Origin of the sequence: Ensifer adhaerens, from assembly GCF_013283195.1 — a bacterium.
GTDB classification, from domain to species: Bacteria; Pseudomonadota; Alphaproteobacteria; order Rhizobiales; family Rhizobiaceae; genus Ensifer; species Ensifer adhaerens_G.
On sequence record NZ_JABEKT010000001.1, the window covers coordinates 1 to 56,699 of the forward strand.

A 56,699-nucleotide genomic window follows, 5' to 3' on the forward strand; every position below is an offset into this window, starting at 1 on the left:
CCGCCCTCGTTCAGTGATCGGGCTTATAGACCCCACACCTCGAACACGTCAACAGACAATTTCAAAAAATCACCAAGAAACGACAACTAACTGAAAATAAAGAAGAAATTCGAAGGGGAGTTATCAACAGGGCGAACGACATCCAAATCCTCTGCAGATTTCGGCGCTCACATCACCGAACACGGCAGAAAACGATGAGGGGTAGCCTGGGCGCTCTATCGCGGCTGCAGGATCTGGCCCACCGGCGCTGCCGCGAGCGGCCTTTCGCGGCTGAAATGGCCCCAGTTCTCCCGCACGATCTGCATCAGGAACTCACGCACCGCACGCACCCGCGGCACGGCGACCAGATCGCGGTGGCAGATCATCCAGTAGGTGCGCTTCAGCTCGACCTCGTCGGGCAACACGATCTCGATGTCCTTTTCGTCGCGCGCCATGAAATGCGGCAACACGCACAGACCCAGCCCCTGGCGGACGGCCTTCAGCTGCGTGAGGATGCTCGAGCTCTGGAAATGCGCCCTGAGGCCCGGCTGGATCTCGCCGAGATAATCGAGCCCCGGCGCAAAAATCATGTCTTCGATGTAGCCGACGAAGCGATGGGCGGCGAGATCGTTGCGGCTCCTGATCGGCGGGTGGCTGGCAAGATAGCTGCGCGAGCCATAGACATGCAGCGTATAGGGCGTCAGCACCTCGGAGTGATAGGGACCGGCCTTCGGCGCCGTCAGCGCCACCGACAGGTCCGCCTCCTTGCGCGACAGCGACATGATCTGCTGGATCGCCACCAGTTCCAGCGAGATGTTCGGATAGGTCGCGGCAAAGCTCGACAGCCGATCCGACAGGAAGAAGTTGCCGAACCCTTCGAGCGTGCTCAGCCGCACCACGCCGCGCTGCGCCGTCAGACCGTCGCTGATGTCGAGCTGAAGCTGCTCGGTCTCGCGCTCGATGCGTTCGGCGGTCTCGACGAAGCGCTGGCCGATCGCCGTCAGCACGTAGCCGCGCGGATTGCGCTCGAACAGCTTGACCTTGAGGGCGAATTCCAGCCGGTCGATGCGCCGCGACACGGTCGCATGGCTGGTTCTGAGCCTTCGCGCCGCCGTCGACAGTTGGCCGGTGCGCGCGACCGCCAGAAAGAACTGCAGATCGTCCCAGGTGAAGTTCGGATTCATCTCGCTGCCCCATCTGTTCGAAAATGAACAGACCCTGTTTGCAATTTACGGGCGACAGCGCTTGCATCCAAGCGATTTTTTCCGGATTGTAACGCCGGAGCCGACATCTGAGGAGCATGTCTGGCCAAATTTGAACAGAACGGGACTGACGGTCCGGCAATGCCACGCGCTTTGCCGGAGCGACACGCCATTTCGTGTTGCCAGTCCCTGCCTGCTGACCCTTGGAGGAGGACACGATGACGAAGAAACTGCTCACCGCATTCGCCATGATGCTTGCCGGCAGCACGGCCGCATTCGCCGACGCATCCGACGGCAAGGTCAAGATCGGCATCCTGAACGACCAGTCCGGCGTCTATGCCGACTTCGGCGGCAAGTCTTCCTACGAGGCCGCGCTGATGGCGGTCGAGGACTTCGGCGGCAAGGTTCTGGGTGTTCCCGTGGAAGTGATTACCGCCGACCACCAGAACAAGGCCGACATCGCCTCTAACATCGCCCGGCAATGGTATGACACCGAGCAGGTCGACAGCATCATGGAGCTGACAAGCTCGTCTGTCGGCCTCGCCGTCCAGGCGCTGTCGAAGGAAAAGAAGAAGATCACCATCAACACCGGCGCTGCCACCACAGAACTCACCGGCAAGCAGTGCTCGCCCTATGGTTTCCACTGGGCCTATGACACCCATGCGCTGGCGGTCGGCACCGGCGGCGCGCTGGTCAAGCAGGGCGGCGACAGCTGGTTCTTCCTGACCGCCGACTATGCCTTCGGCTATTCGCTCGAGGAAAACACCGGCAACTATGTCAAGGAAAACGGCGGCACCGTCGTCGGGTCCGTCCGCCATCCGCTGGCGACCACCGACTTCTCGTCCTTCCTGCTGCAGGCGCAGTCGTCGGGCGCCAAGGTGATCGGCCTTGCCAATGCCGGCCTCGACACTTCCAACGCCATCAAGCAGGCGGCCGAATTCGGCATCGTCCAGGGCGGCCAGCGCCTGGCGGCGCTGCTGTTCACGCTTGCCGAGGTGCATGGCCTCGGCCTCGAGGCGGCGCAAGGCTTGACGCTCACCGAAGGCTTCTACTGGAACCGCAACGAAGAAACGGCAAAGTTCGGCAAGCGCTTCATGGAGCGCACCGGCAAGATGCCGAACATGGTTCACGCCGGTACCTACTCCGCCGTGCTTTCCTACCTGAAGGCGATCGAGAAGGCCGGCAGCGATGACGGCGATGCCGTTTCCAAGGAACTGCGCGCGCTGCCCGTCAACGACGTCTTTGCCGAAAACGGCAAGGTCGCCGAGAACGGCCGCATGATCCATGACATGTACCTGCTGGAAGTGAAGAAGCCGGATGAAAGCAAGGAGCCCTGGGACTATTTCAAGGTGCTCGCCACCATCCCCGGTTCGGAAGCCTTCATCGATCCGGCCAAGAGCGGCTGCGACCTCGTGAAGTCGTGAGCGGTCGGATCGCGATGACCGCCGCCTTGCCACAACAGAATGGAGCGCCGCGGGTGGTTTTGTCCGCCCGCGGTCTCCGTCGCGATTTTGGCGGCTTTACCGCCGTCAACAACGTCAACCTCGACGTCCACCATGCCCGCGTGCATGCACTGATCGGCCCGAACGGCGCCGGCAAGACGACGGTCTTCAATCTCCTGACCAAATTCCTGCAGCCGACCGACGGCACGATCTCGCTGCTAGGCGAAGACATCACCCGCATGGCGCCGGACAAGGTGGCGCGCATGGGCCTGGTGCGTTCGTTCCAGATCTCGGCGGTGTTTCCGCACATGAGCGTGCTCGACAATGTGCGCGTGGCGCTACAGCGACCGAACGGCCTTGCGACCCAGTTCTGGAAGCCGATGTCGGCGCTCGACGGTCTCATCGCCAAGGCCGATCAGCTGATCCGCTCCGTCGGTCTCGACAAGGAGAGAAACGCGGTCGCCGCCGATCTTTCCTATGGCCGCAAGCGGGTGCTGGAGATTGCGACAACGCTGGCGCTCGATCCAAAAGTCTTGCTGCTCGACGAGCCGATGGCCGGCATGGGCCACGAGGATGTGGGCATGGTCGCCGAGATCATCCGCGAAGTGGCGCGTGAACGCGCCGTGCTGATGGTCGAGCACAATCTCTCCGTCGTCTCGACGCTCTGCCATCACGTCACGGTGCTGCAACGCGGCGAGATCCTGGCCGAGGGCGACTACGCAAAAGTGTCGGCCGATCCGCGGGTGCGCACCGCCTATATGGGCACCGAGGAGGCCTGAGATGAAACCACTTCTGAAAGTCTCCGGCCTCAACGCCTGGTACGGCGAAAGTCACATCCTTCACGGCGTCGACATGACCGTCGGCGAAGGCGAGATGGTCACCCTGCTCGGACGCAACGGCGTCGGCAAGACCACCACCCTGCGCTCGATCATGGGCATCGTGCGCAATCGCAAGGGAACGATCGATTTCGCCGGCGAAGACCTGATCAAGGTGCCGCTGCACCGGGTCGCCCACCGTGGCCTCGGCTTCATCCCCGAAGAGCGCGGCATCTTTTCGACGCTCTCCGTCTACGAAAACCTGCTGCTGCCGCCGGCCGTCGCCAAGGGTGGCATGACCGTCGACGAAATCTTCGAGCTCTTTCCTAACCTGCACGAGCGCCGCAACAGCCCCGGCACCAAGCTTTCCGGCGGCGAGCAGCAGATGCTGGCGATCGCCCGGATCTTGAGAACCGGCGTGCGCATGATGCTGCTCGACGAACCGACCGAGGGCCTTGCCCCCGTCATCGTCCAGCGCATCGGCGACGTGCTGAAGACCTTGAAGGCGCGCGGCATGACCGTTCTGCTGGTCGAACAGAACTTTCGCTTCGCCAGCAAGGTTGCCGACCGTTTCTACCTGATGGACCATGGCCGCATAGTCGGCGAGTTTCCCGTTTCGGAACTCTCCGCCCGCATGGACATGCTGCACGATGTGCTGGGGGTCTGAGCCATGACCATGATTTTTGGAATTCCGCTGCAGGCCCTCCTGGGCCAACTGCTCATCGGCCTTATCAACGGCTCGTTCTATGCGCTCCTGAGCCTCGGCCTGGCGATCATCTTCGGCCTGTTGCGCGTCATCAACTTCGCCCATGGCGCGCAATATATGCTTGGCGCCTTCTTCGCCTGGTTGCTTTTGTCCTATTTCGGCATCGGCTACTGGCCGGCGCTCGTTATCGCACCGCTTGCCGTCGGCGTTGTCGGCGCGATCATCGAACGTACGATGTTGCGGCGGCTCTATACGCTCGATCCGCTCTATGGCCTGCTCTTCACCTTCGGCCTGGCGCTGACGATCGAAGGCACGTTCCGCTATCTCTATGGCGCCTCGGGCCAACCCTATGCGACGCCGGCAGCCCTTGCCGGCGGCACCAATCTCGGCTTCATGTTCCTGCCCATCTATCGAGGCTGGGTGATCGCCTTCTCGCTCGTCGTGTGCATCGGCACCTGGCTGGTGATCGAGAAGACCAAGCTTGGCTCCTATCTGCGGGCGGCCACCGAAAACCCCATCCTCGTCCAGTCCTTCGGCATCAACGTGCCGTTCCTGCTGACGCTGACCTATGCGCTCGGCGCTGCCTTGGCCGCCCTTGCCGGCGTGCTCGCAGCCCCTATCTACCAGGTCTCGCCGTTGATGGGCTCCAACATCATCATCGTCGTCTTCGCCGTGGTGGTGGTCGGTGGCATGGGCTCGATCATGGGCGCGATCGTCACCGGCTACCTGCTTGGCGTCGCCGAGGGCCTGACCAAGGTGTTCTACCCCGAAGCCTCCAACATCGTGATCTTCGTGATCATGGCCATCGTTCTCCTGATACGGCCTGCAGGCCTCTTCGGCCGGGATGTTTGATATGACACTGACACTCGATATCGATAAGCCAAGCGAAAAGAAGCCGGTCGTCGTACAGACGATCATCCTCGCAGCCGGTCTGGCGCTGCTGGTGCTGGCACCGTTGTTCTTCTATCCCGTCTTCCTGATGAAGCTTCTGTGCTTCGCACTGTTTGCCTGCGCCTTCAACCTGCTGCTCGGCTACACCGGCCTGCTCTCGTTCGGGCATGCGGCCTTCTTCGGCGGGGCAGCCTATTTCACCGCGCATGCGGTGAAGGAATGGGGGCTACCGCCGGAACTCGGCATTCTGATCGGTGTCGCCGGGGCGGCATTCCTCGGCTCGATCATCGGTTATCTCGCCATTCGCCGGCAAGGCATCTATTTCGCCATGATCACGCTGGCGCTGGCGCAGATGTTCTATTTCTTCTGCCTGCAGGCCGAATTCACCAAGGGCGAGGACGGCATCCAGTCCGTGCCGCGCGGCCATCTCTTCGGCTTCATCGATCTCAGCCAATCGACGAACATGTATTATTTCGTGCTGGGCGTGTTCATCATCGGCGTCGCCATCATCTGGCGGATCATCCATTCCCCCTTCGGCATGATCCTGAAATCGATCCGCGAGAACGAGACGCGCGCCGTGTCGCTCGGCTATTCCGTGCGCAATTACAAGCTCGCCGCCTTCGTCATGTCGGCAGCCCTCACCGGCCTTGCCGGCGGCGTCAAGGCGCTGGTCTTCCAGTTCGCAACGCTGACCGACGTCAGCTGGCAGATGTCGGGCGAGGTCATCCTCATGACGCTGCTCGGCGGCATCGGCACGCTGATCGGACCGCTGTTCGGCGCCGGTCTGGTCGTGACCTTGCAGAACTATCTTGCCACCTCCGAATTCCCGGTCACCATCATCACCGGCCTGGTGTTCATGGTCTGCGTGCTTCTGTTCCGGCGCGGCATCGTTGGCGAGTTCTACAATTCAAGGCTCGGTCGCAAGCTCGGCTTCGAGCATCGGCACTAAGGCCCTCGGGCAAGCGAGCCGGCCCGGTCCCCGCCTTCGGCCGGACCGGGTATCGACAGGAAGAGTGAGCCCATGGACACGTTCGACTATATCGTCGTCGGAGCGGGCAGCGCCGGCTGCGTTCTGGCGAACCGCCTTTCCCAAAACCGGGACCGCCGCGTCCTGCTGCTCGAGGCCGGCGGCAGCGACAACTATCACTGGATCCACATCCCGGTCGGCTACCTCTATTGCATCAACAACCCCCGCACCGATTGGTGTTTCACCACCGCCGCCGAAGAGGGGCTGAATGGCCGGGCGCTCGGCTATCCCCGCGGCAAGGTGCTCGGCGGCTGCTCGTCGATCAACGGCATGATCTATATGCGCGGCCAGGCGCGCGACTACGATCACTGGCGCCAGCTGGGCTGCACCGATTGGGGCTGGGACGACGTCCTGCCGCATTTCCGCAAGTCGGAAGACCACTATCGCGGCGCCGACGAGATGCATGGTGCCGGCGGCGAATGGCGGGTGGAAAAGGCGCGCGTTCGCTGGGCGGTGCTCGACGCTTTTCAGAAGGCGGCGACCGAGGCCGGCATCCCGGAAACACCCGATTTCAACCGTGGCAACAATGAAGGCTCGGGCTATTTCGACGTCAACCAGCGCTCCGGCATCCGCTGGAATACGGCGAAGGCGTTTCTTCGGCCCGCCCGCAACCGGCGCAATCTCACCATTCTCACCAAGGCGCATGTCCGCCGGCTGGTGATCGAGGAAGGCCGTATCGCCGGCGTCGAGTTCCAGCACGACGGCGGGGTCAAGCGGGCCCGCTGTCGGCGCGAGACCGTTCTTTCCGCCGGCGCCATCGGCTCGCCGCAGATCCTGGAGCTCTCGGGCATCGGCCGCGGGGATGTCCTGCAGGACAACGGCGTCGAGGTCCGGCACGAGATGGCAGGCGTCGGCGAAAACCTGCAGGATCACCTGCAACTGCGCCTCGCCTATAAGGTGACCGGCGTGCCGACGTTGAACGAGAAGGCAAGCACATTGTTCGGCAAGGCGGCGATCGGCCTTGAATATCTGGCGAGGCGCTCCGGCCCGATGGCGATGGCACCGAGCCAGCTCGGCATCTTCACCCGTTCCGGCCCGGAGAAGGAAACGCCGGACCTGCAATATCACGTGCAGCCGGTGTCGCTCGAAAAGTTCGGCGAGCCGGTTCATCCCTTCCCGGCGATCACCGCCAGCGTCTGCAATCTGCGGCCTGAAAGCCGAGGCTCGGTGCATCTGAAGGGACCGGATTTTGCCGCAGCGCCCGACATCCGCCCACGCTATCTGTCAACCGAGGCCGACCGCGATGTCGCGGTCCGTTCCATTCGCCTGACGCGCCGCATCGTCGCCCAACCATCCTTCGCCTGTTTCAACCCGGTCGAGTTCAAGCCGGGGCCGTCCTATGAGAACGACGAGGATCTGCGTCGCGCCGCCGGCGATATCGGCACGACGATCTTCCATCCGGTCGGCACCTGCCGGATGGGCGCGGACCCGGCAAGCGTCGTCGATCCGGAATTGCGCCTGCGCGGGCTGCAGGGCTTGAGGATTGCCGATGCCTCGATCATGCCGACGATCACCTCGGGCAACACCAATTCGCCGACGATCATGATTGCCGAGAAGGCAGCGGCGATGATCCTCGAATCCAACCGCTGAGGGCTTGTTCGGGCAGAATTCGCGGTCGCGATTACGGTAAAGCGGACCAAAAGCGACGCGAAAACCTTAAAATCCGGGACCGGAACCTCTATATGAACCAGCAACGGCCCTCATCGGGCCCAAGCACTATAAGGGGTTTGAATGGCAATGCAGCGTTTTGGACGAGCTCTGGCGATGATGGCGATTGGTCTCACGGTCGGGCTCACAGTTGTGGATGTCGCCGAGGCACGGCGCTCCGGCGGCGGCTTCGGCAGCCGCGGGACACGCACCTTTTCGCAGCCGCCCGTCACCCGCACCGCGCCGACCAACGCGGCACCGATCGACCGCTCGATGACGCCGCGCCAGGACGCCGGCCCGACGACGGCCACACCGGGCGCCGCCCAGACGCGTCCAGGCGCTGCCAACACGCCCAACGCTCGCCCCGGCTTCTTCAGCGGCTTCGGCGGCTCGCTTCTCGGCGGCCTGATGGTCGGTGGCCTGATCGGCATGCTGATGGGTGGCGGCTTCGGCGGCGCTGCGGGCTTCCTCGGCCTGATCGTGCAGATGCTCCTGATCGGCGGCGTGATCATGCTCGCCATGCGCTTCTTCGGCCGCAACCGTCAGCAGACGGCCTATGCCGGCCCGTCTGAGCGGTCGTCGGCCCAGCAGCCGTCGAACGGCATGCCGTCGTTCAAGATCCCGAGCATCGGCGGTGGCCAGGCAAATGCGCAGGTGAACACCCGCCCGATCGTCGCACCGACACCCGCCCCCGCAGCGGAAGGCCCGGCCGATGAAATCGGCATCGGCCAGTCGGACCTCGAACAGTTCGAGAAGATGCTGAAGGACGTCCAGGCGGCCTATGCGGCCGAGGATTACGGCACTCTGCGTCGCCTGACGACACCGGAAGCCATGTCCTACCTCGCCGAGGAACTGAGCGACAACGCCACCAGCGGCGTCAAGAACGACGTCACCGACGTCCATCTCGTGCAGGGCGATGTCGCCGAAGCCTGGTCGGAAAACGGCACCGACTTCGCGACGGTCGCGATGCGCTACGAGAGCATCGACGTGATGCGCGACCGTACGACCGGCAAGGTGATCAGCGGCGATCCGGACAATCTGACGGAAGCTGTCGAGCTTTGGACCTTCGTGCGCAAGGCCGACGGCGAATGGCAGGTCTCGGCGATCCAGGGCGTCGGACACGCCTGATAAAATCAGCACGCTAAACCTTTGAGACCCGGCCGGCCCATCCGACCGGGTCTTTTTTTGACCTGCACGTACCGGCGACGGCGCGGGGGATATGCGGATCAGTCGGTCCCCGAGACAAGGGCGGCGAGCGCCACCCGCGTCAATGATCGGCAGTCGGCCCCACATCACCGAGAATGCGAGAGACAAGCCCCCGCAACCAGCGATGCCCCAGATCGCCATCGCGGCGCCGATGCCAGATCTGCTCGAAGTCGAACGGCGGAATGGCAAAGGGCGGCTCGAAAACGGCCAGGCCATGGCCATCCCCCTGCGGCAGGATACGGCGTGCCACGGTCAGGACGAGATCCGTCCCACGCACCAGGCCGGGCGCAACACTCCAGTGGGGGATAGCAAGACAGATGCGGCGCGACTTTCCTGTGATTGCCAGCGCAAGGTCGATCTCGTTGCCGACATCACCGCGCAACGACACCAGCACATGCGGCCGGGCGAGATAGTCGCCAAGGTCCATGGCCGGCAATCCGGCAAGCTGCGACGCATCTGCAAGGCAGGCAAAGCTTTCATTGAACAGCAACGATGACCGGATGCCTTCACCGTGGGTCGGAAAGACCCCGAGCGCCAGATCGATCTCGCCTTCGGTGACCTGCGAGGCCATGACCTCGCGGCTCGCCTGGCTGACGATCAGGTCGACCTGCGGCGCTTCGATCCGCAAGGTCGCCATCAGCTTCGGCAGCAGCACCGCAGCGCCATAGTCCGACATCGCCAGCCGGAACACATGCCGCTCCGTTGCCGGATCAAAACCTGCCGGCGTCAGCAACGACCGCATCCGGACCATAGCGTCAGTGAGTTGCGGCGCGATTTCGAGCGCCCGCAGGGTCGGCTCCAACCGTCCGCCATGCCGCACCAGCAGGGGATCATCGAAAAGATGGCGCAGGCGCGCCAGTGCGTGGCTGACCGCAGGCTGGCTCTTGTTGAGGCGCAGGGCGGCACGCGACACGTGGCGCTCGGCCAGAAGGGCATCGAGCACGACGAGCAGGTTCAGGTCGATTCCGGCCAGACTATTCATATTGCGAATATAGACTGTGCAAGATCAGAATTTCCATTCCTGTTTCGAATGATGGAGCATCAAGCCGTCAAACAGATCGGAATATCGTCATGCCAAATGCTGGGTCCCTCCTCCTCATCCTCGCCGCCGTCTTCGCCGGAGCGGTCGTGCCGTTCCAGGCCGGCGCCAACGCCATGCTTGGCCGCCTCATCGGCCACCCCCTATGGGCCACCGTCGTTTCGCTCGGTGTCAGCCTCGCTCTCATCATTCCCATCATGATCGCATTCCGTGCGCCGATGCCAACGCTCGGCGAAACCATGAAGGGTCCCTGGTGGATCTGGATCGGCGGCGCGGCCGGCGTCATCTACATCACCGCCGCTCTGCTGCTCGCTCCGAAACTTGGCGCCGCCAGCTTCATCGTTGCCGTCATTGCCGGCCAGATGGCGGTCTCAATTGTCATTGACCACTTCGGCCTGATGGGCTTCCCGGAAAAACCTGCCAGTGTCGCCCGTCTGATCGGCGTTGCGCTGATCGTCGGCGGAATGGTGATCACGCAGCTTGCAAGCGCCCTACCGGCGCACTCGCAAGCCAGACCCGTTGATCGTGTACACCTGCCACCGTAATTCTTGCCGCTGTCGCCGCAATGATGCTAGTCAGTGCCCATGTCGAGCGAACCACACCTGATGGCGTGACGAGCCCCGCAAGGCGGGGCTTGTTGCAACGAGCCCAAAGTCGCCCGTGTCCCACGGGCTGGTTTCTGTTGTTCGATTGATCTCCTTCTCCTGAATTCGCTGCCCGCCAAAAGCGGTTGCCGCGATTGTCGGGAGCACGAGGCTATCGACTGCCAATCGGGCTCATCATGAATTCTCCATCTCTCTGGAAATCGAGCGCCTTCCGGCGCGTCGGTTTCGCTCTTGCCTTCTATTCCTTCTGCTCCTGGATGTTGGTCGCGGCGCTGCCGCTTCTCGTCGCGCAACGGTTCGGCACCGGCGCAGAACTTGTCGGCAGCCTCGCGCTCAGGCTCGCGCCGCGCATTCTGTTTGCGCCGGTTGCCGCCGGGTTGATCCGACGCGCCGGTCCGCATACAGCCGTTGGCACCGGGCTCATCGTCACTGCACTGTGCCTTGTCGTTGTCACCGCCGTCGAGCACGCGGGTACGCTGCAGATCATCGTTCTGATCATCGGCCTCGCAGACACTGTTGTTGTCCCCGGCCTGTTGGCGCTGCGCGCCGCCGTCGTGCCCGCCGGCCGCAACATGGAGGCAAACACCGCGTTTCAGACGATCGACCGGCTGGCCAAGATTTTCGGTCCGCCGGCCGCAGGCCTCGTGCTGACCATCGCGTCCCCTGCCCTGGCTTTTCCGGCACTTGCCATCGGCCACCTCTTGGCGGCAATTGCCCTTGGTTGGGGCAATGTGGCAGCAGGGCAAAAGCGGCTCGCGCCGGATCCGGCACACACAACCGGCCTTTTCCGGGTAGCGGCCGCAACGTTGCGCGAAAACCCGATACTCTTGGCGCTCGTTCTACCCGCTCTCGGCTACATGATCTCCCTCGGAGCGCTGCAACCCTTTCTCTTCTGGCTCAATCACGACCAGTTCGGGCTTGGTCCGTCCATGTGGACTGTGCTGTTGGCAGCGCAAGGGGCCGGCGCTGTTCTCGGCGCACTCGTCTCAAGCCACCTGGCGAGAACGTTGATCGGTACGCCGTCGCTGCTGACCGCCTATCTCGTCGCAAGTCTTCTTGAAGGGGTGACGACACTTGCGCTGGTTTTCGCCCCGAGCCATGCACTGGCGGCGGCGATGCTGATTGTCGGCGGCATCCCCGAAATGGTGGCCTTTGCCGCCTATTTCACGATCATCCAGCAGCGGCTGAGCCTCGAGCGCCAGGCGGTCTTCTATGCGCTGAGCCTGCCGTTGATGGACCTGTTCATGGTGGCGGGTGTCCTCACCGGAATATTGCACAGCGCCGGCTGGATGACGTTGCAACAATTCTGGTTCGCTGCCAGTGCCGGCGCCATACTTCCCGTTCTTCCGTTCCTGGTGTGGAGGCCGCGTGTCAAAACGACGCTCGAGGACCTAAGTCCCGACGCAGAAAGCAAGATTGCCGAAAAAAGTACGACCGGCGGCTGGCGCGACGGCCACCGCTAGGGCCATACTCTGCCGGGCTGAAATGAGGGGACTGGCATGCGGGACAAGTTGTTCATCGACGGAAAATGGGAAAAGCCGCGGCGCGGTGGGACGCTCGACGTGATCGATCCGGCGACCGAGGAGGTCATCCACCGCGCGCCGGCGGCCACCTATGACGACATCGACCGCGCCGTCAAAGCTGCCCGCATCGCCTTCGACAGTGGCCCATGGCCGAAGCTCACCGGCACCGAGCGGGCGGTCTATCTGCGGGCCATTGCCGAGAAGATCGAGGAACGACGCCATGCGCTGGCGCGTCTTGAGGTCACCGACAACGGCAAGCCGTTGCCGGAAGCGCTTTGGGATATCGACGATGCCGCCGGCTGCTTTCGCTATTATGCAGGCCTTGCCGAAGAACTCGACGCCAACCCCGAGGAAACGATCGTCGTCGGCGACAACCGCTTCACCGCTCGCGCCATTCGCGAGCCGCTCGGGATCGTCGGCGCAATCACGCCCTGGAACTATCCGTTGCTGATGGTCTCCTGGAAGGTGGCGCCGGCGCTTGCCGCCGGATGCACCATCGTGCTCAAGCCGTCGGAACTGACGCCGCTGACGGCTTTGGAACTCGGCGCCATTGCCGAGGAGATCGAGCTTCCGCCGGGTGTGCTCAACATCATCACCGGCACCGGGCAGGATGCCGGCCAGCCGCTGACCGAGCATCCGCTGGTCGACAAGCTCGCCTTCACCGGCTCGGTGCCAACAGGGCGAAAGGTAATGATGGCCGGCGCCCAGGACATCAAGAACATCAGCCTCGAGCTCGGCGGCAAGTCGCCCTTCGTGGTTTTTGCCGACAGCGATATCGATAGAGCCGTCGAATGGATCATGTTCGGTATCTTCTGGAACCAGGGGCAGGTCTGCTCGGCAACCTCGCGCGTGCTCGTCGAGGAGCCGATCTACGAGGCCGTCGTGAAGCGGCTCTGCGAAGAGGTGGCCAAGATCAAGATCGGCAATGGCCTCGACGACGGCACGCTGCTCGGGCCGATCGTTTCCAAGGGGCAGTATGACAAGATCCTGACCGCCATCGACCGCGCCCGCCAGGACGGCGCGACCATCGCGGCAGGCGGCGGCCGGCCGGCCGGCTTCAACAGCGGCTACTTCATCGAGCCGACGGTTCTGACCGACATGAGCGAAGACAGCTATGTCTGGCGCGAGGAAATCTTCGGGCCGGTCGTCTGCGTCAAGCCGTTTGCAGACGAAGCGGATGCGGTGCGCATGGCCAACGACAGTCGCTTCGGCCTTGCCGCAGCCGTCATGTCGGCAGACAAGGCACGCTGCGAACGTGTCGCCCGTGCGTTGCGCGCCGGCATCGTCTGGGTCAACTGCTCGCAACCGACCTTCACCGAGGCGCCCTGGGGCGGCTACAAACAGTCGGGCATCGGCCGCGAGCTCGGCCGCTGGGGCCTCTCCAACTACCTTGAGACCAAGCAGATCACCAGCTTCGACGCCGATGAGCCCTGGGGCTGGTACATCAAGGCATAGCGCGCCTCGCAAGCAGCGGCGCCGGCCACAGAGGGCGGCGTCAAATTCCCTTCATGCTGCTATGGAATAAGCCCAGGGACGGTCGCATCATGCCGCGGTGCGACCGGGTTGCGCGCTTGTGCGCTGGAGGGATGTGATGAACAGGTCAAATGGCGACTTCGACGGGCAGGACTGGCTGGAGGCGGAACTCGCCGATACGCTCGACGAAGACTACGAGCTCGAGCTTTCCGAGCCGGCGCTTTCGGAAGAGATCCGCAAGATCTACCGCAAGAGCCATCCGCCATCGCTGCCGCGCATCGACTATTTTCGCGCGCTGATCGCGCTTCAGTCCGAGCTGATCAAGCTGCAGGACTGGGTCGTGTACCACAAGGAGAAGGTCGTGGTGATCTTCGAGGGGCGCGATTCGGCCGGCAAGGGCGGCGTGATCAAGCGCATCACCCAGCGCCTCAATCCGCGTGTCGTCCGGGTCGCAGCCCTGCCCGCCCCGTCAGACCGTGAAAAGACGCAATGGTATTTCCAGCGCTACGTGCCGCATCTGCCGGCCGGCGGCGAGATCGTGCTGTTCGACCGCTCCTGGTACAACCGTTCCGGCGTCGAGCGCGTCATGGGCTTTGCGAGCGAAGACCAGGTCGAGCAATTCTTCAACGACGTTCCGGAATTCGAGCGCATGCTGGTGCGCTCCGGCATCCGGTTGGTCAAGTACTGGTTCTCGATCACCGACGAGGAGCAGCAGATGCGCTTCCTGGTGCGCATCCACGATCCGCTGAAGCAGTGGAAGCTGTCGCCGATGGACCTGCAGTCGCGCGTACGCTGGGAAGCCTACACCAAGGCCAAGGAAGAGACCTTCGCCAGGACCAACATTCCCGAGGCACCGTGGCACATCGTCGAAGGCAACGACAAGAAGCGGGCGCGGCTGAACTGTATGGATCACCTGCTGCAGCAGATCCCCTATGAAGACGTGCCGCACGAGGAGATCACCCTGCCGGAGCGGGTGTTCAATCCGGATTATGAGCGCAAGGTTCTGCCGCCGGAACTTTACGTGCCATCAAAGTATTGAAGCCTCTGGGCGCGAGGCCGTATCTTTGCGACCTCGCGCCCTTGCCAACACTCCGCGGAAATCGGACAGTCCGTGAAACGACGGTTTCATGGAATTGGTAATGAGTCCCAAAGAGCGATCCTTCCTCACCCGCGTCCGCCAAGTGCTGCCGGAACTGCATCCGGCAGAGCGGCGCCTGGGAGACTTTCTCTGCGATTTTCCTGGAGAGGTCGCCAGCTACTCCGCCCAGGAGCTGGCGGCTCTGGCGCATGTGTCGAAGGCAACCGTGTCGCGGTTCATCCAGCGGCTCGGCTATGACAACTACGAGGAGGCGCGCCGCCACGCGCGCGCCGACAAGCAGACGGGATCGCGGCTGTTCCTGGCGACAAGCGCCGATACCGCCGGCGAACAATCCGTCACCGCCCATGTGGCCCAAGGCGTCGCCAACATCGAGGCGACGTTCCTGGCGATTTCCGAAACGCAGATCAACGCCGCGTCGGCAGCGCTGCTCAAGGCGCGAAAAGTCTGGGTCATCGGCTTTCGCGCCAGCCATTCTTTCGCCACCTATCTGCAATGGCAGCTGACCCAGGTGATCGAGAACATCGCGGCCATTCCCGGCGGCGGCCAGACGCTCGGGGAACATCTCGTCAGCTTCACGCCCGACGACGTGGTCATCGTCTTCGGCCTGCGCCGCCGCATCGCCCTGATGGACACGCTCCTCGGCCAAGTGGAAAGGTCCGGCGCACGCCTGCTCTACATCACTGACGAAGGCGTGCCCTTCCTCAGCCAGGCCGAGTGGCATTTCCGCTGCCAGACGCTCGCCCCTGGCCCTCTTTTCAACCACGTCTCCGTCATGGCGCTCTGCCATCTCCTGACAACGCGCTGCATCGAAACCGCCGGTGTCACCGGCCGGAACCGCCTGCGCGGCATCGAAGCGCTGAACGACGCGCTCGAAGAGTTGTGACCGTTGTTTAGGCACCTGCTTGAAACAGCAGTCCATTCTTCGATCAGGTGAAATCATAATTTCATCGATGCAATGCGAGCGAACAGAAGCTCATATATTTGATTATAAAAGCGAAACTGTGATTTCTTTTACTCTGGCACGAAATCTGCATTCCTCAATGGCATTGCTGTGAAGAAGAATTGTACTGGACGGTAGCAGCGCTCGTCAGGCGTGAAACGTCCGGTTCGTCGGCTCCAAAGCAAATTTCCAGTATGAAACCATGATTTCTTGATGTAGCATCATGAAACTAAGTTTTCACGCCAGTTAAGCCATAAAGGGGAACAAACCATGGCAGCGGAAAATATGGTGCCTTCCGGCAAGTCTTCGCCGGTCATTCGACAGTTGGAATCAGCCTTCACCAAGATCGGCGTCACCGGCGCCCACAAGCAGATCATCGCCCTGGTCCTGATCGGCTGCCTGTTCGACAGCTTCGAGCAGAACACCATCGGCGTCGCCGGTCCCATCCTGAAGGAACATTGGGGCCTGACCGGCACCGACATCGGCTTCCTCAACACCATCACCTTCGGCAGCGCCGCTCTCGGCCGGTTGCTGTCGGGCATTCTCGGCGATCGCTACGGCCGCCGCGTGATGCTGACGATCAACCTCCTGCTCTTCACCATCGGCTCGGCCGCCTGCGCGCTCGCGCCGAATTTCACAGCGCTGTGCTTTGCCCGCGCCATCGTCGGCTTCGGTGTCGGCGGCGAGATCTCCACCGCCGTGACGATGCTGTCGGAATTCTGCTCGCCGAAATTCCGTGGCACCGCAGCCGGCCTCGTCAATGTCGGTGCCGGCGGCTTCGGCAATTTCCTGGCGCCGGCCTTCGGCCTTTTGATCTTCACGCTCTTCCCGGGTGAAAACAGCTGGCGCTGGTTGTTCGCAGCCTTGGCCCTGCCTGCGCTGCTGGTGGTCTTCTATCGCCGCTTCGTGCCGGAGACGCCGCGCTTCCTCGCCTCCCAAGGCAAGATCGACGAGGCCAACAAGGTGCTGTCGATTCTCGCCTCCGGGTCGCTGCGGCCGCGCAACCTCAAGGTCGAGGAGTACCTGACCAAGGAGCATCTCCAGGACGAAGCACCGGCCAAGAGCGACTGGAAGGAGCTCTTCCGCGCACCGTTCATCGGCCGGACCATTCCCGTCGCGATCGCCATCCTCATGAGCTACGGCGCGCAGCTGTCGGTGCTGACCTTGATGCCCATCATCTTCGTGTCGATGGGCTACACGCTGCAGGGCAGTCTGCTCTACAGCATGATCATCCAGAGCGGCAGCGTGCTCGGCGCCATCGCCGCCTCGATGTTCGGCTACTACTTCCCGCGCAAGAAGGTGCTGACAACAGGTGCTGTCTTTGCCTGCCTTGCAGCGATTTCGATCGCCTATCTCGGCACCAACATCTATCTCGTCCTGATGTTCGGAGCGATCTTCCAGTTCTTCGTGCTTTTGCTGAACACCTCGATCTGGATCTACGCGCCTGAGCTTTTCCCGACCCGCATCCGCGCCTTCGGCGTCGCGCTCATCCTGGCGACCGGATCGGCGGCTGGCTCCTTCGTGCCGACCATCTCCGGCATGCTGTTCGACACCTACGGCATGGTCGGGGTGTTCGGTCTGGCAGCCGGCATGTATGCGGTCTTCGCTTTCTGCATCCAGCTCGGCCCCGAGACCTATGGCATGTCGATGGAAGACCTGGACCAGCCGGCGGATGCCGACCTCGCCAAGGCTGAACCGAACAAGATCAATGTCGGCATGGAAGTTAGAACGTGACCGCGCATATCCTGTTGATCAACCCGAACAGCTCGCAGGCGACAAGCAGCATGATGCTCGCCATCGCCGAGCGGGCTGTCACCGGACGCTTGGCCGTGGCAGTCGCCACGGCCAGGCGGAACCCGCCGATGATCGTCACGCCGCAGCAATTGACCGCTGCGGCCGACGAGGTCATCGAGATCGGCGCGGCGCACGACGACAGTTGCCTCGGCATCATCGTCAGCGCCTTCGGCGACCCGGGTCTCGCCGACCTGAAAGCCGGGGTCGACATTCCGGTCGTCGGCATCTGCGAGGCCTCGATGATCGAGGCCGCGCGGGGCGGCCGCAAATTCGGCGTCGCAACCACGACGCCGGAGCTGATCGAGGCAATCGACGATCGTGCCCGCGACCTCGGCCTTGTCGGCCAGTACACCGGCATCCGCTGTACGCCGGGCGACCCGCTCGCCCTTGCCGGTGATGAAAAGCGATTGCGGGAAGCGCTCGGCGAAGCGGTGCGGCAATGCATCGAGCTCGACGGTGCCGAGGCCGTCATCATCGGCGGCGGCCCGCTCGGCCAGGCGGCAGAACAGTTGCAGCCGCATTTTGCGACGCCGATCATCGCACCCATCCCCTGCGCGGTGGAGCGCGTGCTCGACCTGATGCGGGTCAACGCCTGACCCGCAATTTCAGCGTACTCTATCTGGCTCCGGCTCCAAGCGACGCCCCCTCGTAAAAGCTCGGGCTCTGCCCCAACCGGCAATTGACCTTGTTGCCGGCAAGGACTCTGTGATATTTTCGAGTGTCCTTACATGCAAAACCGAAGCTGGGGCGGAGGTGGCGCAATGAACTATCTGTGTGCTTCTGTCGCCGGGCTGGCGTTCTTCACCTCGGCGGCATTTGCAGGTCCCTTGCATGACGCGGCAAGAGACGGCGACATCGGGCGCGTCACACTGTTGCTGGATCAGGGAACCGACATCACCGAGCCGGATATGGCCGGTGAACCCGCTTTGCTGGTCGCATCCCTTGCCGGACGACCGCAAGTGGTCGCTCTGCTGCTCGACCGCGGCTGCGACATCGAGATCCGCAACAAGGGCGGGCTGACCGCCCTGCACGCGGCCGCCTACGGCGGTAATCTCGACACCGTCAAACTGCTCGTCGCCAAGGGTGCCGACGTCAACGACAGCAAGAACTTCTACCATATGTCGCCTCTGCATGCGGCAGCCGAGGAAGGCCACGCCGACGTCGTGGCAGTGCTGCTGGCACAAAAAGCAGAGATCGAGGCGAAGGAACGCAACGGCTATACGCCGCTGACACAGGCCGGCTGGCGTTCGCACTGGGACGCAGCCGAGCTTCTGCTCAAAGCCGGCGCCACCTGCCAGAAAGCCGACCTCGTCGGCGACTGGCTCTACACCGAATGCACCAAGCGGAAGTGATGCCTGAGCGCGCGCCAACCGCATCCGGAAATCGGAGAAGAGGAATGTCATACCATCGATACGCTTGCGCCTTCGGTCTCGCGACCACGGCGTTTCTCGCCTTATCCGCGCCAACGATGGCGGAAAATCTGGTCAATACCGGCTATTTCGGTGATGTCGCCATCAAGGGCTACGACCCGGTCGCCTATTTCACCGAAAGCAAGGCGCTGGAAGGCTCGCCGCAGATTTCCTATCGCTGGCTCGGGGCGAACTGGCAGTTTGCCAGCGCCGAAAACCGCGAGCTGTTCATCCGCGAACCCACCCGATACGCCCCGCAATATGGCGGCTACTGTGCCGATGGCGTCTCGTTCGGAACGGTGACCACCAACATCGATCCAAGGGCCTGGCGGATCATCGAGGGCAAGCTGTTCCTGAGCTATGATCCGGGTGCGGCGGAAGGTTTTGAGAAGAACCCGAACAAGCTAGTCGATTCCAAGAAACACTGGTCCGAAGTGGAAAACACGCTCGTTTCGGAAAAGCTTGGCACCACCTGGCAGAAGGCGCGCTAAAATTCTTCCATTCCAAACGCCGTCATTGCTCGATCGAGAAAAACTTCAACGCCTGCGGCGTCACGTGAATGAAGTCTGCACTGCGTTCGCCCTTGGCTGTGTTCCGGTAGACGTAGCCGCAGACCATGCGGTCGAGGAAATAACCGTCGAACCTCTCGCAGAGTTGATTGCCCTTCACTTCGATGCGGCCGGTGATGTTGGTGTTGGCACTGCGATAGGCGGTGTTACCCGCCTTGTCGAAGAACTGCATGAAACTGGTGCCGTTCTTGTGCTGCCCGCTCCAGGTCTTGTCGCTGATAAGCGCACCGAGTTGCGCAGGTCCCAGCCGGTCGGCGGCCGCTCCGACGAAACCGAAGGGCCACTCCGGAATGCCGGCGGTGCGCAGACCATAGAGGTGGCGGTTCAAGTCCTCCTCGCGCCAGTAATCATAGAGATAGCCGTAATAGGTGAGATTGGTGTCGGGAAAGAGTTTTAGCAGCGCCTCCCCTTCCGCAACCGCGCGAGCCCGATCGCCGCGCTGCGCATAGGCGGACGCCAGATACTCGCGGGCAGCCTCGGCATTGGGCAGGGACTCGCCTGCGACCTCGATGAGCGGAATCGCCCGGTCGATATCCCGCGCTGTGTAGTAGACGATGCCGGCCAGCAGCCGAAGACTGGCGGATGGCGACGGATCGAGCCGCAGTGCCCGCTCCAGATCGGCGATCGCCTGCTGGTGGTCTCCGGTCTGCGCCAGGATCAGCGCCTGATTGGCATAGGCTTCGGGATCGCTCGGTTGGGCTGCGACCGCCCTTGCTGCCGATTGCCGCGCTTCCGTCTGGCGGCCGTCGACGAGCTGCAGCAATGCCAGCACCGTGTGGGCGCGCGCATTGTTGGCATCGAGCTTCAGAGCCTGGCCGGCAGCGTCATAGGCGATCTTGCGGGCGACGGCCGCCGACCAGAGAGAGTTGTAGTCGTTGCGCCAGACATCGACGGCGACGCGCGCGATCCCGGCATGGGCATCGGCGAATTGCGGATCGAGGTCGATCGCCTTCTGATAGAAGGCCAGGGTCTGACGATAGGTATCGACATCGCTGTAGATCAGCCCCTGCTGCTCGGCGCGCATGTAATAGTCGTAGGGTTCGAGATTGTCGGTCGGAATGCGGGCAAGCTGGTCGCGCTCGCCTTCGCTGAGCTTGACCTCGAGCGCCGCGATGATCTTGCCGATGACGTCATCCTGCACGGCGAAGAGATCGGCATATTGCCGGTCGTAGCGCTCCGCCCAAAGCGACAGGCCGCTCATCGCATCGATCAGCTTGACGTTGATGCGCAACCTTTGGTCCGCCCGCTGCAGCGTGCCTTCGAGAATGTAGTGAACGCCCAGTTCCGCCGCCACGTCTTGGATTTTCGAAGCGCTGTCCTTCATCGCAAAGACGGAATGGCGGGCAATCACGAACAGTCCGGAGACTTTCGACAGCTCGGTGATCAGGTCGTCAGTCAGTCCTTCGGCCAAGTGGTCATGATCCCGGTCGCCGCTGACATTGATGAAAGGCAGGACGGCGACGGATGGCTGGTCGGGCAAGGGATAGGCAATGCGCTCCGTCGAGGTCTCCGGCAGAATGAGCGTCCACGGCTGCCACCAGGCGGCAGCAACTGCGAGGATCAGCATGAGGCCACCAGCAATGAGGATGCTTTTTCGTGCGGGATGGTGTGTCGTCGCCTTGACGATGGTCTTGCCGACATCATCAGGATCGAGAAGCACGCGGTACACGCGAATGGGCTCGGCAATGCCCCTCACCGTCTGCTCGCCAAGCGAGGCAAAGCCGACGGAAATCTTCGATCGCACCTGATCATAGGCGGTGCCGGAAATGGCTATGCCGCCGGGCTCAGCGAGCCCTTGCAACCGATCGGCCGTATTGACGCCATCGCCGTGAATGTCGTCGCCTTCGACAATGATATCGCCGAGATTGATGCCGATGCGGAAATCGAGACGGCGATCGGCTGCGACCTTGTCGGCCTGCTCGGCCTTGCGTTGCTGGATTTCCACCGCGCAGCGAAGCGCATCGACCACACTGCGAAACTCCACCAGCAGGCCGTCGCCCATCGTCTTGACCAGTCGTCCGTGGTGTTCGGCAAACTGCGGCTCCAGAATGTCGTGCAGGTCGCTCTGGAATCGGGCGCGCGTTCCCTCCTCGTCGAGCCGGCTCAGGCGAGTGTATCCGGCGACGTCGGCGATCAGGACGGCTGCGAGGCGGCGCTCCATCGACGGTCTCTTCACCTACGATGTATTCCACGGGCGATGTTACCGCAGGTCGTCAGGCGCCGCCATCGAGTCGACAGCCATGATGGTGGCGCCGTCGTAACTGTTACGTACTTGCGGTTTTCCGCCGGTCGCTCAGCATCGAGACCGCCTTGGTTCCGCACGGTTTTGCGGGTGCCGTCGACTGCCTGCGCCACACGCATTCATCTGGAGGACTTCGCATGCTCGGACGACGGACCCTTCTGATCTATGGCGCGCTCGCTGCCACGCTGCCCCCGTTGACGGCCCTGCGTACCGTTGCCGCCGATGTGGCGCTCAAACCAGACGAAGCACGGGCAATCGCCAAGGAAGCGACGATCTACGGTTTTCCGCTGGTCGACAATTACCGCGTCCAGCATTCCTATTTCGTCGACACCGGAGGACCGGAGTTCAAGGCCCCCTGGAACGAACTCGTCAACAATGCACGGGTCTATACGCCGGACGACAAGGCGATCCAGACCCCCAACTCCGATACGCCCTACTCCTATGTCGGCGCTGATCTGAGAGCCGAGCCCCTGGTGTTCACCGTGCCGGCGATCGAGAAGGAGCGTTACTACTCGCTGCAGTTCATCGACCTTTACACCTTCAACTTCGCCTATATCGGCAGCCGCGCCACGGGCAACGAGGCAGGCAGCTACCTGCTTGCGGGGCCGAATTGGAAAGGCGAAACGCCGCCCGGCATCAAGGCCGTTATCCGCTCGGAAACGGAATTCGCCTTCGTGCTTTACCGCACGCAGCTCTTCAACCCCGGTGACATCGAAAACGTCAAGAAGATCCAGGCCGGCTATCGGGTCGAGCCGCTGTCGAAATTTCTCGGCCAGCCGGCACCGGCCCCGGTCCCTGTCATCGACTTCATCGCGCCCTTGAGTGCGGCCGACGAAAAGACATCGCCCGATTTCTTCAAAGTGCTCGACTTCATCCTGCGGTTCTGCCCCACGCACCCGTCCGAGACGGCGCTGATGCAGCGTTTCGCAGACTTGAATATCGGCGGAGGCAAGACATTCGACCCCGATGCCTTCCCGCCGGATGTCCAGAAAGCGATCACCGACGGCATGGCGGATGCCTGGGCCGCGTTCAAGGAACACAAGGAGACGATGATCGACACCGGCAAGGCGTCGAGCGCCGATGCATTCGGCACGCGCGAATTCCTGAAGAATGATTACATGCAGCGCATGTCGGGCGCCGTGCTGGGCATTTACGGCAACTCGAAGGACGAAGCCCTTTACCCCGCCTATTTTACCGACGACCAGCAAAAGCCGCTCTCCGGCGCAAGCAGGTACGCGCTGCGTTTCGAGCCCGGCCAACTGCCGCCGGTCAACGCCTTCTGGTCGCTGACGCTCTACCAGCTACCGGAAAGCCTGCTCTACGCCAACTCGCTCGATCGTTATCTCATCAATTCGCCGATGCTCCCGAGCCTCAAGCAAGACGCCGACGGCGGCATGACCCTTCATGTCCAGAACGAGAACCCGGGCGCTGATCGGGAAAGCAATTGGCTGCCCGCACCGAAGGGACCATTCTTCGTGGTCATGCGGCTCTATTGGCCCAAGCCCGATGCGCTCGACGGCAAATGGAAAGCCCCACCCCTGCAACACGTCAACTGAACATTGAGGATCGTGACATGACCCTATCTCGTATCACCTTCGCCATGGCAGCGGCTCTCGCCGGGTTCAGCCCGTTGCCGGCGGTAGCAGCAGACCCTGTCATCGTCGGCGTCGACAATTTCGTCCGGGCCGAGAGCGACATGTACATCAGCTCGATGGTCAAGGACGCAGGCCTGGGCAAGTTCCTGCATCGCCGCGAGCCGGCCTCGATCGACAATCAGACCGTCATTCGCCTCAATCGCGACACGCTTTATTCCTCGGCGGTCTTCGACCTCGATGCCGGGCCGGTCACGATAACGATGCCCGATGCCGGAAAGCGGTTCATGTCGATGCAAGTGGTCAACGAGGACCACTACGTGCCGCAGGTGACCTATGATGCCGGCGAGCACACGCTGACAAGGGAGGGTGTCGGGACGCGCTATGTCGTTGTCGGCGTCCGCACACTGGTGGATCCAGCCGATCCCAAGGACGTCGAGGACGTCCATGCTTTGCAGGACGCGATCAAGGTCAGTCAGAAGAGCATTGGCACATTCGAGATCCCCGCCTGGGACCCGGCGAGCCAGAAGACGGTGCGCGAAGCCCTGCTCGTGCTCGGCTCGACCATGCCGGACTTCAAGAAGGCCTTCGGCACCAAGGACGAAGTCGACCCCGTCCGCCACCTGATCGGCACAGCTACCGGATGGGGCGGCAATCCGGACAAGGATGCTGTCTATCTCAACATCACACCGGCCAAAAATGATGGTGCAACGGTCTACAAGCTCGATGTGAAGGACGTTCCGGTCGATGCCTTCTGGTCGGTGAGCGTCTACGATGCGGCGGGCTATTACGAGAAGAACCCGTACGACGCCTACGCACTCAACGACATCACAGCGAAGAAGGGCGCTGATGGCGCGATCGCCATCCAGTTCGGTGGCTGTGACGGCAAGATAGAAAATTGCCTGCCGATAACGAAGGGCTGGAATTACACCGTGCGCCTCTATCGTCCAAGGCAGGAAATACTGGATGGAAAGTGGCAGTTTCCGGAGCCGAGTCCCGTCAACTAGCCGGGAGCAATGGCTGACCAGGCATCGGGTTGAGGTGCGGCGGGCATAACGAGCGCGAGCTATCATCGGCGCTTGCCTGGCCGCACGGCATTCCAACGCGCAAGACGTTTCCAGCAGAAACGCGAGACGGCCTTCCGCCAGGAGAGACGGAAGAAAAGAGATGGAGAGCGCTTCCGCAAGCCGGTTTAGACCGGAAACGCTCCAGATCGTGCAATGATGAGGGAAATCAGGCGGGGGTACGCTTGCGCGCCGGCTGGCGCTTCGGCGCCGGGACTACAGGTTCGGCGTCAGCCTCCTGCAGGAGCCGTTGAGCCTTGAGCTTTTCGGTCTTCTTCTCGCGCGCCAGCTTTTCAGCAGCAACGATACCGCGAGCCGTATGGTCGGTCGCCGCAGCCTTGTCGGCTGCCGACAAGCGCTCGGGCTTGAAAAGATCTTTCTTCGTCGACGTCATGCGTACCTCCTCGCTCGGGCGTGGACCGATGCCGAAATCGGCATCGGTGCCTCAGATTTAGCGGGTGCGGACGGCCTTCTTCGGCGCCGGCAGCAGGCCTTCGCGCTGCAGCTTCTTGCGCGCAAGCTTGCGCTGGCGACGAACGGCTTCGGCCTTTTCGCGAACGCGCTTTTCCGACGGCTTTTCGTAGGCGCTGCGCGCCTTGAATTCGCGGAACAGTCCCTCGCGCTGCATCTTCTTCTTGAGAATGCGAAGTGCCTGGTCGACGTTGTTATCTCTAACGAGTACCTGCAAGGTATATCCTTCCCTTTGGTTCGTGGCCGCACACCGGCGGACCGAAATTGCCTAAAGCTATCTTCCGATCCGGATGCGCGACGGTTTCAGCCAGGGTTCCCCCTTGGCAATGATGCGCGACGGTCCCTCTTCGATGGGAGAGGCCGCCTCAGTGGTCTCGACGTCGCTTGCAACGATGCGACGTTCGAAATTCTCGCCGTCGAAACGGACGCGATATTGGGTCTCGCCGTGGTCGGCGGGCAGAACACCGATGATCCGGCACGTCCTGACGGCGGGTGCCAGCTTGGTGAAATCGGCCCTTACGGTCACCGTGTCGCCAACGGCACAAATTCTGCGGGTCATGATAGTTTCCTTCCCCGGCGGTGCAGGGTCCGGACGCAAAAAGGCCGGGCTTCACCCGACCTCTTCCCGTCAATCAAACGTCCCCAGCCAGTACATCCGTGGTCGGGGGAGGCAGATGACGATTCATTCCGCCCGCAGATTGTCGGCAGAGTTCTTGCCGGTCTTGCGGTCGCGGACGATGTCGTAGGTGACCTTCTGGCCTTCCGCCAGCGAGCCCATGCCTGCACGCTCTACAGCGGAAACATGAACAAACACGTCAGTCGTGCCGTCATCCGGCTGGATGAAGCCAAAACCCTTGGTGCCATTGAACCACTTGACTGTGCCTGAATTCATAACGATCTCCTTTCAATCGTTGATTTCGCTCGACGGGTATTCGCCGGGCCGTGTCGATGTTGAGAGGAAATCTGACTACGCTTTTCAGCGCTTTGACAAAGGTCGCAAGCAATATTCGATTGCACCCATATAATTCTTTTTTCGAGATTTTCAATGTTTCATTTGGAAAACCGCTCGAAATGCAACGGCGCCACCGAAAAACAACGTTGGTTCAAGCGTGTTTCGATTGGAATCCTTTCGGAATTTCCATCCTGTTATTTTTGGACGCGCCAAGAAATATATCTTCGCCTTCGACGATAAACCACGAATGCAGAACTATAGCCCAGTTGAGCGAAGCATAGAGGGCGCCAAAACGGCAAGTGACGGTATCCCGAACCACCCGACCCAGTTTCATCCTGTATTGAAGCAAGTGGGAAAGACGGTTTCGCCGCGGGACCGGCCCTGCAGACAACCTCGCGTCGAGAGCGACACTGGCAGGCTTGATCGCCCGCCAGTGCTATTGTTGGATTGCCGAGATTACTCGGCTGCCTCTGCTTCGGGCATAGGCACATAGTTGAGGATCGGCGACAGCCAGCGCTCGACCTCGCGCACCGGCATGCGCTTGCGCGACGCGTAATCCTCGACCTGATCGCGCTCGACCTTGGCGACACCGAAGTAATAGGCCTCGGGATGGCCGATATAGAGGCCGGAGACGGACGAGCCCGGCCACATGGCAAAACTCTCGGTCAAGGTCACGCCGATGGTCTGTTCGGCATCGAGCAACCGGAACAGGGTTTCCTTTTCCGTGTGGTCGGGCTGGGCCGGATAGCCCGGCGCCGGGCGGATACCCGCATAGGGTTCGCCGACCAGATCCTGCGGTGAGAAGGTCTCGTCGGCGGCATAGCCCCAGAGTTCCTTGCGTACATATTCGTGCATGCGCTCGGCAAAAGCCTCGGCAAAGCGGTCTGCGAGCGCCTTGACCATGATCGACGAATAGTCGTCGTTGGCGCGCTCGAAGCGTTCGGCAATCGCCACTTCCTCGATACCGGCCGTCACGACGAAGCCGCCGAGATAGTCTCTGCTGCCGCTGTCGACAGGTGCGACGAAATCCGACAGCGCCACGTTCGGCCTTCCGTCACGTTTGCTCAGTTGCTGGCGCAGCGTGAAGAAGGTGGCAAGCTCACCATTGCGCGCTTCATCGGCAAACAGCCGGATGTCGTCGCCGACGGTTCCCGCCGGCCAGAAGCCGACGACCGCCTTCGGCGCGAACCATTTCTCGTCGATGATCTTGGCAAGCATCGCCTGCGCGTCGTCGAACAGCTGGCGGGCAGCCTGTCCCTGTTTCTCATCGTCGAGGATCTTGGGGTAGACACCCTTCAGTTCCCAGGTCTGGAAGAACGGCGTCCAGTCGATGTATTGCGCGAGCTCCTCCAGCTCCCAACCCTGAAATACACGGGTGCCGAGGAACGAAGGAGCCTTGGCCTGGTAGCCACTCCAATCCACCTTGTGGGCATTGGCGCGCGCCTGCGACAGCGGCAGGCGGCGCTTTTCCGCCTCGTTGCGGGCATGGGCATCGGCGACCTTGCGGTATTCCGCCTGGACTGTCGCGACATAGGAAGCCTTCGCCTCCGGCGACAGCAGGCTGGAGACAACGCCGACCGCGCGGCTCGCATCGGTGACGTAGACCGTCTGGCCGCGATCGTAGCGCGGATTGATCTTGACCGCCGTATGCACCCGGCTCGTCGTCGCGCCGCCGATCAACAGCGGGATGTCGAAGCCCTCGCGCTCGAGTTCCGAGGCGACATGCACCATCTCGTCGAGCGATGGCGTGATCAGGCCGGAAAGACCGATGATATCGACGTTCTGCTCTTTGGCCACCTGCAGGATCTTGGCTGAAGGCACCATGACGCCGAGGTCGATGATCTCGTAATTGTTGCAGGCGAGCACGACGCCGACGATGTTCTTGCCGATGTCGTGCACATCGCCCTTGACCGTCGCCATCAGGATCTTGCCGGCGCTCTGGCGCTCGCCTTCGCCGCCGGCGGCAAGCCGCTCGGCTTCCATGTGCGGCAGAAGCACGGCAACCGCCTGCTTCATCACGCGCGCCGACTTCACCACCTGCGGCAGGAACATCTTGCCCGAGCCGAAGAGGTCGCCGACGACATTCATGCCGGCCATCAGCGGACCTTCGATGACATGCAACGGACGGACGCTCGAAAGCCGCGCCTCTTCGGTATCGGCCTCGATATATTCGGTGATTCCGTTGACCAGCGCGTGTTCCAGCCGCTTCTCCACCGCCCATTCGCGCCAGGAGAGATCCTTCTCCTTGGCCTGGGCGCCGCCCTGGCCGCGATAGCGCTCGGCAATCTCCAGCATGCGCTCGGTCGAATCGGCGCGGCGGTTCAAGACCACGTCCTCGCAGGCCTCGCGCAGCTCGGCATCGATCGCATCATAGACGGCGAGCTGGCCGGCATTGACGATGCCCATGTCCATACCCGCCTGGATGGCGTGGTAGAGGAACACCGCGTGCATCGCCTCGCGCACCGGCTCGTTGCCGCGGAAGGAGAACGAAAGGTTGGAGACGCCGCCGGAAATATGCACATGCGGCAGGGTCGCGATGATCTCCCGGGTCGCCTCGATGAAGTCGACGCCGTAGTTGTTGTGCTCCTCGATCCCGGTCGCGACAGCAAAGATGTTCGGATCGAAGATGATGTCTTCGGGCGGAAAGCCCGCTTCTTCAGTCAGCAGCTTATAGGCGCGGGTGCAGATCTCGACCTTGCGCGCCTTGGTATCGGCCTGGCCGACCTCGTCGAAGGCCATGATGACGACGGCAGCACCATAGGCGCGGCAGAGCCGGGCGTGATGCAGGAACGCCGCCTCGCCTTCCTTCATCGAGATCGAATTGACCAACGGCTTGCCCTGCACGCATTTCAGGCCGGCCTCGATGACCTCCCATTTCGAGGAGTCGATCATCACAGGCACGCGGGCGATATCCGGCTCGGAGGCGATGAGGTTGAGGAACTCGATCATCGCCTGCTTCGAATCGATCAGGCCCTCGTCCATGTTGATGTCGATGATCTGCGCGCCGTTGGCGACCTGGTCGCGAGCGACATCGAGCGCTGCCGAATAGTCGCCGGCGGTGATCAGCTTGCGGAACTTGGCCGAGCCGGTGACGTTGGTGCGCTCGCCGACATTGACGAAGGGAATGTCCGAGGTCAGCGTGAAGGGCTCGAGGCCCGAAAGCCGCATCAGCGGCGCCACATCGGGGATCCGGCGCGGCGGATGCTTGGCAACGGCCTCGGCAATCGCCCTGATATGGGCCGGCGTCGAGCCGCAGCAGCCGCCGACGACGTTGAGAAGGCCGTCGCGGGCAAAGGCTTCGACCTGGGCCGCCATCTGCTCCGGCGTCTCGTCATACTGCCCGAACTCGTTCGGCAGACCGGCATTCGGATAGGCGCAGATGAAGGCATCGGCGACACCGGAAAGCTCGTCGATATGCGCGCGCATGGCGTTGGCGCCGAGCGCGCAGTTGAGACCGATGGTGAAGGGCTCGGCATGACGCACCGAATACCAGAACGCCGTCGGTGTCTGGCCGGAGAGTGTGCGGCCGGAAAGATCGGTGATCGTGCCGGAGATCATCACCGGCAGTTCGATGCCCTTCTCGGCAAACACTTCCTTGGTGGCAAAGATCGCCGCCTTGGCGTTGAGCGTGTCGAAGATGGTTTCGATGAGGATGATATCGGCGCCGCCGTCGATCAGGCCGCGGATCTGTTCGGCATAGGCGATCCGGAGATCGTCGAAGCTGACCGCCCGATACCCCGGATTGTTGACGTCGGGCGAAATCGACGCGGTCCTGTTCGTCGGGCCAAGCGCGCCGGCAACGAAGCGGCGACGGCCGTCATGCGCTTCGGCACGTTTTGCCGCCCGACGCGCCAGCCGGGCGCCGTCGCGGTTGAGGTCGTAGACCATGTCTTCCATGCCGTAGTCCGCCTGGGCGATGCGGGTCGAGGAGAACGTGTTCGTTTCCAGGATGTCGGCGCCGGCGATGGCGTAGGAATAGTGGATATCCTCGATCGCCTTCGGCTGCGTCAGCGTCAAAAGGTCGTTGTTGCCCTGCTGGTGACAGGCACAGCCGCCGAAGCGATCGCCACGAAAATGATCCTCGACGAAACCCAATTGCTGGATCTCGGTGCCCATGGCGCCGTCCATGATCAGGATGCGCTCGCTGGCCGCCTGCTTCAGCGCCCGCATGACTTCGGAGCCATCCGGCTTGGAGGAAAGGTCGCCGAAAAGGGCGTCGATGGCGGACATGGGAAATCTCCCGTTCTGAAAACGACAAACAATAGCCAAGTCAATCACATAAAGATATCTTTATGTCAACATATGAAAGGACTTAATTTGCCTCGATGAGACTGGCTTCAGCGCCTGCGCGCACCGTTTCAGTCTGCGCACAGGCGCATTAGAAAGACGATTCGGCTTTTCGGATGAAAAGGGAGCACAAACAAAAATGGCCCGCCGCGCGTGCGACGAGCCATGGGCATGCCGTCAGAGCAAAAAACTCAGAGGCGAGCGAGGCAGTCCTCGGTTTCATAGATGGCGCAAAGGATATGATAGAAGCTGCTCGCCGGTGCCGGTTCTTCGACGAAAGAGCCGTCGGCCATTTGCTTGTCGTGCCACAGGCCGGCCACCGGCGTCTCCAGGAAGAAGCCGAGTGCCGCCGCCGCCCGCGCCGCCGAACCGAGATAACGCTCACGCTCCGCCCCGTCGGTCAGCGCCGCGAACCGGACCGAAGCCTTCAGCCATTCCGTCTGCGGCCACAACCGGGCAATCGGGTCGGCGACCGAGAAATCGTCAAGCAGGGTCATGACCGCGACATTGCGGGTGGCGCAAATGCCATGCGCCTCGCCGATCGCAAACAGCCGGCGGGCCTTGACGATGGCCTCGGCATTGCCGCGCCGCTCGGCCCAGCGCAGAAGCAGCCAGGCCCACTCGAAGAGATGGCCGGGTTCGACGATACGCCCCTTGTCGCCGGGGAACGGCGCCCAGTCGTGATCGAAGAACTCCCGCAGCGCGCCGGTATCGCCATCGATGAAGTGATCCATCGCCAGATGAGCGATCTCGTCGGCAAGGTTGGACCAGGCAACCTGATCGAAGCCCTCTACCTCTTCGCTGGCAAGGCACGCTTCGAACAGATGCATGTGCGGATTGGAGCAGAGCGGCAGCCGCGACGGATCGTCCTCCTCAAAGCCCATGAGCGGATGCTTGCAATGGGCTTCGAGACGCTGGCGCAGGCCGTTGCTGCGCTCGATCATCTCCGGCTTTCGATCCGGGAAGACTTCAGCCAGGTATGCAAAGGCTAAAAGCGCAAAAGCCTGATTATAGAGATCGAAGGAGGCATCGATCAGCGTACCGTCAGCATCCGCAAGCGCGCCGTAAAAGCCTGTCGGCTGCAGAAAGACACGATCGAAATAGGCAAGCCCGCCCTCGGCAGCACTCTGCCAGTCGCCGCTCCAGCCGCACCTGCCGGCCTCGGCGAAACAATAGACCTGGCGCGGCTGCACCCGCGCCCGGCGGTTGGCGCGCGTCGGCTCTCCGGTCGTGTCGATGGTCTCGACGAAACCGCCGCCACTGGCATCGACGCCCTTCTCCCGCCAGAGCGGCAGCGCCTTTTCAGCCAGCCATGCCGACAGCGTCGCGGATTGCGAAAAAATATCCTGCGGCAACGGTTCAGCCCTCAAGCTTCAGATCATCATGGTTCTTGCCGAGCAACTCGGCCAGCGCCTCGACCACCATATTGTGGTCCTCGCGCTGCGGCAGGCCGGATACGGTCACCGCACCGATGCAGCCGGTGCCCTTGACCACGATCGGGAAGCTGCCGCCATGGGCGGCATAGTCGGCATCGGGAAGGCCGAGCTTTGCCTGCAGATTGGTCTGCTGCTTCAACAGCCCGAGGCCGGTCGAATAGCTGCTCTTGAACAGGCGGAAGACGGTGTTGCGCTTGCGGCGCACCCAGTTCGGATTGTCAGGCGTTGCACCTTCAAGCGCGGCATAGAACACCTGCATTGAGAACAGCGTGATGTCGATGACGACACCGAGCTTGCGCTCGGCCGCCATGCGCCGCAGCGTCGAGCCCAGTTGCCATGCGGCTTCCAGATCGAAACTGTCGAATTGCAGTTCACGCTCCTGCTCGCCGATGCGCTTGAGATCCTTGTCGATGTTCATGAAGCCTCCGCTCAATCCTTCCAGAGCCAGGCCGCACCGCGCACGCCGGAGCTATCCCCGTGCAGCGCCTTGCGAATTGGCGTTTCGAAACTGTCGCCGAAGAGGTAGTCGACCACCCGCGGCGGCACGTCGTCATAAATCTCGTCGACATTCGACATACCTCCGCCGAGCACGAAGACGTCGGGGTCGACGATATTCGTCAACAGCGCAAGACTGCGTGCCAACCGGTCGACGAAACGATCATAGACGCCTGTCGCCACCGGATCGCCGGCGCGCTTGGCCTCGATGATGTCGCGCCCGCGCTTTTCGACGCCCGTCGTCAGACGGTAGTCGAGCTCGACGCCGGTGCCGCAGGCATACATGTCGAGGCAGCCGTGTTTGCCGCACCAGCATTTGTGGCCGGGGTATTCGTCCTTCGTCATCCAGGGCAGCGGATAGTGCCCGATTTCAGCGGCGACACCCTGGTAGCCGGCATGCACCTTCTTGCCGATCGCAAGCCCGCCGCCATGGCCGGTGCCGACGATCACGCCGAACACGGTCTGGGCATCCTTGCCGGCACCGTCGACCGCCTCCGACACCGCCAGGCAATTGGCGTCGTTGGCAAGGCGCACCCTGCGGCCGAGCGCGTGCTCAAGGTCGCGCCCGAGCGGCTTGCCGTTGATCAGCACGGCGTTGGAGTTGCGCACGATACCGGTGCGCGGATTGGGACTGCCGGGAATGCCGATGCCGATGGAGCCCTCTTCGCCGGCCGTCTGTTCTGCGGCGGCAACGAGGTCGAGAACGGCGCGGATGCAATCGTCATAACCGCTGGTCGGGGTGGCGACGCGATGGCGGGCGCGCGTTTCGCCATCGCGATCGAGCGCGATGACTTCCATTTTCGTGCCGCCCCAATCAATTCCGATGAACATGCTGGATCAGGTCTCTGGGTGAAGGTCGAATGAAGGAGCGCAAGCCTCCTCAAGCCGGCGCTAATGACTGCTTAGCATTCGAAAGACTGAAAACGCCAGCCCCCGATTTCGGCACGCCTCGGTAGGGGATGGCGCCGTGTCCGGCCGGCAACATCCGACATCCCGCGGATGGCGAGCACGATGCGCTGCGTCCAGAATCGCGAAAGCATCACGCAAAAACACTTGGCGAACGGACCTTGCTTTTGTATGGGTGCTATCCAAGTGGTCCCGTAGCTCAGCAGGATAGAGCACCAGATTCCTAATCTGGGGGTCGCGCGTTCGAATCGCGCCGGGATCACCATCCTCCTCGTCAGCAGATCAATGCAGAGCGTTCCGGCCCTCCGGGTGTGACGCGACCTCCCGGCAACGATGCAAGCGATCATGGTTCAGCTCCTCGTCACCTATATGGAAATGAACGTAAGGCCCGCCGGCGAGCCGCTGCCCTCGCCCGTCGAAAACGCGGTGTTGGCGCTTGAACGACTGGAGGCAGAGCAATTTCTTTCGCTCTACCGCGCCGTCGGCGAACCGTTACGTTGGGATCAGCGGCTGCTGATGCCTGCACAGGATCTCGACGCCTTTTTGCACAGCCCATCGACTGCGATTTATGTCCTGCGGATCGAGGGCCAGCCGGTTGGGCTTTGCGAGTTCCATCGCATCGACACAGCCGATATCGAACTCACCCATTTCGGCCTGATCCCGGAGATGCAGGGCAGAAGGCTTGGACCGTACTTCCTGAATGGCGCGCTGCATGCCATCTGGGATCGGGCGCCTGATCGCGTCTGGCTGCACACGGACGAGTGGGATCACGCCAAGGCGCAGGAGACCTACCGCCGCGCCGGCTTCTCGGTTTTTGACAGGAAGCACGAAGAGGTCAGCGGGTAGAAACTGCATGAATCGCGTTCACGTTGCCGTGAGCTGCGACCGCGATCACGGCACAAAACGCGCGTTCATCCATTTCCCCAATGAAAGGAAATGGTGAAGCCAATGAAAAAGCTGGCAATTGTCGCGCTTTCGCTGGCATCGGCCTTCTCCAGCGTAGCCCCGGCACAGGCATTCCCGTCGGTCATACCCATGAAGGCAAGCATCTCGGACGTCGAAACAGTACAATACTACAATCGCCGCTGGTATCGCGGCGGTGATGACTACAGATGGCGTGGCGACCGGCGGTATTATCGTCACCGGGACTGGGATGACGATCATGACGACCGCGTCGGTGCCATCATCGGCGGACTTGCCGCCGGCGCCATCATCGGCGGATTGATGAATGCCCAGCCGAGACGGTATTACGGCGGCGGCTCCCATGCGAGCTGGTGCCAAAGTCGCTACCGCTCGTATCGGGCATGGGACAATACCTTCCAGCCCTATTACGGTGCGCGCCGGGTCTGTTACTCGCCCTATCGCTAACATTTGTTTATAAAACCCCGCCGCCTCGATGCGGCGGGCTTCCAATCTCAAGCGATTGTAAGAAAACAATTTTTCCAGATATTGAACATGAGTTCCTCTGCGATCAGCCCCAAACATAGGGTTCCGCTTGATCGCCGCGCGCCTGTTCCGGGCGACCTTCGCGCCCCTCCTCTTTCCTTACCCTTCACGAGCCGATTTCCCTTCGCCGCCGCCATTTCCATCCTGGCGTGTGACGGCGGCTTGACATCTCCGTAAGCCTGATCTTATCATTCCAATATAAAGTAGCGTAATACATAATTATGCAATAACAAAAAGAGAGGAACATAAGATGAAATCAGCAAGGATTGCACTGCTTCTGGGAACGGCGCTCGTGGCCTCCACATCATTCGCCTTCGCGCAGGAAAAGGGCGGCGTCATCAACGTCGCCACGGTCGGCGAGCCGCCGACACTCGACCCGATGGCCTCAACGGCCGACCTCGTCGGCATCGTCTCGCAGCACATGTTCGAGACCCTCTACACCTTCGACAAGGATTGGAAGCCGACACCGCTTCTGGCTGCGGCCATGCCCGAAATCAGCGCCGACGGCAAAACCTACACGATCAAGCTGCGCTCCGGCGTCAAGTTCCATGACGGCACCGATATGGAGGCGACCGACGTCGTCGCCTCGCTCGAGCGCTGGACGAAGACGGCCTCGCGCGGCAAGCAGACGGCAACGACCATCGCCGGCATCGAAGCCGTCGACGCCACCACCGTCAAGATCACGCTCAACACGCCCTACGCGCCGCTGGTCTCGCTGCTCGCCTTCAACAACTCCGCCGCAATCGTGCTGCCTTCGGAAAAGCAGGCCGAGCCGATGGTCGATTTCGTCGGCACCGGCCCCTACAAGCTCAAGGAGCGCAAGGCCGACCAGTACATCCAGCTCGAGCGCTATGACGGCTACGTCTCGCCCGAAGGCGAAAGCAACGGCTACGGCGGCGCGCGCCACCAGTATGCCGATGAAATCCGCTTCGTGCCGGTTCCCGATCCGAACACCCGCGTCGAGGCCGCCGTCTCCGGCCAGTACGACTACGTCGATTCCATTCCGGTCGAATCCTTCGAGCGGGTCAAGGGCTCTTCGGCCTCCGAACCTGTCATGCTGCAGCCCTTCGGCTGGCCGGTCTTCGTCCTGAACTCCGGCAACGGCATGACCAAGAACCTGGAGCTGCGCAAGGCGATCCGCACGGCGCTCAGCATGGAAGACATGATGGCGGCCGCCTTCGGCAGCACTGACTTCTACGCGCTCGATGCCGCTCTCTATCCGGCGCAATATGTCTGGCGCACCGAAGCCGGCACGGAAGGTGGCTACAATGTCGCCGATCCGGAGAAGGCGGGCGAACTCTTGAAGACCGCTGGCTACAAGGGCGAGCCGCTGCGCATCCTGACCAGCCGTCAGTACGAATTCCATTACAAGATGGCCCAGGTTGCGGCCGAGTATCTGAAGCTCGCCGGCTTCACCGTAGACTTGCAGGTGGTGGATTGGGCGACGCTCACCCAGCGCCGCGCCGACCCGACGCTCTGGGATATCTATATCACCCACAGCCCGTTCCTGCCGGAACCAGCGCTGATCGGCATGATGTCGACCAAGGCACCGGGCAACTGGGATACGCCGGCCCGCGCCAAGGCCGTCAATGCCTTCAACGCCGAATCGGATGCCGGCAAGCGCGTAACGCTCTGGGCCGACGTGCAGAAGGTGATCTACGAGGAAGTCCCGTTCATCAAGATCGGCGATTTCAACGCCCTGTCGGCCAAGGCCAAGACGCTTGACGGCGTCTCGCCCGCTCCGTGGCCCTACTTCTGGAACGCTTCGATCAAGAAGTAAGTCTTCACCCACTTGAAGCCTTCGGCGGGCGGCATCCCTTTCAGGGATCGCTGCCCGCCGAATAGCCCGGCGCCCCCCTTCCGGCGCCCGTGCGGAAGAAGTTCGAGGCATCCATGATACGCTATATCCTCCAGCGCCTGTTCGGCATGATCGTGGTCATGGCGCTCGTCGTCACCATTGTCTTCGTCATCGTGCGCGTGACGCCTGGCGATCCCGCCGCCGTCATGCTCGGACCCGAGGCGACCCAGCAAGACATCGCCGAACTGCGCACCAAACTCGGCCTCGACCAGTCGCTGGGGCTGCAATATGTCTATTACATCGGGCAGTTGCTGCAGGGCGATCTTGGCCAGTCGATCTTCCTCAACCAGCCGGTCACGTCGGCGCTTGCGGAGCGTGCCGAGCCGACATTCTTCCTCACTTTGTTCTCGATCCTGATCGCCAGCGGCATTGCGCTGCCGATCGGCATCTATGCGGCCTACAGGCGCGGCTCCTTCGTCGACCAGGCGGCCACCACGCTGGCCATGCTTGCCGCCAGCATTCCGAGCTTCTGGCTCGGCCTGATCCTCATTCAGTTCCTCGCCGTGCGCCTCGGCTGGTTTCCGGTTTCCGGCTACGGCGGTCCGGGCTCCTCCTTTATGGAGCGCATGTACCATCTGACACTGCCGGCGATTGCGCTCGGGGTCGTCTCCTCGGCGCTGATCCTGCGCTTCACGCGCGCGTCGATGCTCGACGTGCTCGGCGACGACTTCATCCGCACCGCCCGCGCCAAAGGCTTGGGCGAACGCCGCGTGGTGATGAAACACGCCCTGAAGAATGCCCTCATCCCGATCCTGACGATCGTCGGGCTCACCGCCGCCGTGCTGATCTCCGGCGCCGTCGTCACCGAAACCGTCTTCGGCCTTCCAGGCGTCGGCAACCTCGTCGTCTCGGCCGTGCTCAGGCGCGACTATCCGGTGATCCAGGGCGCGTTGCTGGTGATTGCCGCGCTCTACGTGCTGATCAATTTCGCGATCGACATGCTCTATCTCCTCGTTGATCCAAGGGTTCGCTACTGATGACCGTCGCCGTATCACCCCCCGTCGTCAGCGAGCGCGCCAAGTTCCTGCGCCGCCTCTTGAAGCGCAAGACCGTTGCCTTCGGTCTGTTCATTCTCGTGACCTTCGTGCTGCTTGCGGTGTTCGCGCCGCTGATCGCGCCCTATGCGCCTGGCAAGCTGTCGATCGTCAACCGGCTGTCGCCGCCGAGCCTGCAATGGTACTTCGGCACCGACGAATTCGGCCGTGACGTGTTTTCGCGCACGCTCTACGCCGGTCGGCTGTCGCTCTTGGTCGGAGCTGCCGTCGTCACGCTCGCAACCATCGTCGGCGTCGTCATGGGGCTGCTTGCCGGGTACTTCCCGAAGCTCGACGCCCCGATCGCCCGACTGATCGACGCGATGATGGCCTTTCCCGATATCCTGCTGGCAATCGCGCTCGTCGCCGCCCTCGGCCCCTCGCTGACGACTGTCATCATCGCGCTCAGCGTCGTCTATGCACCAAGGCTGGCGCGCGTGGTGCGCGCCTCCACGCTCGTCATCCGCGAGCTGCCCTATGTCGAGGCGGCCCGCGCGCTCGGCATCTCGACGCAGCACATCATGACCCGGCACGTGCTGCGCAACCTGCTCTCGCCGATCCTGGTGCAGGGCACGTTCCTGTTTGCCCATGCGATGCTCGCCGAAGCCGGGCTTTCCTTCCTGGGCGTCGGCGTCAGCCCTGAAATCCCGACCTGGGGCACGATGATCGCCTCGGGCCGGCAATATATCGGACAGGCCGATTGGGTGACGCTGTTTCCCGGCATCGCCATCGTACTTTCGGTCCTGTCCCTGCAGATGGTTGGCGACGGATTGCGCGACATGCTCGATCCCCGCCTCAGAAAGGACCTGTGATCCATGCCCACCGCAACCCGTAGCACCAGCCCCGTGCTGATCAGCAACGTGAAACCCGTCGCCTTCGGCATGGCGGCATCCTCCGAAACGGTCGATATCCTCATCGGCAGCGACGGCACCATTGCCGCCATCGGCAATGGCCTGGCAGCGCCTGAAGGTGCTGAGCGTATCGACGGCAAGGGTGGCTGGATCTCGCCCGGCTGGATCGACCTGCACGCCCATGTCTGGCACGGCGGCACGGATATCTCCGTCCGGCCGCAGCTCTGCGGCATGGAGCGCGGCGTCACCACCATCGTCGACGCCGGCTCGGCCGGCGAAGCCAACTTCCATGGCTTTCGCGAATACATCATCGAGCCGGCGCGCGAGCGTATCAAGGCCTTCCTCAATCTCGGCTCCATCGGCCTCGTCGCCTGCAACCGCGTCAGCGAACTCAGCGACATCCGCTCGATCGACATCGACCGCATCATCGCCTGCTACCAGGAAAACCGCGAGCATATCGTCGGCCTGAAAGTGCGCGCCAGCCATGTGATCACCGGTTCCTGGGGCGTAACCCCTGTCAAGCTCGGCAAGAAGATCGCCAAGATCCTGAAGATCCCGATGATGGTGCATGTCGGCGAACCGCCGGCGCTCTATGACGAAGTGCTCGAAATCCTCGGCCCCGGCGACATCGTCACCCATTGCTTCAACGGCAAGGCCGGCAGTAGCATCATCGAGGACGAGGACCTGTTCGAGTTGGCCGAACGCTGCGCCGGCGAAGGCATCCGGCTCGACATCGGCCATGGCGGCGCATCCTTCTCGTTCCGCGTCGCCGAAGTCGCCATCGCCCGCGGCCTGCTGCCGTTCTCGATTTCGACCGATGTGCATCTGCGCAGCATGAACCAGTCGGTCTGGGATCTCGGCACCACCATGTCGAAGCTGCTCAGCGTCGGCATGCCGTTCGAAAAGGTCGTCGAAGCCGTGACCCAGGCACCTGCCTCGGTCATTCGCCTGCCGATGGACAATCTGCTTGGCGTCGGTGCACGCGCGGAATTCACCCTGTTCGATCTCGTCGATTCCGAGCTGCGGGTCTTCGATTCGCTCGGCGCCGAAGCGCATCTCAACCGCCTCTTCGAGCCGCGTTATGCCGTCATGGGCACCGACGTCGTGGCGGCAAACCGATACCAGCCGCCACATGTGGAATGCCCCGACCACAGCCACGGCTACAGCTACCGCTGAACCATCACAGAACACAGAAACTGGCAGGATATCGCGTGAACAGTTTGGACCATAAGACCAAGGGCCGTGCGCCGGCTTCGCCTTACCAGAGGCTTGCAGCGCTCGGCATCGACCTGCCGCCGGCACCGCCGCCGATCGCCAACTTCGTCACCCACGTGCTGGAGGGCAACATTCTGTACCTCTCAGGACAGGGCCCACGCGAAGTAGACGGCCAACTGCACGCCGGCAAGGTCGGCGCCGATGTCGACGTCGAAAGCGCCTATGAGCACGCGCGATTAACGGGCATCAATCTGCTGGCTGTCATGCATGATGCGCTCGGCGATCTCGGTCGCGTCAAGCGCGTCGTCAAGCTGCTCGGCATGGTCAACGCCGTACCGGATTTCGCCGATCACCCGCAGGTGATCAACGGCTGCTCGGACCTGATGATCGACGTCTTCGGCGAAGCGGGACAACATGCCCGCTCGGCCGTCGGCTTCGGTTCGCTTCCCGGCAACATCACCGTCGAGATCGAAGCGATCGTCTCGCTTCACGACTGACGGTCAGAGGAAGGTCGGATCAATGGCTGCGCCAGCCCATCATCTTCTCGATCCGCTCGGCGGAAACCCTGACGTGATCGGCATAGAAGTTGCGATCGTCGAGGATCTTCTGCTCGGGCAGAACGATGGAGATGGTCGCGACACAGCCGCCCTTGTCGTCGAGAATCGGGGCGGCGACGCAGGCAACCGCATAGTCGGACTCGCCGGCCTGGATCGAAAGTTTGGCATTAAGCGCCGCCTCCGCCTGGGCCGACAGAGCGGCCGGATCGATATCGGCACGACCGGTCGGCGACGTGCGGGCGCAGCGGCGGAACAGTTCCAGCCGCTCGTCGGAGGGCAGGTGGCCGACCAGCAGACGTCCGGAAGCCGTCCAGTTGAGCGGCACACGGGTGCCGACCCTGGATGTCACCTGGAAATGGCCGGGGCCGTCGGCCATGGCGAGCACCTGCATGTAGTCGCCATCACGACCGCAGAGCTGGATGGTTTCGGCCACTTCGCGGCCGAGATCGTGCATCTCCCGCGTGGCAACGCCGAGGAAATCGAGCGAGCGCGCGTAAGCAAGGCCGTAGTGGTAGAGCCGGTCGCCGAGCCAGACCTGGCCATCGGCATCGCGGCTGAGCAGGTTCTTTTCGACCATGTCGTCGACGATGACATAGGCGGTCGACAGCGGCGCTCCGACCGCCTTGGCAATCGCGTAGACGCCGCTCGGCGAGCCGGTTTCGTAGAGGAAGTCGAGCACCTGCAGTGCACGGTCCATGCCGCTCACGCGCGAGCGGCGGGTCTTGCCGGCCGGCTCCATGTCTTCGCCGGGCTCGGCGGCAATCGTCGTCTTGTCCAAGGGTCTGCTCCCGTGCAATTCGAAATTCGCAACAGTTGGGCGGTGAGCAACGGCTATCCGCCTCACCCACCACAACGGCCAGTTCGCCGATCCGAAACAGCCGGCTCATATCTCATTACTATGGTAGATATTCCGCGAAAACGGAATAGCCTGCCGGTTTCGACTGCCAGAAAATCATATGGAGACCACCATGCCTGACCGCGACATCCGCGAAGCTCTCGGACTTCGTCCCGTTATCAACGTATCCGGCACGATGACGGGCCTCGGCGCGTCGATCGTGGTCCCGGAAGCGATCGACGCGATGACAGGCATACTGCCGCATTTCGTCGAGATCAACGACCTGCAGCGCAAGATCAGCCCGGTGATTGCCCGGCTGACCGGCGCCGAGGCCGGCTTCGTCACCGCGTCCTGCTCGGCCGGCATCAGCCTTGCCGTCGCCGGCACTATGACCGGCAACGATCTTGCCGCGATCGAGCGCCTGCCCGACGCCACAGGGCTGAAGAACGAAGTCATCATCCAGATGGGCCATGTCGTCAGCTACGGCGCGCCGGTTGACCAGGCGATCCGCATTGCCGGCGGCAAGCCGGTGCTCGTCGGCCAGGCAACATCGGCCTACCGCTATCATATCGAAGGCGCCATCAACGAGCGCACGGCGGCCGCCGTCTATGTCGTCTCCCACCACGTGGTGCAGTATGGCCTCGTCGGCCTGAAGGAGTTCGCCGAGGCTTGCCATGCCAAGGGCGTTCCCGTCATCGTCGACGCCGCTTCCGAATACGATCTGAAGATCTTCCTAGAGCAGGGCGCCGATATCGTTCTTTATTCCGGCCACAAGTTCCTGGGTGGTCCGACATCGGGCATCGTCGCCGGCGAAAAGACGCTGGTGCGCAACGCCTTCCTGCAGAACCTCGGCATCGGCCGCGGCATGAAGGTCGGCAAGGAGAGCATGCTCGGCGTCATGGCGGCCCTCATCGCCTGGGAAACTCGCGACCACCAGGGGATCCGCGACCGCGAGGCCGGCTATCTGAACCTGTGGCGCGACACGCTCGATGGCCGTCCCGGCATCAAGCCGGTGATCGAAGCCGATCCGACCGGCAACCCGCTCGACCGCCTGCGCGTCACCATCGATCCGCAGGAAGCCCATATCACCGCCTGGGACCTCGCCGATGCGCTGGCGTGCGGCACGCCGCCGATCATCGTGCGCGATCATGAGGTCGAGCACCATTACTTCTATCTCGACCCCTGCAACCTGCATCCCGGCCAGGAAACCGTCGTGGCGAACCGCCTTTCCGAGGAACTGACGAAGGCGCGCAGCTCCAACGAGATCATCGCGACGCCGCTCCACGAGCGCAACACCCGGCGCTTCGCCGGCCTGTTGCGCTGGCCGGACTGAGATCGACCCGTAGCCCCCGTGCCGAACGACAAGGAATGGACGACATGACCCGCACCGCCGCTGCCACCAATCCGTCGAAAGACCCCGTGCTTTCGGTCGAGAACCTGACGACCTCGTTTCTGGTCGACGGCGCCTGGAAGCCGGTGGTGCGGGACATCTCCTTCTCGGTCATGCCGGGGGAGACGGTGGCGATCGTCGGCGAATCCGGTTCGGGCAAGAGCGTGACCTCGCTGTCGATCATGCGCCTCCTGCAAAAGGACATGAGCCGCACCGAGGGCCGGGTCATGCTCGGCGGCCGCAATATCCTCGACCTACCGGAAAGCGACATGCGCCGCGTGCGCGGCAACGACGTGGCAATGATCTTCCAGGAACCGATGACCAGCCTCAATCCGCTGTTCACCATCGGCGACCAGATTTCCGAGGCACTGCTTTGCCACCGGCCGATGAGCAAGGCGGAGGCAAGGGCAGAAACCATTCGCCTGCTCGACAAGGTCCGCATCCCCTCGGCGGCATCCCGTTTCGATGAATACCCACATCGCTTCTCGGGCGGCATGCGCCAGCGCGTGATGATCGCCATGGCGCTGGCCAGCCGCCCGAAGCTGCTGATCGCCGACGAGCCGACGACCGCGCTCGACGTGACGATCCAGGGACAGATCCTCGATCTGATCAAGGTGCTGCAGGAGGAGGAAGGAACCTCCGTCCTGTTCATCACCCACGACATGGGCGTGGTCGCAGAGATCGCCGACCGCACGGTGGTGATGTTCCGCGGCGAGGCGGTGGAGACCGGCCAGACGGAAGACATCTTCCTGCGCGCAAGACATCCCTATACCCGCGCGCTGCTTTCGGCCGTGCCGATGCTCGGTTCGATGAAGGGCGTGCCGCAACCGCTGCGTTTTCCGATCATCGACAGCACCACCGGCCTGCCGGATACGCCGGTCGAAGGCGCAAGCACGGTCGCCGAGACCCGCCCGATCCTCGAGGTCAAGAACCTCGTCAAGCGCTTCGACATCCACGCCGGCCTACTCGGCAGGCTGCAGGGCCGCGTGCACGCCATCGAGAATGTCTCCTTCAGCCTGCAGCCCGGCGAGACGCTGTCGCTGGTCGGCGAATCCGGCTGCGGCAAGTCGACCACCGGCCGCGCCATCATGCGTCTGATCGAACCGCAGAGCGGATCGGTCGTTCTGAACGGCCAGGATGTGCTCGCCATGGACCGCAAGGCGCTGCGCGAGATGCGTCGAACCATGCAGATGATCTTCCAGGATCCCTTCGCCAGCCTCAATCCGCGCATGACCGTAGGCGCTGCGATTGCCGAGCCCTATCTCGAGCACAAGCTCGGCACGCCGAACCAGGCCCGCGAAAAGGTCGCCGACCTCTTGGAGCGCGTCGGCTTGCAGGCCGACATGGCGGCGCGTTATCCGCACGAATTCTCCGGCGGCCAGCGCCAGCGCGTCTGCATTGCCCGGGCGCTCGCGCTCGATCCGAAGGTGATCGTTGCCGACGAGTCTGTTTCGGCGCTCGACGTCTCGATCAAGGCGCAGGTCATCAACCTTCTGCTCGACCTGCAGGCGAGCCTCGGCCTTGCCTATCTGTTCATCTCGCACGACATGGCCGTGGTCGAGCGCGTCAGCCACCGCGTCGCGGTGATGTATCTCGGCGAGATCGTCGAGATCGGCCCGCGCGCCGACATCTTCGAAAACCCGCAGCATCCCTACACTCGCAAGCTGATGGCCGCCGTACCAATCGCCGATCCAACCCGGCGGCACACAAGGCGCAATGTCTCAAGCGACGAAATCAAGAGCCCGATGCGCGCGCCCGACTACGCCGTTGCGGCCAGGGAATTCCGCCAAATTTCGGCACAGCACTTCGTGCAGGTGTAAAACCAGCGCGGATTTGCGCCGTCACTTGTCCGGCGTGCAGACGCGCAGGCGATGGCCATCGGGATCGAGCGCGACGAAAGTGCGGCCGAAGACGGCGGTCATCAGGTCCTGCTCGATCGACACACCGGCGTTGCGCCATTCCATGTAGAGACGCTCGACCTCGCCGTCGTCCTTGACCATGAAGGCGAGTTCCATCCGATGTCCCGACCCGGAGGATACGAAGTTGGCAGCACGGGTTGACCACAGACTGAAGGTAAGTCCGCCTTCCAACGCGTAGGCGACATAGTTCGGAAAGGCCGCAACCGGCTCACAGCGAAGCAGCCGCGTGTAGAAAGCGGCGCTCTCTTGAGGATCTTCCACGTAAAGCAGGATGAGGTTTGGGCTCAGCATCGTCGATCATCTCCATTATCAGATGATCGCAAGCTATCGGATGCTACTGTCAGTTTCTGTCAGCATCGAAATGAAGCCCGCGCGAAAAAGCCGCCGCTCCGTTTACGGAGCCGGCGGCCTTGTCAGATCGTTCTAGCCGTTTGGTACAAGAGGCTGCATCAGAAGACGGCCAGGTACTTCAACAGCGAAATGATGCCGATGATGAGCACGATCGCCTGGACGATCTGCTTTGCGCGGCCGTCGATCGGCAGGCGCTGGACCAGATAAAGCACGAGCACGATAACCAGGAACGTGATCAGAATGCTGATGAGAAGCCCCATAGACAAACTCCCTTTGTAAGGCGACGCGAAGTCGTCAGAGTTGTAACTATGAGGCGAGCCGAAAAGTTCCAGTATCGGCAAACACTTATTTAGATCGAGGCCCCGTTCGACGGGCTTGGCGGCCGCAAGATATGACGTTGGCCTGCGCTGAAACCAGAGCCCGGTCGGCGGCGACAGCCGTCGTCTTCAGGCGCCGATTATCCCGTACAGCCCTCTGCGACGAGGCACGAGATCTTAGCTCGCCACCTTGCAGACGATTCCGGCGTCGTTGTCGCCCTTCGTCGCATCGTAGAACGTCACCTCGTCGCCCTTCGTCCACCAGATGTACTGGCCGCCGACATACTTTGCACCCGATGCGGCAATCACGTTGGAAGCGACGGTGAAGTTGCCGTCGATGGTAAACGTCACTAGGGAGACTGGGCCGGCATTGATGTATTCGGCGTCTACCGTCTGGCCACCGCAGTCATACCGCACCTGCTGGCGGTCGACCGTTTCGGCACCCGGCACCGAAATCGCGATATCGACGCTGTTGGAACCGCCTGCAGCCATGGACGCAAGCGTCAGCGCCGGCGTACCGGCCGACTTGCCCAGCATCAATTTAGAGCCTTCGACGGTCCAGGTGAGCTCGGTGCGCAGCGCGTCGAGGAACTTGCGTTCCTGATCCATCACAGCCGGCACACACATCTTGCGGGTCGAGGCGGCCGGCCCGAAGGTGATCTTGGCGCCGGAAAGGCTGAAGGTTCCGGTAAAGTGGTTGCAACCGGCCATGCCGCCATAGGTGCCGTCGTCGCGGATCTCCAGCGTCGACTGAAGATTGTCGATGACCCCGCGGCCGGCGATATCCTCGGCAAGCCAGGTGCCGACCAGCGCCTGCGGCACGTTTTCGGCAGCGACCGTCTGCATCGAGGCCATTTCGATCAGCACGCAGGCGCAGGAAAGGGCTGTGGCGACTTTCAGCATCGGGAACTCCTTGGCGCTTCGACTCGTGACCCGATTCTTAACCCGATCACACGTCGGATTGAAGACCGCGCCCTTGTTGCACATCGATTTCGCCTGTAGAGCCTAGCGCATACCCCGAAACATCGGCATCGGTTTTCGGCAAAACCAAAACGCGGCTTCCCTCCGTCGGAGCGAGCGTGGCACGCCCCACCGGGCGCTTGCGCCCCCGCTGGAACGCTGGAAGAGCGAACAAGAATATGGGAATTGGCATGGCACCCCGCGAAAACGCGAAGCGCCGACTGACGATCCTGGGCTCGACCGGCTCCATCGGCACCAACACGCTGGATGTCGTCGAGCGGCTGGGCGGTCGCGACGCCTTCGAGATCATCGCACTCACCGGCAACGGCAACATCCCGCTTCTGGCGCAGCAGGCGATCGCTCACGGCGCCGAGCTTGCCGTCACCGCCGATGACAGCCAGTACGCCAGCCTCAAGGCAGCGCTTGCCGGCACCGGCATCGCGGCCGCCTCCGGCCGCAGCGGCCTGATCGAGGCAGCAGAACGCGACGCCGGTTGGGTGATGGCGGCCATCGTCGGCAATGCCGGCCTCGCCCCGACGCTCGCCGCCGCGAGCCGTGGGGCCGATATTGCCCTTGCCAACAAGGAATGCCTGGTCTCAGCCGGCAGCCTGTTCATTGAAGCGGTGAAAAAGGGCGGCGGCCGGCTGCTGCCGGTCGACAGCGAACACAACGCCATCTTTCAGGTGTTGGAAGAGCATCAGCGTCACGCCGTCGAACGCATCATCCTGACAGCCTCCGGCGGGCCGTTCCGCACCAAGTCGCTCGACGAGATGCGGCACGTGACCGCCGATGTCGCCCGCGCCCATCCCAACTGGTCGATGGGTCTGAAAATCTCGATCGACAGTGCCTCGATGTTCAACAAGGCGCTGGAGATGATCGAGGCGAAGCATCTGTTCGGGCTGAAGCCGGAGCAGATTGAGGTGATCGTGCACCCGCAGTCGGTCATCCACTCGATGGTCGGCTACACCGACGGTTCGGTGCTGGCGCAGCTCGGCTCCCCTGATATGCGCACCGCCATCGGCTATGCGCTTTCCTATCCCAGCCGCTGCGACCTGCCGATCGAACGGCTCGATTTCGCCAAGCTGTCGCGGCTGGATTTCGAAGCGCCCGATGAAGTGCGTTTCCCGGCGATCCGGCTGGCGCGCCGCGCCATGGAAGAGGGCGGGGTACAGGGTGCTGTGCTCAACGGCGCCAAGGAGACGGCGCTGGAGGCCTTCATCGCCGGGAACACCGGGTTCCTTGCCATGGCCGAGATCGTCGAACAGGTGATGGACAGACTGTCGGACCTGCCTGCGGCCGTCACCATGGACGATGTTTTTGCCGCCGACCAAAAAGCCCGGCAACTGGCGGCCGGGCTTCTTCAGTAAGTCTTGGCTTTCGACGGGTGCCACCGCACCCGCAAGCAATCAGCGCCTGGTATCAGGCGACAGCCCGTGCCAGCGCACAGCGCGACCATAGCGAATGCAGCGCGCCGACCAGATGGTCGATGTCGGCATCCGAATGCAGCGGCGTCGGCGTAATGCGCAGGCGCTCGGTCTTCTTCGGCACCGTCGGATAGTTGATCGGCTGTACATAGACGCCGAAATGGTCGAGCAGCAGGTCGGAGATCCACTTGCACTTGGCGGCATCGCCGACCATGACCGGCACGATGTGGCTCGGATTCGGCATATGCGGAATGCCGCGCTGATCGAGCATCGAGCGCAACCGGCGCACGCGCTCCTGATGGGCGAAGCGTTCGACCTGGCTTTCCTTCAAGTGACGGATGGAGGCAAGCGCACCGGCGGCAAGCGTCGGCGGCAGCGCCGTGGTGAAGATGAAGCCTGATGCAAACGAGCGGATGAAATCGCAAAGCGCCGTCGAACCGGTGATATAGCCACCCATGACGCCGAAAGCCTTGCCCAGCGTGCCTTCGATGACAGTCAGGCGATGCATCAAACCTTCGCGCTCGGCAATGCCGCCGCCGCGCGGGCCGTACATGCCGACGGCGTGCACTTCGTCGAGATAGGTCATCGCGCCGTATTTGTCGGCGAGATCGCAGAATTCCTTGATCGGGGCAATGTCGCCATCCATCGAATAGACGGATTCAAACGCGATTATTTTTGGCGCGCGCGGATCGGCTGCAGCCAGCTTGGCTTCGAGGTCTGCTACCGAATTGTGCTTGAAGATGACGCGTTCGCACTTGGAATGACGGATCCCCTCGATCATCGAAGCGTGATTCCCGGCGTCCGAAAAGACGATGACACCGGGAATCTTCGAACAGAGCGTTCCGAGCGCTGCCCAGTTGGACACGTAACCCGAGGTGAACAGAAGCGCCGATTCCTTGCCATGCAGATCTGCGAGCTCGCGCTCGAGCAGCACATGGTAGTGGTTGGTGCCGGAAATGTTGCGGGTACCGCCGGCACCGGCGCCGCATTCGTCGATGGCGCGCTTCATCGCCTCAGTGACGATGGAATGCTGGCCCATGCCGAGATAGTCGTTGGAACACCAGACGGTGACTTCCTGGATGCCTTCAGCCGTGTGGCGCGCGGCCTTCGGGAAGTTGCCGCGATGGCGAGCGATATCAGCGAAAACCCGGTAGCGACCTTCCTGATGCAGCCCATCCAGCTCGGTTTTAAAGAAATTCTCGAAATCCATCATCTTCTCCAGTGCCCGGTCGCTTTTTTTGATTCAAAGCGATCGGGGGTCAACCCCGCAATGCGATGCGCCCGCCGCCTGCGGCAAAAGGCCTCTAGTTTTGAACCGTTCCAAAGAAAGCCTTAGCGCATGTAAATCCCTCCTAGCTTGATCGAAGTCAAGCTTGGACGAAAAAAGGGCGGCCAAAACCGCCCTTTTTGTCGCATCAGAACGGGTTCAATCCGCTCATGCCGCCGCGACCGCGCGTTTTGCCATCACCTTCACCAGATTGGCGCGATAGCTGGCATCCGCATGGATATCGGACAGCAGATCGGACGGATCCACCGTCACGCCGGCAAGCGCATCCGGCGACCACTGCGCCGAAAGTGCTGCCTCCATGCCCTTGTGCCGAAAGACACCGTTCGACCCGGCCCCCGTCACCGCGACGCGGACGTCGCCATTGTCCCGCCTAGCCACGAAGACACCGGTCATGGCGTAGCGTGAGGCCGGGTTGGCGAACTTCTGGTAAGCGGCCTTTGCCGGCGCTTCGAAAGTGACCGCCGTCACCAACTCGCCGTCTTCAAGCGCGGTCTCGAACAGCCCGGTGAAGAAGTCACCGGCGGCGATCTCCCGCCGGTCGGTGACAATGGTCGCATCGAGCGCCAGCATCGCCGAGGGGTAGTCCGCTGCCGGATCGTTGTTGGCGATCGAGCCGCCGATCGTGCCCATATGGCGCACATGCGGGTCGCCGATATGGCTGGCAAGCCCTGCGATCGCCGGACAGACGGCCGCAAGCTCGGCCGAGGACGCCACCTCGAAATGCGTCGTCGCCGCTCCGATCCTGACGGTTCTCCCGGACACCGTTATGCCCTTCATTTCAGAGATTTGCCGGACATCGACGAGGTCGGTCGGTGCGGCAAGCCGCTGCTTCATCGTCGGTATCAGCGTCATCCCGCCGGAGAGATATTTGCCCTCGCCTGCGGCCTGCCGGAGCTTGACGGCATCCTGGATGGAAGACGCCCGGTGATATTGGGTCTCGTACATGACGCGTCCTCCCGTTCAGTTGGCGGCGTGGGCGGCGGCCCACACCTTCTGCGGCGTCGCCGGCATCGTCAGCCGGTTATTGCCGATGGCATCGGTGATGGCGTTGATCAGCGCCGGCGGCGAGCCGATGGCGCCGGCCTCGCCACAGCCCTTGATCCCGAGCGGATTGTTCGGGCAGGGCGTGTTCGAGGTCGAGACCTTGAACGACGGCAGATCGTCGGCGCGCGGCATGGCGTAGTCCATGTAGCTCGCCGTCAGCAGTTGGCCGTTTTCCGGGTCGTAGTGAACGTTCTCGAGCAGCGCCTGGCCGATACCCTGCGCCAGCCCGCCATGCACCTGCCCCTCGACGATCATCGGGTTGATGATGTTGCCGAAATCATCGGCCGCAACGAACTGGATGATCTTCGTCACGCCGGTTTCCGGATCAACCTCGACTTCGCAGATGTAGCAGCCGGCCGGGAAGGTAAAGTTGGCCGGATCATAGAAGGCGCCCTCCTTCAGCCCCGGCTCCATGCCCGGCGGCAGGTTGTGGGCGGTATAGGCGGCGAGCGCCATCTGGAACCACGGCACCGTCTTGTCGGTACCAGCGACCTTCAGCTCACCGTTCTCGATGACGATGTCGCTTTCGTCCGCCTCCATCAGGTGGGCGGCGATCTTCTTCGCCTTGGCTTCGACCTTATCGAGCGCCTTGACCACCGCCGACATGCCGACGGCACCCGAGCGCGAGCCGTAGGTGCCCATGCCCATCTGCACCTTGTCGGTGTCTCCGTGCACGATGTTGACGCTGTCGATCGGCACGCCGAAACGATCAGCGACCAGCTGGGCGAAGGTGGTTTCATGCCCCTGCCCGTGGCTGTGCGAGCCGGTCAACACCTCGATCGTGCCGACGGCATTGACCCGGACCTCGGCCGATTCCCACAAGCCGACGCCGGCGCCGAGCGAGCCGACAGCCGCCGACGGCGCGATGCCGCAGGCCTCGATGTAGCAGCTCATGCCGATGCCGCGCTTCATGCCGCGTCCGGCTGCTTCCGCCTTGCGGGCAGCAAAGCCGTTCCAGTCGGCGGCCTTCATCGCCGCATCGAGCGAGGCATCGTAGTCGCCGGCGTCGTAGTTCATGATCACGGGCGTCTGGTGCGGGAAGGAGCGGATGAAATTGATCCGCCGCAGTTCCGCCGGCGAGACCCCGAGTTCGCGCGCCGCCGTCTCCATGGTGCGTTCCAGGAGATAGGTCGCTTCCGGCCGACCTGCGCCGCGATAGGCATCGACCGGGGCGGTGTTGGTGTAGACCGTGCGCACATTGGCGTGGATCGCCGGGATGTCGTACTGGCCTGAGAGCAGCGTCGCATAGAGATAGGTCGGCACCGCCGAGGAGAACAGCGACATGTAGGCGCCGAGATTGGCGACCGTGTCGACCTTCAGCCCAATGATCCGGTTGTTGGCGTCGAACGCCATCTTCACCTTCGAGAGGTGATCGCGGCCATGGGCGTCGGTCAGGAACGCTTCCGTCCGGTCGGACGTCCATTTCACCGGCACGCCGGTGCGCTTGGAGGCCCACAGACAGACGATCTCTTCGGGATAGATGTAGATCTTCGAGCCGAAGCCGCCGCCGACATCGGGCGCAATCACACGAAGCTTGTTTTCCGGGGCAACATTGTAGAACGCGCTCATCACCAGCCGCGCCACATGCGGGTTCTGGCTGGTCGTGTAGCAGGTGTAGTGCTCGTCGCCGCCGTCATAGATCCCGAGCGTCGCGCGCGGCTCCATCGGGTTCGGTGATAGGCGGTTGTTGTGGATGGTGATCTCGGTCACATGGGCCGCAGAGGCAATCGCCTTATCGGTCGCGGCGGGATCGCCGATCTGCCAGTCGAAGATCAGGTTGTTTGGCGCCTCCGGGTGCAGCTGCGGCTGGCCCTGTTCCAGCGCCTTTGTCGCGTCGGTGACGACGGGCAGTTCCTGGTAGTCGACGACGACGGCTTCCGCCGCATCCTTCGCCTCGGCGACGCTGTCGGCAACGACGATGGCGACTGCATCGCCGACATAACGCACCGTCTCGTGGGCAAGCGGCCGCCAGGCGCCCATCTTCATCGGCGATCCGTCCTTGGAATGGATCATCCAGCCGCAGATGAGATTGCCTATGCCGTCGGCGAGCAGCTGCTTGCCGTCGAGCACGCCGATCACCCCGGGCATGGCCTTGGCCGCAGTCGCGTCGATCGACCTGATTTTCGCATGCGCATAAGGGCTGCGCACAAAGATCGCATATTTCATGCCGGGCACCGACATGTCGTCCGTGTAACGTCCCTTGCCGGTCAGGAGCCTCTTATCTTCCTTGCGCGCCACCCGCGCGCCAATACCTTCAACGCCCATTGCCGATCTCCTCCCGAGATATCCAGCGAAACTCCTGCGGTGAAATGTGATCGCGGCGAGAAGTCATCGCCGCGGGCCGGATGTCATTCGGCAGCGACGCGGGCACCGCCCATTTCGGCTGCCGCCGCCAGGATCGACTTGACGATGTTGTGGTAGCCGGTGCACCGACAGATATTGCCTTCGAGCTCGGCGCGAACGGTCGCCTCGTCGAGCTGCCCGCCATGCCGGCGGATCATGTCGACGGCCGTCATCACCATGCCCGGAGTGCAGAAGCCGCATTGCAGGCCGTGATTGGCCTTGAAGGCCGCCTGCACCGGATGCAGCTCGCCGTTTGCGGCCAGGCCTTCGATGGTGGTGATGTCAGAGCCCGCCGCCTGCGCGGCGAGGGTGGAACAGCTCTTGACCGACTTTCCATCCATGTGGACGACACAGGCGCCGCATTGCGACGTGTCGCAGCCGACATGCGTGCCGGTCAGTCCAAGGTTCTCGCGAATGAAATGCACCAGCAGCGTTCGGTCATCGCACTGACCGCTCACCTGACGGCCGTTGACCGTCATTGTAATTTTCGCCATTTCGCTCCTCCGGGTGGGTCAATGCCAACACGAGCGCGGGAAGCCGGGTGATGATCTGTTCACGCGACTTCTGGAAACGCGCCAACTGCTATCGATGCCCTTCGCCTCGTGGCCCGCTCCTCCGCGTCCCCGTGGCTTGTCTGTATCATTGTCTTTTTTTGGAATGTCGCAACCGCCCGAAGGCCGGCCACGATAAAAAATTTCCGTGATGGTTGCGCTTGCCGGAATGAGGCCTTCATGTCCCGTTCAGGAACGATATCATTATGTTGGCGGCGAAGAGAATCCGCCGGACCTCCTGTAGACTTTCACAGCGGCCGGTTTATTTTCTGCAATTGCAAGTTCAGGTGGAGAAAGACAGCCGTCTTTTTGCCAATCACTCAAGGGACGGACGAGGCGACAGGCTGAGATCCGTAGAGATCGGAGAGAACAATGAAGAAAGCCATCGCACTTGTGCTGGTTGCCTTGTCGGTTGCGAGCTGCACCCAGACTGAAAAGGGTGCCGGCATCGGCGCCGTCTCGGGTGCGATCATCGGCGGCGCGATCACTGGCGACGTCCGTGGTGCAGCTGTCGGCGCTGCCATCGGTGGGGTCTCCGGCGCGGTCATCGGCAATGTCACCGAACAGCCGGGCCAGTGCTACTACCGCGACCGTTACGGCCGCCGCTACATCGACTCCTGCCCGCGCTAAGCCGCACGGACGGTCGATCGCATCGACAAGATGCCCTACGTCGAATGACCGTCAGGGCGTAACATCATCACCCCTCATGGTTCCCGCCATGAGGGGTTTTTCGTTTCTGCCCCTATCGTCGATCTGCAGACCATTTTCTCGCCCGGCAACCCATCAAACGTGCTGGCGCAGGAACCGGGTGGCCGGCGGCAACGCAATTCTGTCAGGTGCCTCGAAACACCATGTTCGAGGACCTCTCCATGCCCAAACCGCCTGCCGCCGCCCTACCCTCCGCGTTCAAACGCATCGGTTGGTCCAACCTTTTTGCCCAATTCTCCGAGCAAATCGCCTTGGCGGCAGCGCCGCTTGCCGCCGTCCTTCTGCTTTCGGCCGGCCCTGCCGAAACCGGCTGGCTGCAGATGGCCCAGACGCTGCCGTTTCTGCTGCTGTCCATTCCGGCTGGCCTGCTCGTCGATCGCGCCTCGCGGCGAACGCTCATGGTGCTTTCGGAAATGCTGCGCGCCCTGTCGCTGGTCGCCACCCTGGTTTTGATGGCAAGCGGCCTCCTCACGCTGCCACTTCTGGCGATCATGGGTTTCGTCGGGGCGATCGGAACGGTTTGCTACAATGTTGCCGCACCGGCACTGATCCCGGCGATCGTCCCACGCGCGCAGCTTGCCGATGCCAATCGTTGGCTGGAGCTTGCCCGCAGCCTCGCCTATTCCGGCGGGCCGGCGATCGGCGGGGCGATCGTCGCCTGGACCGGCGCGTCGCTTGCCTATGTCGCGGCGACCACGCTTTCCCTTCTCGCCGTCGTCCTGCTTGCCGGCCTCAGCGAACAGAAGCAGTCGGCGCGATCACGGCGCGATCTGCTTCATGACCTTGTTGAAGGCGCGCGTTTCCTTGCCGGCCATACGCTGCTGCGGCCAATCCTCGTGACCGCAATCGTCTTCAACACATCCTGGTTCGTGCTGCAGGCGGTCTATGTCGCCTATGCCGTCCGCACACTCGGATTGACGGCAACCGGTGTCGGCGTGACGCTCGGCATCTATGGAGCCGGCATGATGATCGGCGCCTATGCCGCCCCCGCCATTGCGCGCCGCATTCCGTTCGGCGTCATGATCGCGCTCGGTCCGCTTGGCGGTCTGCTCGCAGCCGTCGTCATGCTGCTGACGATCTGGTTCCCCCATGGCGCGCTTGCGGGATTGAGCTTCTTTCTGTTCGGTGCGGGACCGGTTCTCTGGTCGATCGCCACGTTGACGCTCCGGCAGGCCATCACCCCGAACGCGATGCTGGGTCGAGTTTCAGCCTTCATCACCACGGCGACATTCGGCGCAAGGCCGGTTGGCGCAGCGCTTGGCGCCATCGTCGCCACCCACTATGGCGTCGAGGCTTGCCTGGCGGTCGCAACAGTGGGTTTCTTCATCCAGTTTCTTGTCATCATCGCCTCGCAGGTTCCGAGGTTACGGGCGCTGCCTGAACCGGCTTGACCCTGTCGTGTTGCCTCGATGCGACCGTCCGATGCACGGCAAGCATCACCCGGTAGACGTCCACGGCAACCGCCGTCTCGACTACCGCGCCAGGTTTTTGTGCTGCGCTGACAACATTCCGGGTCTTTTTCAGCGAAATCGACCCGGAATCTGGGCCTCAGGGGTGGATGCCGAGCGCCGTCATCGTTAACAGATGGAAAACCTTAGGCATGCAATAGTGACCCCGCCGCATAGAAGGCAGTTTGTATTGGGTCGCCTTAAGACGGGATGCGGAAGCGAATGTCCCCACCACGGTCGAGTATTGCGTACTGGAAGGCAGCGACTGCGCTCGCAGTTGCCGCCTCGTGCGCGCTTGGCCCCATGTCCGCGAGCAAAGCCTACGCGTTCAAGATTTTCGGCATGAAGTTTTTCGAGGGCGACGAGGACGAGGCGCAGGTCATCGACCCCGTTAATTACACCCTCACCTTCGACCCAGGCACCGATGACAAGGAACTGAAAGAGGCGCTGGAGAACAGCTCGCAGCTGGTTCAGGGCCAGGAAAAACCGGTTTCCGGCGACCTTGGCCTTGCGATCCGCGCCCGCGACGACCGCGACCGCCTGCTGGCGGCACTCTACGAGAAGGCGCGCTACGGCGGCACCGTGGCGATCCAGATCAACGGCCAGAACCTTGACAGCCTGCCGCCCGATCCCTCCTTCCCCAACGGCCAGCCCGTACCCGTCACTGTGACCGTTAAACCGGGCCCGGTGTTTACGCTCGGTTCGGTCAAGTTCGATGGTGATGCCGCCGGCCTCAATCCCGCCGACTACGATCTCGTACCTGGCGCACGCGCAGATTCGACGCTGATCATCAGGGCCGGTGAAAAAGTCGTCAACGACCTGCGCGAACAGGGGCGGCCGTTTGCCAAACTGACCGAGCGCAGCGTCGTTGCCGACCATGCAGATTCGACAGTCGACGTGGTGATATCAGCGGAAGGTGGGCCGGTCGCACCGGTCGGCGAAGTCAGCGTTTCCGGAACCAAGACCGTCGATCCAGGCTTCGTGCGCGATTTTTCGCGGCTCAACGAAGGTCGGCCCTATTCGCCCGAGGACATCCGCAGAGCCTCCGAGCGGCTGCGCCAGCTCGGCGTGTTCTCGAGCGTTACCATCAAAGAAGCGGGCACCCTTTCGCCCGATGGCTCGATCCCGATGAAGATCGAGGTGTCGGAGGGCAAGCACCGTTTTTTCGGCTTCGGCGCCCAGGTCTCGACAACGGACGGCCTCGGACTTTCCGGTTATTGGGGACACCGCAATCTGTTCGGCCGAGCCGAATCGTTGCGTATCGAGGGCTCGATCGACCGTATCGGCGAGACCCAGGAGCTCGACAAGCTCGACTATTCCGCCGGCATCCTTTTTGCCAAGCCCGGCGCCTTCGGTCCAACCTCGACCTTCACCGCCAGCCTCAAGGCCAACATTCAGGATCCGGATGCCTATCGTGCCAAGATCCTGACCGGAGCGGCCGGGGCAACATTCGAACTGTCGCCGACCGATACTGTTTCTGGTGGCGGTGAGCTCAGCTGGGCGGATATCGACGACGCCTTCGGCTCCAACTCCTACCTGACGGCCGCCGTTCCGCTCGAATACGTGCGCGACACCCGCGACGACAAGCTGAACGCGACCGAAGGCTACCGTGCGCTGATCAACGCAAAGCCGAGCTACGAGATCAAGGGCCAGACCTTCTTCTCATCCTTCGAGGCAACCGCTTCGGGCTATCACGCTCTCGGTGACGAGAAGCGGTTCGTTCTGGCCGGCAAGATCGGCGCGGGCGTTCTGGTCGGCGGCGACGGCTTGGCCGACATTCCCGCCAACCGCCGCTTCTATCTCGGCGGCGGCGGCTCTGTGCGCGGCTATTCCTATCAGGAGATCAGCCCGCGCAATGCCAGCAACGACCTGACCGGCGGACGCTCCTATGTCAACGCTTCGGTGGAGGCACGCATCGCCATCACCGACACGATCGGCATCGTTCCCTTCATCGATGCCGGTACGGTATCGGCGAGCACCACGCCCGACTTCTCCGACATTCGCGCCGGCGCCGGCATCGGCCTTCGTTACCAGACGCCGTTCGGGCCGATCCGTCTCGATGTGGCCATGCCGCTCAACAAATATCCTGGCGGCACGACCTACGGCATCTATGCCGGTATCGGTCAGTCCTTCTGAATCCAGACGGTTTCGACCGATTTCCATGCGTGGGCGGTAAATTTAGCCCGATCGCCCGGAGTTTCCGCCGGCAAAGATTCCGCAGCGACGCAAGTTGCGTTATGGGTAGTTCATGAATCAGGTCGTCCGCTTTCTTCGCGCGACGCTGCGCTATGGCCTTTACGTGCTTGGCGCTCTCGCGGTCGCAGCCCTTCTCCTCGTCGCCTTCGTCGG

At 62.5% G+C, this 56,699-nt stretch carries 50 protein-coding genes and 1 tRNA gene; 32 read left to right on the forward strand and 19 right to left on the reverse strand.

Translation table 11 applies throughout. The annotated features are described in order from the left end of the window. Window positions 1-215: 215 nt before the first annotated feature. Window positions 216-1,163 (reverse strand): LysR family transcriptional regulator, encoded by a 948-nt coding sequence (locus LPJGGPFB_RS00005; protein ID WP_173418170.1) that lies wholly within the window; start codon window positions 1,161-1,163, stop codon window positions 216-218. Between the two features lie 236 nt (window positions 1,164-1,399). Here LPJGGPFB_RS00005 and LPJGGPFB_RS00010 point away from each other — a divergent pair, with 236 nt between their 5' ends. From LPJGGPFB_RS00010 to LPJGGPFB_RS00040, 7 genes are all read left to right on the forward strand, one after another. Beyond that, window positions 1,400-2,605 carry an ABC transporter substrate-binding protein gene (locus LPJGGPFB_RS00010; protein WP_173418171.1) on the forward strand — a complete coding sequence of 402 codons (1,206 nt, stop codon included), beginning with the start codon at window positions 1,400-1,402 and terminating at the stop codon, window positions 2,603-2,605. A 14-nt stretch (window positions 2,606-2,619) separates the two neighbouring features. Then, window positions 2,620-3,402 carry an ABC transporter ATP-binding protein gene (locus LPJGGPFB_RS00015; RefSeq protein ID WP_173418172.1) on the forward strand — a complete coding sequence of 261 codons (783 nt, stop codon included), beginning with the start codon at window positions 2,620-2,622 and terminating at the stop codon, window positions 3,400-3,402. 1 nt (window position 3,403) lies between these two features. After that, a complete protein-coding gene (locus LPJGGPFB_RS00020; RefSeq protein ID WP_173418173.1) occupies window positions 3,404-4,105 on the forward strand; it encodes an ABC transporter ATP-binding protein in 702 nt (233 codons plus the stop codon). A 3-nt stretch (window positions 4,106-4,108) separates the two neighbouring features. Next, a complete protein-coding gene (locus LPJGGPFB_RS00025) occupies window positions 4,109-4,996 on the forward strand; it encodes a branched-chain amino acid ABC transporter permease (protein ID WP_173418174.1) in 888 nt (295 codons plus the stop codon). After that, window positions 4,989-5,984, forward strand: a complete 996-nt coding sequence (locus LPJGGPFB_RS00030) for a branched-chain amino acid ABC transporter permease (protein WP_173418175.1) — start codon at window positions 4,989-4,991, stop codon at window positions 5,982-5,984. Before LPJGGPFB_RS00025 ends, LPJGGPFB_RS00030 begins: the two co-directional genes overlap by 8 nt. 72 nt (window positions 5,985-6,056) lie before the next feature. Continuing rightward, window positions 6,057-7,652 carry a GMC family oxidoreductase gene (locus LPJGGPFB_RS00035; protein ID WP_173418176.1) on the forward strand — a complete coding sequence of 532 codons (1,596 nt, stop codon included), beginning with the start codon at window positions 6,057-6,059 and terminating at the stop codon, window positions 7,650-7,652. A gap of 147 nt (window positions 7,653-7,799) precedes the next feature. Further along, window positions 7,800-8,837: a Tim44 domain-containing protein gene (locus LPJGGPFB_RS00040; RefSeq protein WP_173420903.1), complete on the forward strand. Its 1,038-nt coding sequence runs from the start codon at window positions 7,800-7,802 to the stop codon at window positions 8,835-8,837. Window positions 8,838-8,976: 139 nt separating this feature from the next. On the opposite strand, the gene LPJGGPFB_RS00045 is transcribed toward LPJGGPFB_RS00040, so the two are convergent. Continuing rightward, on the reverse strand, window positions 8,977-9,897 hold the full coding sequence (locus tag LPJGGPFB_RS00045; protein ID WP_173418177.1) for a LysR family transcriptional regulator: 921 nt from the start codon (window positions 9,895-9,897) through the stop codon (window positions 8,977-8,979). Window positions 9,898-9,986: 89 nt separating this feature from the next. Here LPJGGPFB_RS00045 and LPJGGPFB_RS00050 point away from each other — a divergent pair, with 89 nt between their 5' ends. The 9 genes from LPJGGPFB_RS00050 (at window position 9,987) to LPJGGPFB_RS00090 (ending at window position 19,288) form a co-directional block, all read left to right on the forward strand. Beyond that, window positions 9,987-10,499 (forward strand): DMT family transporter, encoded by a 513-nt coding sequence (locus LPJGGPFB_RS00050; RefSeq protein WP_173418178.1) that lies wholly within the window; start codon window positions 9,987-9,989, stop codon window positions 10,497-10,499. A gap of 236 nt (window positions 10,500-10,735) precedes the next feature. Next, window positions 10,736-12,022 carry an MFS transporter gene (locus LPJGGPFB_RS00055; RefSeq protein ID WP_173418179.1) on the forward strand — a complete coding sequence of 429 codons (1,287 nt, stop codon included), beginning with the start codon at window positions 10,736-10,738 and terminating at the stop codon, window positions 12,020-12,022. A gap of 36 nt (window positions 12,023-12,058) precedes the next feature. Further along, a complete protein-coding gene (locus LPJGGPFB_RS00060) occupies window positions 12,059-13,537 on the forward strand; it encodes an aldehyde dehydrogenase family protein (RefSeq protein WP_173418180.1) in 1,479 nt (492 codons plus the stop codon). Window positions 13,538-13,673: 136 nt separating this feature from the next. Then, the gene (gene ppk2 / locus LPJGGPFB_RS00065; RefSeq protein WP_173418181.1) at window positions 13,674-14,594 is read left to right on the forward strand and encodes a polyphosphate kinase 2; all 921 of its coding nucleotides are present in this window, start codon (window positions 13,674-13,676) and stop codon (window positions 14,592-14,594) included. 100 nt (window positions 14,595-14,694) lie between these two features. Beyond that, a complete protein-coding gene (locus LPJGGPFB_RS00070) occupies window positions 14,695-15,537 on the forward strand; it encodes a MurR/RpiR family transcriptional regulator (protein ID WP_173418182.1) in 843 nt (280 codons plus the stop codon). Between the two features lie 327 nt (window positions 15,538-15,864). Then, window positions 15,865-17,328: an MFS transporter gene (locus LPJGGPFB_RS00075; RefSeq protein ID WP_173418183.1), complete on the forward strand. Its 1,464-nt coding sequence runs from the start codon at window positions 15,865-15,867 to the stop codon at window positions 17,326-17,328. Continuing rightward, window positions 17,325-17,984 carry an aspartate/glutamate racemase family protein gene (locus tag LPJGGPFB_RS00080; RefSeq protein WP_173418184.1) on the forward strand — a complete coding sequence of 220 codons (660 nt, stop codon included), beginning with the start codon at window positions 17,325-17,327 and terminating at the stop codon, window positions 17,982-17,984. The genes LPJGGPFB_RS00075 and LPJGGPFB_RS00080 overlap by 4 nt, the downstream gene beginning before the upstream one ends. Window positions 17,985-18,149: 165 nt before the next feature. Next, window positions 18,150-18,740: an ankyrin repeat domain-containing protein gene (locus LPJGGPFB_RS00085; protein ID WP_173418185.1), complete on the forward strand. Its 591-nt coding sequence runs from the start codon at window positions 18,150-18,152 to the stop codon at window positions 18,738-18,740. 44 nt (window positions 18,741-18,784) lie between these two features. Further along, window positions 18,785-19,288: a YHS domain-containing (seleno)protein gene (locus LPJGGPFB_RS00090; RefSeq protein ID WP_427857381.1), complete on the forward strand. Its 504-nt coding sequence runs from the start codon at window positions 18,785-18,787 to the stop codon at window positions 19,286-19,288. 22 nt (window positions 19,289-19,310) lie between these two features. Here the strand turns inward: LPJGGPFB_RS00090 and LPJGGPFB_RS00095 are convergent, their stop codons facing one another. Further along, the gene (locus LPJGGPFB_RS00095) at window positions 19,311-21,527 is read right to left on the reverse strand and encodes an adenylate/guanylate cyclase domain-containing protein (protein ID WP_173418186.1); all 2,217 of its coding nucleotides are present in this window, start codon (window positions 21,525-21,527) and stop codon (window positions 19,311-19,313) included. Window positions 21,528-21,745: 218 nt separating this feature from the next. Between LPJGGPFB_RS00095 and LPJGGPFB_RS00100 the strand changes: the two genes are divergently transcribed. Then, window positions 21,746-23,164: a DUF1254 domain-containing protein gene (locus LPJGGPFB_RS00100; protein WP_173418187.1), complete on the forward strand. Its 1,419-nt coding sequence runs from the start codon at window positions 21,746-21,748 to the stop codon at window positions 23,162-23,164. Window positions 23,165-23,181: 17 nt separating this feature from the next. Beyond that, window positions 23,182-24,207, forward strand: coding sequence for a DUF1254 domain-containing protein (locus tag LPJGGPFB_RS00105; RefSeq protein ID WP_173418188.1), 1,026 nt, complete (start codon window positions 23,182-23,184; stop codon window positions 24,205-24,207). A 226-nt stretch (window positions 24,208-24,433) separates the two neighbouring features. On the opposite strand, the gene LPJGGPFB_RS00110 is transcribed toward LPJGGPFB_RS00105, so the two are convergent. From LPJGGPFB_RS00110 to LPJGGPFB_RS00145, 8 genes are all read right to left on the reverse strand, one after another. Then, the gene (locus LPJGGPFB_RS00110) at window positions 24,434-24,658 is read right to left on the reverse strand and encodes a hypothetical protein (RefSeq protein ID WP_173418189.1); all 225 of its coding nucleotides are present in this window, start codon (window positions 24,656-24,658) and stop codon (window positions 24,434-24,436) included. A gap of 57 nt (window positions 24,659-24,715) precedes the next feature. Continuing rightward, window positions 24,716-24,952 carry a 30S ribosomal protein S21 gene (rpsU, locus tag LPJGGPFB_RS00115; RefSeq protein ID WP_025424996.1) on the reverse strand — a complete coding sequence of 79 codons (237 nt, stop codon included), beginning with the start codon at window positions 24,950-24,952 and terminating at the stop codon, window positions 24,716-24,718. Between the two features lie 57 nt (window positions 24,953-25,009). Next, window positions 25,010-25,294 (reverse strand): hypothetical protein, encoded by a 285-nt coding sequence (locus LPJGGPFB_RS00120; protein WP_025424997.1) that lies wholly within the window; start codon window positions 25,292-25,294, stop codon window positions 25,010-25,012. A 123-nt stretch (window positions 25,295-25,417) separates the two neighbouring features. After that, complete coding sequence (locus tag LPJGGPFB_RS00125) at window positions 25,418-25,627, reverse strand: cold-shock protein (RefSeq protein WP_025424998.1); 210 nt, start codon at window positions 25,625-25,627, stop codon at window positions 25,418-25,420. A gap of 516 nt (window positions 25,628-26,143) precedes the next feature. Further along, window positions 26,144-29,917 (reverse strand): methionine synthase, encoded by a 3,774-nt coding sequence (metH, locus tag LPJGGPFB_RS00130; protein WP_173418190.1) that lies wholly within the window; start codon window positions 29,915-29,917, stop codon window positions 26,144-26,146. Between the two features lie 248 nt (window positions 29,918-30,165). Beyond that, window positions 30,166-31,329 (reverse strand): AGE family epimerase/isomerase, encoded by a 1,164-nt coding sequence (locus LPJGGPFB_RS00135; protein ID WP_173418191.1) that lies wholly within the window; start codon window positions 31,327-31,329, stop codon window positions 30,166-30,168. Between the two features lie 4 nt (window positions 31,330-31,333). Continuing rightward, entirely contained in the window at window positions 31,334-31,828 is a 495-nt protein-coding gene (locus LPJGGPFB_RS00140; protein WP_173418192.1) for a heme-degrading domain-containing protein, read from the reverse strand. A gap of 11 nt (window positions 31,829-31,839) precedes the next feature. Continuing rightward, window positions 31,840-32,736, reverse strand: a complete 897-nt coding sequence (locus LPJGGPFB_RS00145) for an ROK family protein (protein ID WP_173418193.1) — start codon at window positions 32,734-32,736, stop codon at window positions 31,840-31,842. Window positions 32,737-32,999: 263 nt separating this feature from the next. Here LPJGGPFB_RS00145 and LPJGGPFB_RS00150 point away from each other — a divergent pair. From LPJGGPFB_RS00150 to LPJGGPFB_RS00185, 8 genes are all read left to right on the forward strand, one after another. Then, window positions 33,000-33,076 (forward strand) — tRNA-Arg (locus LPJGGPFB_RS00150). An 80-nt stretch (window positions 33,077-33,156) separates the two neighbouring features. Beyond that, window positions 33,157-33,657, forward strand: a complete 501-nt coding sequence (locus LPJGGPFB_RS00155; RefSeq protein WP_173418194.1) for a GNAT family N-acetyltransferase — start codon at window positions 33,157-33,159, stop codon at window positions 33,655-33,657. A gap of 102 nt (window positions 33,658-33,759) precedes the next feature. Next, window positions 33,760-34,179: a BA14K family protein gene (locus LPJGGPFB_RS00160; protein WP_173418195.1), complete on the forward strand. Its 420-nt coding sequence runs from the start codon at window positions 33,760-33,762 to the stop codon at window positions 34,177-34,179. Window positions 34,180-34,507: 328 nt separating this feature from the next. Beyond that, window positions 34,508-36,037: an ABC transporter substrate-binding protein gene (locus LPJGGPFB_RS00165; RefSeq protein WP_173418196.1), complete on the forward strand. Its 1,530-nt coding sequence runs from the start codon at window positions 34,508-34,510 to the stop codon at window positions 36,035-36,037. Window positions 36,038-36,150: 113 nt separating this feature from the next. Further along, a complete protein-coding gene (locus tag LPJGGPFB_RS00170) occupies window positions 36,151-37,092 on the forward strand; it encodes an ABC transporter permease (protein WP_173418197.1) in 942 nt (313 codons plus the stop codon). Beyond that, window positions 37,092-37,961, forward strand: a complete 870-nt coding sequence (locus LPJGGPFB_RS00175; protein WP_427857387.1) for an ABC transporter permease — start codon at window positions 37,092-37,094, stop codon at window positions 37,959-37,961. Before LPJGGPFB_RS00170 ends, LPJGGPFB_RS00175 begins: the two co-directional genes overlap by 1 nt. Window positions 37,962-37,964: 3 nt before the next feature. Next, window positions 37,965-39,176, forward strand: a complete 1,212-nt coding sequence (locus tag LPJGGPFB_RS00180; protein ID WP_173418198.1) for an amidohydrolase/deacetylase family metallohydrolase — start codon at window positions 37,965-37,967, stop codon at window positions 39,174-39,176. A gap of 44 nt (window positions 39,177-39,220) precedes the next feature. Further along, on the forward strand, window positions 39,221-39,712 hold the full coding sequence (locus LPJGGPFB_RS00185; RefSeq protein WP_234902830.1) for a RidA family protein: 492 nt from the start codon (window positions 39,221-39,223) through the stop codon (window positions 39,710-39,712). Between the two features lie 19 nt (window positions 39,713-39,731). Here the strand turns inward: LPJGGPFB_RS00185 and LPJGGPFB_RS00190 are convergent, their stop codons facing one another. Next, window positions 39,732-40,511, reverse strand: coding sequence for an IclR family transcriptional regulator (locus LPJGGPFB_RS00190; RefSeq protein ID WP_173420906.1), 780 nt, complete (start codon window positions 40,509-40,511; stop codon window positions 39,732-39,734). Window positions 40,512-40,740: 229 nt separating this feature from the next. Between LPJGGPFB_RS00190 and LPJGGPFB_RS00195 the strand changes: the two genes are divergently transcribed. Next, window positions 40,741-41,940, forward strand: coding sequence for an aminotransferase class V-fold PLP-dependent enzyme (locus LPJGGPFB_RS00195; RefSeq protein ID WP_173418200.1), 1,200 nt, complete (start codon window positions 40,741-40,743; stop codon window positions 41,938-41,940). Window positions 41,941-41,984: 44 nt separating this feature from the next. Continuing rightward, entirely contained in the window at window positions 41,985-43,817 is a 1,833-nt protein-coding gene (locus LPJGGPFB_RS00200; protein WP_173418201.1) for an ABC transporter ATP-binding protein, read from the forward strand. A gap of 21 nt (window positions 43,818-43,838) precedes the next feature. On the opposite strand, the gene LPJGGPFB_RS00205 is transcribed toward LPJGGPFB_RS00200, so the two are convergent. The 3 genes from LPJGGPFB_RS00205 to LPJGGPFB_RS00215 form a co-directional block, all read right to left on the reverse strand. Next, entirely contained in the window at window positions 43,839-44,207 is a 369-nt protein-coding gene (locus LPJGGPFB_RS00205; RefSeq protein ID WP_173418202.1) for a VOC family protein, read from the reverse strand. 158 nt (window positions 44,208-44,365) lie between these two features. Beyond that, window positions 44,366-44,527, reverse strand: a complete 162-nt coding sequence (locus tag LPJGGPFB_RS00210; protein ID WP_112805350.1) for a Thivi_2564 family membrane protein — start codon at window positions 44,525-44,527, stop codon at window positions 44,366-44,368. Window positions 44,528-44,761: 234 nt separating this feature from the next. Further along, entirely contained in the window at window positions 44,762-45,487 is a 726-nt protein-coding gene (locus LPJGGPFB_RS00215) for an META domain-containing protein (protein WP_173418203.1), read from the reverse strand. A gap of 248 nt (window positions 45,488-45,735) precedes the next feature. Here LPJGGPFB_RS00215 and dxr point away from each other — a divergent pair, with 248 nt between their 5' ends. Beyond that, entirely contained in the window at window positions 45,736-46,911 is a 1,176-nt protein-coding gene (gene dxr, locus LPJGGPFB_RS00220; protein ID WP_173418204.1) for a 1-deoxy-D-xylulose-5-phosphate reductoisomerase, read from the forward strand. Window positions 46,912-46,963: 52 nt separating this feature from the next. Here dxr and hemA read toward each other — a convergent pair whose 3' ends face one another. From hemA to LPJGGPFB_RS00240, 4 genes are all read right to left on the reverse strand, one after another. After that, entirely contained in the window at window positions 46,964-48,178 is a 1,215-nt protein-coding gene (gene hemA, locus LPJGGPFB_RS00225) for a 5-aminolevulinate synthase (protein WP_173418205.1), read from the reverse strand. Window positions 48,179-48,403: 225 nt separating this feature from the next. Further along, window positions 48,404-49,201: an FAD binding domain-containing protein gene (locus LPJGGPFB_RS00230; RefSeq protein WP_173418206.1), complete on the reverse strand. Its 798-nt coding sequence runs from the start codon at window positions 49,199-49,201 to the stop codon at window positions 48,404-48,406. A 15-nt stretch (window positions 49,202-49,216) separates the two neighbouring features. Continuing rightward, window positions 49,217-51,565: a xanthine dehydrogenase family protein molybdopterin-binding subunit gene (locus tag LPJGGPFB_RS00235; RefSeq protein ID WP_173418207.1), complete on the reverse strand. Its 2,349-nt coding sequence runs from the start codon at window positions 51,563-51,565 to the stop codon at window positions 49,217-49,219. An 83-nt stretch (window positions 51,566-51,648) separates the two neighbouring features. Continuing rightward, entirely contained in the window at window positions 51,649-52,137 is a 489-nt protein-coding gene (locus LPJGGPFB_RS00240; RefSeq protein ID WP_173418208.1) for a (2Fe-2S)-binding protein, read from the reverse strand. A 429-nt stretch (window positions 52,138-52,566) separates the two neighbouring features. On the opposite strand from LPJGGPFB_RS00240, the gene LPJGGPFB_RS00245 reads away from it, so the two are divergent. The 3 genes from LPJGGPFB_RS00245 (at window position 52,567) to LPJGGPFB_RS00255 (ending at window position 56,486) form a co-directional block, all read left to right on the forward strand. After that, window positions 52,567-52,824, forward strand: coding sequence for a YMGG-like glycine zipper-containing protein (locus LPJGGPFB_RS00245; RefSeq protein WP_065780791.1), 258 nt, complete (start codon window positions 52,567-52,569; stop codon window positions 52,822-52,824). A gap of 239 nt (window positions 52,825-53,063) precedes the next feature. Beyond that, a complete protein-coding gene (locus tag LPJGGPFB_RS00250) occupies window positions 53,064-54,293 on the forward strand; it encodes an MFS transporter (protein WP_173418209.1) in 1,230 nt (409 codons plus the stop codon). A 279-nt stretch (window positions 54,294-54,572) separates the two neighbouring features. Continuing rightward, window positions 54,573-56,486 (forward strand): autotransporter assembly complex protein TamA, encoded by a 1,914-nt coding sequence (locus tag LPJGGPFB_RS00255; protein WP_173418210.1) that lies wholly within the window; start codon window positions 54,573-54,575, stop codon window positions 56,484-56,486. The last annotated feature ends 213 nt before the right edge of the window (window positions 56,487-56,699 follow it).

What these genes read in the sequence shown, in the direction of transcription:
- LPJGGPFB_RS00005 (WP_173418170.1), bottom strand. Translation starts at nt 1,163, where the DNA reads ATGAATCCGAACTTCACCTGGGACGATCTGCAGTTCTTTCTGGCGGTC.
- LPJGGPFB_RS00010 (WP_173418171.1), top strand. Translation starts at nt 1,400, where the DNA reads ATGACGAAGAAACTGCTCACCGCATTCGCCATGATGCTTGCCGGCAGC.
- LPJGGPFB_RS00015 (WP_173418172.1), top strand. Translation starts at nt 2,620, where the DNA reads ATGACCGCCGCCTTGCCACAACAGAATGGAGCGCCGCGGGTGGTTTTG.
- LPJGGPFB_RS00020 (WP_173418173.1), top strand. Translation starts at nt 3,404, where the DNA reads ATGAAACCACTTCTGAAAGTCTCCGGCCTCAACGCCTGGTACGGCGAA.
- LPJGGPFB_RS00025 (WP_173418174.1), top strand. Translation starts at nt 4,109, where the DNA reads ATGACCATGATTTTTGGAATTCCGCTGCAGGCCCTCCTGGGCCAACTG.
- LPJGGPFB_RS00030 (WP_173418175.1), top strand. Translation starts at nt 4,989, where the DNA reads ATGTTTGATATGACACTGACACTCGATATCGATAAGCCAAGCGAAAAG.
- LPJGGPFB_RS00035 (WP_173418176.1), top strand. Translation starts at nt 6,057, where the DNA reads ATGGACACGTTCGACTATATCGTCGTCGGAGCGGGCAGCGCCGGCTGC.
- LPJGGPFB_RS00040 (WP_173420903.1), top strand. Translation starts at nt 7,800, where the DNA reads ATGCAGCGTTTTGGACGAGCTCTGGCGATGATGGCGATTGGTCTCACG.
- LPJGGPFB_RS00045 (WP_173418177.1), bottom strand. Translation starts at nt 9,897, where the DNA reads ATGAATAGTCTGGCCGGAATCGACCTGAACCTGCTCGTCGTGCTCGAT.
- LPJGGPFB_RS00050 (WP_173418178.1), top strand. Translation starts at nt 9,987, where the DNA reads ATGCCAAATGCTGGGTCCCTCCTCCTCATCCTCGCCGCCGTCTTCGCC.
- LPJGGPFB_RS00055 (WP_173418179.1), top strand. Translation starts at nt 10,736, where the DNA reads ATGAATTCTCCATCTCTCTGGAAATCGAGCGCCTTCCGGCGCGTCGGT.
- LPJGGPFB_RS00060 (WP_173418180.1), top strand. Translation starts at nt 12,059, where the DNA reads ATGCGGGACAAGTTGTTCATCGACGGAAAATGGGAAAAGCCGCGGCGC.
- ppk2 (WP_173418181.1), top strand. Translation starts at nt 13,674, where the DNA reads ATGAACAGGTCAAATGGCGACTTCGACGGGCAGGACTGGCTGGAGGCG.
- LPJGGPFB_RS00070 (WP_173418182.1), top strand. Translation starts at nt 14,695, where the DNA reads ATGAGTCCCAAAGAGCGATCCTTCCTCACCCGCGTCCGCCAAGTGCTG.
- LPJGGPFB_RS00075 (WP_173418183.1), top strand. Translation starts at nt 15,865, where the DNA reads ATGGCAGCGGAAAATATGGTGCCTTCCGGCAAGTCTTCGCCGGTCATT.
- LPJGGPFB_RS00085 (WP_173418185.1), top strand. Translation starts at nt 18,150, where the DNA reads ATGAACTATCTGTGTGCTTCTGTCGCCGGGCTGGCGTTCTTCACCTCG.
- LPJGGPFB_RS00090 (WP_427857381.1), top strand. Translation starts at nt 18,785, where the DNA reads ATGTCATACCATCGATACGCTTGCGCCTTCGGTCTCGCGACCACGGCG.
- LPJGGPFB_RS00095 (WP_173418186.1), bottom strand. Translation starts at nt 21,527, where the DNA reads ATGGAGCGCCGCCTCGCAGCCGTCCTGATCGCCGACGTCGCCGGATAC.
- LPJGGPFB_RS00100 (WP_173418187.1), top strand. Translation starts at nt 21,746, where the DNA reads ATGCTCGGACGACGGACCCTTCTGATCTATGGCGCGCTCGCTGCCACG.
- LPJGGPFB_RS00105 (WP_173418188.1), top strand. Translation starts at nt 23,182, where the DNA reads ATGACCCTATCTCGTATCACCTTCGCCATGGCAGCGGCTCTCGCCGGG.
- LPJGGPFB_RS00110 (WP_173418189.1), bottom strand. Translation starts at nt 24,658, where the DNA reads ATGACGTCGACGAAGAAAGATCTTTTCAAGCCCGAGCGCTTGTCGGCA.
- LPJGGPFB_RS00120 (WP_025424997.1), bottom strand. Translation starts at nt 25,294, where the DNA reads ATGACCCGCAGAATTTGTGCCGTTGGCGACACGGTGACCGTAAGGGCC.
- LPJGGPFB_RS00125 (WP_025424998.1), bottom strand. Translation starts at nt 25,627, where the DNA reads ATGAATTCAGGCACAGTCAAGTGGTTCAATGGCACCAAGGGTTTTGGC.
- metH (WP_173418190.1), bottom strand. Translation starts at nt 29,917, where the DNA reads ATGTCCGCCATCGACGCCCTTTTCGGCGACCTTTCCTCCAAGCCGGAT.
- LPJGGPFB_RS00140 (WP_173418192.1), bottom strand. Translation starts at nt 31,828, where the DNA reads ATGAACATCGACAAGGATCTCAAGCGCATCGGCGAGCAGGAGCGTGAA.
- LPJGGPFB_RS00145 (WP_173418193.1), bottom strand. Translation starts at nt 32,736, where the DNA reads ATGTTCATCGGAATTGATTGGGGCGGCACGAAAATGGAAGTCATCGCG.
- LPJGGPFB_RS00155 (WP_173418194.1), top strand. Translation starts at nt 33,157, where the DNA reads ATGGTTCAGCTCCTCGTCACCTATATGGAAATGAACGTAAGGCCCGCC.
- LPJGGPFB_RS00160 (WP_173418195.1), top strand. Translation starts at nt 33,760, where the DNA reads ATGAAAAAGCTGGCAATTGTCGCGCTTTCGCTGGCATCGGCCTTCTCC.
- LPJGGPFB_RS00165 (WP_173418196.1), top strand. Translation starts at nt 34,508, where the DNA reads ATGAAATCAGCAAGGATTGCACTGCTTCTGGGAACGGCGCTCGTGGCC.
- LPJGGPFB_RS00170 (WP_173418197.1), top strand. Translation starts at nt 36,151, where the DNA reads ATGATACGCTATATCCTCCAGCGCCTGTTCGGCATGATCGTGGTCATG.
- LPJGGPFB_RS00175 (WP_427857387.1), top strand. Translation starts at nt 37,092, where the DNA reads ATGACCGTCGCCGTATCACCCCCCGTCGTCAGCGAGCGCGCCAAGTTC.
- LPJGGPFB_RS00180 (WP_173418198.1), top strand. Translation starts at nt 37,965, where the DNA reads ATGCCCACCGCAACCCGTAGCACCAGCCCCGTGCTGATCAGCAACGTG.
- LPJGGPFB_RS00190 (WP_173420906.1), bottom strand. Translation starts at nt 40,511, where the DNA reads ATGGAGCCGGCCGGCAAGACCCGCCGCTCGCGCGTGAGCGGCATGGAC.
- LPJGGPFB_RS00195 (WP_173418200.1), top strand. Translation starts at nt 40,741, where the DNA reads ATGCCTGACCGCGACATCCGCGAAGCTCTCGGACTTCGTCCCGTTATC.
- LPJGGPFB_RS00200 (WP_173418201.1), top strand. Translation starts at nt 41,985, where the DNA reads ATGACCCGCACCGCCGCTGCCACCAATCCGTCGAAAGACCCCGTGCTT.
- LPJGGPFB_RS00205 (WP_173418202.1), bottom strand. Translation starts at nt 44,207, where the DNA reads ATGCTGAGCCCAAACCTCATCCTGCTTTACGTGGAAGATCCTCAAGAG.
- LPJGGPFB_RS00210 (WP_112805350.1), bottom strand. Translation starts at nt 44,527, where the DNA reads ATGGGGCTTCTCATCAGCATTCTGATCACGTTCCTGGTTATCGTGCTC.
- LPJGGPFB_RS00215 (WP_173418203.1), bottom strand. Translation starts at nt 45,487, where the DNA reads ATGCTGAAAGTCGCCACAGCCCTTTCCTGCGCCTGCGTGCTGATCGAA.
- dxr (WP_173418204.1), top strand. Translation starts at nt 45,736, where the DNA reads ATGGCACCCCGCGAAAACGCGAAGCGCCGACTGACGATCCTGGGCTCG.
- hemA (WP_173418205.1), bottom strand. Translation starts at nt 48,178, where the DNA reads ATGGATTTCGAGAATTTCTTTAAAACCGAGCTGGATGGGCTGCATCAG.
- LPJGGPFB_RS00230 (WP_173418206.1), bottom strand. Translation starts at nt 49,201, where the DNA reads ATGTACGAGACCCAATATCACCGGGCGTCTTCCATCCAGGATGCCGTC.
- LPJGGPFB_RS00235 (WP_173418207.1), bottom strand. Translation starts at nt 51,565, where the DNA reads ATGGGCGTTGAAGGTATTGGCGCGCGGGTGGCGCGCAAGGAAGATAAG.
- LPJGGPFB_RS00240 (WP_173418208.1), bottom strand. Translation starts at nt 52,137, where the DNA reads ATGGCGAAAATTACAATGACGGTCAACGGCCGTCAGGTGAGCGGTCAG.
- LPJGGPFB_RS00245 (WP_065780791.1), top strand. Translation starts at nt 52,567, where the DNA reads ATGAAGAAAGCCATCGCACTTGTGCTGGTTGCCTTGTCGGTTGCGAGC.
- LPJGGPFB_RS00250 (WP_173418209.1), top strand. Translation starts at nt 53,064, where the DNA reads ATGCCCAAACCGCCTGCCGCCGCCCTACCCTCCGCGTTCAAACGCATC.
- LPJGGPFB_RS00255 (WP_173418210.1), top strand. Translation starts at nt 54,573, where the DNA reads ATGTCCCCACCACGGTCGAGTATTGCGTACTGGAAGGCAGCGACTGCG.